57 protein-coding genes (1 of these 57 cut by a window edge) are annotated in these 54,773 nt (G+C 63.9%); 27 read left to right on the forward strand and 30 right to left on the reverse strand.

What is annotated here, in order from left to right:
• Nucleotides 1-95 precede the first annotated feature (95 nt).
• Together modB and modC are read left to right on the forward strand one after the other, a co-directional pair.
• Nucleotides 96-779 carry a molybdate ABC transporter permease subunit gene (modB, locus tag BVH01_RS07540; RefSeq protein WP_075929759.1) on the forward strand — a complete coding sequence of 228 codons (684 nt, stop codon included), beginning with the start codon at nt 96-98 and terminating at the stop codon, nt 777-779.
• Complete coding sequence (gene modC / locus BVH01_RS07545) at nt 776-1,870, forward strand: molybdenum ABC transporter ATP-binding protein (protein ID WP_075929760.1); 1,095 nt, start codon at nt 776-778, stop codon at nt 1,868-1,870. The genes modB and modC overlap by 4 nt, the downstream gene beginning before the upstream one ends.
• A 180-nt stretch (nt 1,871-2,050) precedes the next feature.
• On the opposite strand, the gene BVH01_RS07550 is transcribed toward modC, so the two are convergent.
• Together BVH01_RS07550 and BVH01_RS07555 are read right to left on the reverse strand one after the other, a co-directional pair.
• Nucleotides 2,051-2,989: a sigma-54 dependent transcriptional regulator gene (locus BVH01_RS07550; protein WP_075929761.1), complete on the reverse strand. Its 939-nt coding sequence runs from the start codon at nt 2,987-2,989 to the stop codon at nt 2,051-2,053.
• Nucleotides 2,990-3,041: 52 nt separating this feature from the next.
• Nucleotides 3,042-3,623, reverse strand: coding sequence for an alpha/beta hydrolase (locus BVH01_RS07555; protein WP_075929762.1), 582 nt, complete (start codon nt 3,621-3,623; stop codon nt 3,042-3,044).
• Between the two features lie 252 nt (nt 3,624-3,875).
• On the opposite strand from BVH01_RS07555, the gene oscA reads away from it, so the two are divergent.
• The 6 genes from oscA to BVH01_RS07585 all read left to right on the forward strand — a co-directional run bounded on the left by oscA (nt 3,876) and on the right by BVH01_RS07585 (nt 9,351).
• Nucleotides 3,876-4,058 carry a sulfur starvation response protein OscA gene (gene oscA / locus BVH01_RS07560; RefSeq protein WP_013793331.1) on the forward strand — a complete coding sequence of 61 codons (183 nt, stop codon included), beginning with the start codon at nt 3,876-3,878 and terminating at the stop codon, nt 4,056-4,058.
• A gap of 150 nt (nt 4,059-4,208) precedes the next feature.
• Nucleotides 4,209-5,210, forward strand: a complete 1,002-nt coding sequence (locus tag BVH01_RS07565) for a sulfate ABC transporter substrate-binding protein (RefSeq protein WP_075929763.1) — start codon at nt 4,209-4,211, stop codon at nt 5,208-5,210.
• A gap of 78 nt (nt 5,211-5,288) precedes the next feature.
• Nucleotides 5,289-6,101 carry a sulfate ABC transporter permease subunit CysT gene (gene cysT / locus BVH01_RS07570; protein ID WP_075929764.1) on the forward strand — a complete coding sequence of 271 codons (813 nt, stop codon included), beginning with the start codon at nt 5,289-5,291 and terminating at the stop codon, nt 6,099-6,101.
• 10 nt (nt 6,102-6,111) lie between these two features.
• A complete protein-coding gene (cysW, locus tag BVH01_RS07575) occupies nt 6,112-6,972 on the forward strand; it encodes a sulfate ABC transporter permease subunit CysW (RefSeq protein WP_075929765.1) in 861 nt (286 codons plus the stop codon).
• Nucleotides 6,973-7,033: 61 nt separating this feature from the next.
• Complete coding sequence (locus BVH01_RS07580) at nt 7,034-8,026, forward strand: sulfate/molybdate ABC transporter ATP-binding protein (protein ID WP_075929766.1); 993 nt, start codon at nt 7,034-7,036, stop codon at nt 8,024-8,026.
• A 125-nt stretch (nt 8,027-8,151) separates the two neighbouring features.
• Nucleotides 8,152-9,351, forward strand: a complete 1,200-nt coding sequence (locus BVH01_RS07585; RefSeq protein ID WP_256562763.1) for a DUF5924 family protein — start codon at nt 8,152-8,154, stop codon at nt 9,349-9,351.
• On the opposite strand, the gene BVH01_RS07590 is transcribed toward BVH01_RS07585, so the two are convergent.
• From BVH01_RS07590 to BVH01_RS07615, 6 genes are all read right to left on the reverse strand, one after another.
• Nucleotides 9,333-10,562 (reverse strand): nucleoside recognition domain-containing protein, encoded by a 1,230-nt coding sequence (locus tag BVH01_RS07590; RefSeq protein WP_075929767.1) that lies wholly within the window; start codon nt 10,560-10,562, stop codon nt 9,333-9,335. The two genes, BVH01_RS07585 and BVH01_RS07590, sit on opposite strands and share 19 nt — an antisense overlap.
• Before the next feature lie 132 nt (nt 10,563-10,694).
• Complete coding sequence (locus tag BVH01_RS07595) at nt 10,695-11,162, reverse strand: inhibitor of vertebrate lysozyme family protein (protein ID WP_075929768.1); 468 nt, start codon at nt 11,160-11,162, stop codon at nt 10,695-10,697.
• A gap of 7 nt (nt 11,163-11,169) precedes the next feature.
• Nucleotides 11,170-11,334 (reverse strand): DUF1328 domain-containing protein, encoded by a 165-nt coding sequence (locus BVH01_RS07600; protein ID WP_013789335.1) that lies wholly within the window; start codon nt 11,332-11,334, stop codon nt 11,170-11,172.
• A gap of 63 nt (nt 11,335-11,397) precedes the next feature.
• Complete coding sequence (locus BVH01_RS07605) at nt 11,398-11,694, reverse strand: hypothetical protein (RefSeq protein WP_075929769.1); 297 nt, start codon at nt 11,692-11,694, stop codon at nt 11,398-11,400.
• Between the two features lie 202 nt (nt 11,695-11,896).
• Nucleotides 11,897-12,325, reverse strand: coding sequence for a PA2169 family four-helix-bundle protein (locus tag BVH01_RS07610; protein ID WP_075929770.1), 429 nt, complete (start codon nt 12,323-12,325; stop codon nt 11,897-11,899).
• An 83-nt stretch (nt 12,326-12,408) separates the two neighbouring features.
• Nucleotides 12,409-13,260: a BON domain-containing protein gene (locus tag BVH01_RS07615; RefSeq protein WP_075929771.1), complete on the reverse strand. Its 852-nt coding sequence runs from the start codon at nt 13,258-13,260 to the stop codon at nt 12,409-12,411.
• A gap of 225 nt (nt 13,261-13,485) precedes the next feature.
• Here BVH01_RS07615 and algB point away from each other — a divergent pair, with 225 nt between their 5' ends.
• Nucleotides 13,486-14,829: a sigma-54-dependent response regulator transcription factor AlgB gene (algB, locus tag BVH01_RS07620; RefSeq protein WP_075929772.1), complete on the forward strand. Its 1,344-nt coding sequence runs from the start codon at nt 13,486-13,488 to the stop codon at nt 14,827-14,829.
• Nucleotides 14,826-16,610, forward strand: coding sequence for a KinB sensor domain-containing domain (locus BVH01_RS07625; RefSeq protein ID WP_075929773.1), 1,785 nt, complete (start codon nt 14,826-14,828; stop codon nt 16,608-16,610). The genes algB and BVH01_RS07625 overlap by 4 nt, the downstream gene beginning before the upstream one ends.
• A 28-nt stretch (nt 16,611-16,638) precedes the next feature.
• Here the strand turns inward: BVH01_RS07625 and BVH01_RS07630 are convergent, their stop codons facing one another.
• Both BVH01_RS07630 and BVH01_RS07635 read right to left on the reverse strand, forming a co-directional pair.
• Nucleotides 16,639-17,421 carry an N-acetylmuramoyl-L-alanine amidase gene (locus tag BVH01_RS07630; protein ID WP_075929774.1) on the reverse strand — a complete coding sequence of 261 codons (783 nt, stop codon included), beginning with the start codon at nt 17,419-17,421 and terminating at the stop codon, nt 16,639-16,641.
• Nucleotides 17,418-18,011, reverse strand: a complete 594-nt coding sequence (locus tag BVH01_RS07635) for a MarC family protein (protein WP_075929775.1) — start codon at nt 18,009-18,011, stop codon at nt 17,418-17,420. The genes BVH01_RS07630 and BVH01_RS07635 overlap by 4 nt, the downstream gene beginning before the upstream one ends.
• Before the next feature lie 145 nt (nt 18,012-18,156).
• Here BVH01_RS07635 and BVH01_RS07640 point away from each other — a divergent pair, with 145 nt between their 5' ends.
• Nucleotides 18,157-19,575, forward strand: coding sequence for a DASH family cryptochrome (locus tag BVH01_RS07640; RefSeq protein WP_075929776.1), 1,419 nt, complete (start codon nt 18,157-18,159; stop codon nt 19,573-19,575).
• A gap of 42 nt (nt 19,576-19,617) precedes the next feature.
• On the opposite strand, the gene BVH01_RS07645 is transcribed toward BVH01_RS07640, so the two are convergent.
• From BVH01_RS07645 to BVH01_RS07670, 6 genes are all read right to left on the reverse strand, one after another.
• Entirely contained in the window at nt 19,618-20,520 is a 903-nt protein-coding gene (locus tag BVH01_RS07645) for a response regulator (protein ID WP_075929777.1), read from the reverse strand.
• 107 nt (nt 20,521-20,627) lie between these two features.
• Complete coding sequence (gene phoU / locus BVH01_RS07650) at nt 20,628-21,356, reverse strand: phosphate signaling complex protein PhoU (protein WP_075929778.1); 729 nt, start codon at nt 21,354-21,356, stop codon at nt 20,628-20,630.
• Nucleotides 21,357-21,454: 98 nt separating this feature from the next.
• On the reverse strand, nt 21,455-22,288 hold the full coding sequence (gene pstB / locus BVH01_RS07655) for a phosphate ABC transporter ATP-binding protein PstB (RefSeq protein WP_075929779.1): 834 nt from the start codon (nt 22,286-22,288) through the stop codon (nt 21,455-21,457).
• Nucleotides 22,289-22,374: 86 nt separating this feature from the next.
• On the reverse strand, nt 22,375-24,051 hold the full coding sequence (gene pstA, locus BVH01_RS07660) for a phosphate ABC transporter permease PstA (RefSeq protein ID WP_168177268.1): 1,677 nt from the start codon (nt 24,049-24,051) through the stop codon (nt 22,375-22,377).
• Between the two features lie 13 nt (nt 24,052-24,064).
• Complete coding sequence (locus BVH01_RS07665) at nt 24,065-26,350, reverse strand: ABC transporter permease subunit (RefSeq protein ID WP_075929780.1); 2,286 nt, start codon at nt 26,348-26,350, stop codon at nt 24,065-24,067.
• Between the two features lie 308 nt (nt 26,351-26,658).
• On the reverse strand, nt 26,659-27,627 hold the full coding sequence (locus BVH01_RS07670; protein ID WP_075929781.1) for a PstS family phosphate ABC transporter substrate-binding protein: 969 nt from the start codon (nt 27,625-27,627) through the stop codon (nt 26,659-26,661).
• Nucleotides 27,628-27,921: 294 nt separating this feature from the next.
• On the opposite strand from BVH01_RS07670, the gene BVH01_RS07675 reads away from it, so the two are divergent.
• On the forward strand, nt 27,922-28,320 hold the full coding sequence (locus tag BVH01_RS07675) for an acyl-CoA thioesterase (RefSeq protein WP_013789320.1): 399 nt from the start codon (nt 27,922-27,924) through the stop codon (nt 28,318-28,320).
• Between the two features lie 30 nt (nt 28,321-28,350).
• On the opposite strand, the gene BVH01_RS07680 is transcribed toward BVH01_RS07675, so the two are convergent.
• Together BVH01_RS07680 and pyrE are read right to left on the reverse strand one after the other, a co-directional pair.
• Nucleotides 28,351-28,944, reverse strand: coding sequence for a DUF4124 domain-containing protein (locus BVH01_RS07680; RefSeq protein ID WP_075929782.1), 594 nt, complete (start codon nt 28,942-28,944; stop codon nt 28,351-28,353).
• A gap of 27 nt (nt 28,945-28,971) precedes the next feature.
• On the reverse strand, nt 28,972-29,613 hold the full coding sequence (gene pyrE / locus BVH01_RS07685) for an orotate phosphoribosyltransferase (RefSeq protein ID WP_075929783.1): 642 nt from the start codon (nt 29,611-29,613) through the stop codon (nt 28,972-28,974).
• 93 nt (nt 29,614-29,706) lie between these two features.
• Here pyrE and BVH01_RS07690 point away from each other — a divergent pair, with 93 nt between their 5' ends.
• Nucleotides 29,707-30,486, forward strand: a complete 780-nt coding sequence (locus BVH01_RS07690; protein ID WP_075929784.1) for an exodeoxyribonuclease III — start codon at nt 29,707-29,709, stop codon at nt 30,484-30,486.
• Between the two features lie 153 nt (nt 30,487-30,639).
• The gene (locus BVH01_RS07695; protein ID WP_075929785.1) at nt 30,640-31,524 is read left to right on the forward strand and encodes an EamA family transporter; all 885 of its coding nucleotides are present in this window, start codon (nt 30,640-30,642) and stop codon (nt 31,522-31,524) included.
• On the opposite strand, the gene BVH01_RS07700 is transcribed toward BVH01_RS07695, so the two are convergent.
• The 5 genes from BVH01_RS07700 to BVH01_RS07720 all read right to left on the reverse strand — a co-directional run bounded on the left by BVH01_RS07700 (nt 31,525) and on the right by BVH01_RS07720 (nt 34,441).
• Nucleotides 31,525-31,869, reverse strand: a complete 345-nt coding sequence (locus tag BVH01_RS07700) for a hypothetical protein (protein ID WP_075929786.1) — start codon at nt 31,867-31,869, stop codon at nt 31,525-31,527. It abuts the gene before it with no gap.
• Between the two features lie 4 nt (nt 31,870-31,873).
• The gene (gene trmB, locus BVH01_RS07705; RefSeq protein ID WP_218189101.1) at nt 31,874-32,545 is read right to left on the reverse strand and encodes a tRNA (guanosine(46)-N7)-methyltransferase TrmB; all 672 of its coding nucleotides are present in this window, start codon (nt 32,543-32,545) and stop codon (nt 31,874-31,876) included.
• Between the two features lie 311 nt (nt 32,546-32,856).
• A complete protein-coding gene (locus tag BVH01_RS07710) occupies nt 32,857-33,651 on the reverse strand; it encodes a thiazole synthase (RefSeq protein ID WP_075929788.1) in 795 nt (264 codons plus the stop codon).
• A gap of 42 nt (nt 33,652-33,693) precedes the next feature.
• Nucleotides 33,694-33,894: a sulfur carrier protein ThiS gene (gene thiS / locus BVH01_RS07715; protein WP_075929789.1), complete on the reverse strand. Its 201-nt coding sequence runs from the start codon at nt 33,892-33,894 to the stop codon at nt 33,694-33,696.
• A gap of 175 nt (nt 33,895-34,069) precedes the next feature.
• The gene (locus BVH01_RS07720) at nt 34,070-34,441 is read right to left on the reverse strand and encodes a DUF423 domain-containing protein (RefSeq protein WP_075929790.1); all 372 of its coding nucleotides are present in this window, start codon (nt 34,439-34,441) and stop codon (nt 34,070-34,072) included.
• A gap of 151 nt (nt 34,442-34,592) precedes the next feature.
• On the opposite strand from BVH01_RS07720, the gene mtgA reads away from it, so the two are divergent.
• Complete coding sequence (gene mtgA, locus BVH01_RS07725; RefSeq protein WP_075929791.1) at nt 34,593-35,315, forward strand: monofunctional biosynthetic peptidoglycan transglycosylase; 723 nt, start codon at nt 34,593-34,595, stop codon at nt 35,313-35,315.
• Nucleotides 35,316-35,634: 319 nt separating this feature from the next.
• Here the strand turns inward: mtgA and rpoH are convergent, their stop codons facing one another.
• The 4 genes from rpoH to ftsY all read right to left on the reverse strand — a co-directional run bounded on the left by rpoH (nt 35,635) and on the right by ftsY (nt 39,772).
• On the reverse strand, nt 35,635-36,489 hold the full coding sequence (gene rpoH / locus BVH01_RS07730; protein ID WP_013789309.1) for an RNA polymerase sigma factor RpoH: 855 nt from the start codon (nt 36,487-36,489) through the stop codon (nt 35,635-35,637).
• 132 nt (nt 36,490-36,621) lie between these two features.
• Nucleotides 36,622-37,638: a permease-like cell division protein FtsX gene (gene ftsX / locus BVH01_RS07735; RefSeq protein ID WP_075929792.1), complete on the reverse strand. Its 1,017-nt coding sequence runs from the start codon at nt 37,636-37,638 to the stop codon at nt 36,622-36,624.
• Entirely contained in the window at nt 37,635-38,306 is a 672-nt protein-coding gene (gene ftsE / locus BVH01_RS07740) for a cell division ATP-binding protein FtsE (protein ID WP_075929793.1), read from the reverse strand. The genes ftsX and ftsE overlap by 4 nt, the downstream gene beginning before the upstream one ends.
• Nucleotides 38,306-39,772, reverse strand: coding sequence for a signal recognition particle-docking protein FtsY (gene ftsY, locus BVH01_RS07745; protein WP_075929794.1), 1,467 nt, complete (start codon nt 39,770-39,772; stop codon nt 38,306-38,308). Before ftsY ends, ftsE begins: the two co-directional genes overlap by 1 nt.
• 257 nt (nt 39,773-40,029) lie before the next feature.
• Between ftsY and BVH01_RS07750 the strand changes: the two genes are divergently transcribed.
• From BVH01_RS07750 to ggt, 9 genes are all read left to right on the forward strand, one after another.
• A complete protein-coding gene (locus BVH01_RS07750; protein ID WP_075929795.1) occupies nt 40,030-41,388 on the forward strand; it encodes a pitrilysin family protein in 1,359 nt (452 codons plus the stop codon).
• Complete coding sequence (locus BVH01_RS07755; RefSeq protein ID WP_075929796.1) at nt 41,381-42,880, forward strand: pitrilysin family protein; 1,500 nt, start codon at nt 41,381-41,383, stop codon at nt 42,878-42,880. The genes BVH01_RS07750 and BVH01_RS07755 overlap by 8 nt, the downstream gene beginning before the upstream one ends.
• On the forward strand, nt 42,880-43,485 hold the full coding sequence (gene rsmD / locus BVH01_RS07760) for a 16S rRNA (guanine(966)-N(2))-methyltransferase RsmD (RefSeq protein WP_075929797.1): 606 nt from the start codon (nt 42,880-42,882) through the stop codon (nt 43,483-43,485). The genes BVH01_RS07755 and rsmD overlap by 1 nt, the downstream gene beginning before the upstream one ends.
• A gap of 167 nt (nt 43,486-43,652) precedes the next feature.
• Nucleotides 43,653-44,639, forward strand: coding sequence for a hydrolase (locus BVH01_RS07765; protein ID WP_075929798.1), 987 nt, complete (start codon nt 43,653-43,655; stop codon nt 44,637-44,639).
• A gap of 171 nt (nt 44,640-44,810) precedes the next feature.
• Nucleotides 44,811-45,194, forward strand: coding sequence for a phosphopantetheine adenylyltransferase (locus BVH01_RS07770; RefSeq protein ID WP_075929799.1), 384 nt, complete (start codon nt 44,811-44,813; stop codon nt 45,192-45,194).
• Nucleotides 45,195-45,315: 121 nt separating this feature from the next.
• Complete coding sequence (locus BVH01_RS07775; protein WP_075929800.1) at nt 45,316-46,737, forward strand: coniferyl aldehyde dehydrogenase; 1,422 nt, start codon at nt 45,316-45,318, stop codon at nt 46,735-46,737.
• A 113-nt stretch (nt 46,738-46,850) separates the two neighbouring features.
• Nucleotides 46,851-47,333: a pantetheine-phosphate adenylyltransferase gene (gene coaD, locus BVH01_RS07780; protein ID WP_013789299.1), complete on the forward strand. Its 483-nt coding sequence runs from the start codon at nt 46,851-46,853 to the stop codon at nt 47,331-47,333.
• Nucleotides 47,334-47,461: 128 nt separating this feature from the next.
• Nucleotides 47,462-47,713, forward strand: a complete 252-nt coding sequence (locus BVH01_RS07785) for a YfhL family 4Fe-4S dicluster ferredoxin (RefSeq protein WP_075929801.1) — start codon at nt 47,462-47,464, stop codon at nt 47,711-47,713.
• Between the two features lie 2 nt (nt 47,714-47,715).
• The gene (gene ggt / locus BVH01_RS07790; RefSeq protein ID WP_083659438.1) at nt 47,716-49,410 is read left to right on the forward strand and encodes a gamma-glutamyltransferase; all 1,695 of its coding nucleotides are present in this window, start codon (nt 47,716-47,718) and stop codon (nt 49,408-49,410) included.
• A 59-nt stretch (nt 49,411-49,469) separates the two neighbouring features.
• On the opposite strand, the gene BVH01_RS07795 is transcribed toward ggt, so the two are convergent.
• From BVH01_RS07795 to BVH01_RS07805, 3 genes are all read right to left on the reverse strand, one after another.
• A complete protein-coding gene (locus BVH01_RS07795; RefSeq protein ID WP_075929802.1) occupies nt 49,470-49,811 on the reverse strand; it encodes a multidrug transporter in 342 nt (113 codons plus the stop codon).
• Between the two features lie 117 nt (nt 49,812-49,928).
• Entirely contained in the window at nt 49,929-50,741 is an 813-nt protein-coding gene (mutM, locus tag BVH01_RS07800) for a bifunctional DNA-formamidopyrimidine glycosylase/DNA-(apurinic or apyrimidinic site) lyase (protein ID WP_013789295.1), read from the reverse strand.
• A 32-nt stretch (nt 50,742-50,773) separates the two neighbouring features.
• Nucleotides 50,774-51,586, reverse strand: coding sequence for an HDOD domain-containing protein (locus BVH01_RS07805; protein ID WP_168172900.1), 813 nt, complete (start codon nt 51,584-51,586; stop codon nt 50,774-50,776).
• Between the two features lie 220 nt (nt 51,587-51,806).
• Between BVH01_RS07805 and BVH01_RS07810 the strand changes: the two genes are divergently transcribed.
• The 3 genes from BVH01_RS07810 to BVH01_RS07820 all read left to right on the forward strand — a co-directional run.
• Nucleotides 51,807-52,346, forward strand: coding sequence for a type 1 glutamine amidotransferase domain-containing protein (locus BVH01_RS07810; RefSeq protein ID WP_075929804.1), 540 nt, complete (start codon nt 51,807-51,809; stop codon nt 52,344-52,346).
• Nucleotides 52,347-52,448: 102 nt separating this feature from the next.
• Entirely contained in the window at nt 52,449-53,645 is a 1,197-nt protein-coding gene (locus BVH01_RS07815; RefSeq protein WP_075929805.1) for a class I SAM-dependent rRNA methyltransferase, read from the forward strand.
• Nucleotides 53,646-54,166: 521 nt separating this feature from the next.
• Nucleotides 54,167-54,773, forward strand: partial view of a sensor histidine kinase gene (locus BVH01_RS07820; protein WP_075929806.1) — the 5' portion only. 116 nt of this gene lie beyond the right edge of the window; only the first 607 of its 723 coding nucleotides appear in the window; its start codon is at nt 54,167-54,169; the stop codon falls past the right edge of the window.

A 54,773-nucleotide genomic window follows, 5' to 3' on the forward strand; every position in this document is an offset into this window, starting at 1 on the left:
TTACAGCCCTCCATTTGCAATGCCGGAACCAGCGTCGGAAGATCGTCAGCCGGCTATGGCACCCGTCTCACCGCCAACTTTTGAAAGGCCACCGAATGCCCCTGGGCCCCAATGACTTCGCCGCCATTCTCCTCACCCTGGAGCTGGCGACCCTGACCACCGTGCTGTTGCTGCTGGTCGGCACGCCCATCGCCAGGTGGCTGGCGCGCACAGACTCGTGGCTGAAGCGGCCGATCGGCGCCATCGTCGCCTTGCCGCTGGTGCTGCCACCAACCGTAATCGGCTTCTACCTGCTGATCAGCATGGGGCCCAACGGTTTCTTCGGCCAGCTGACCCAGGCGCTCGGCCTGGGCACCCTGACCTTCACCTTCGCCGGGCTTTTGATCGGCTCGGTGTTCTATTCCCTGCCGTTCGTGGTGCAGCCGCTGCAGAACGCCTTCGAGGCCATGGGCCGTGCCCCGCTCGAGGCTGCCGCCACGCTGCGCGCCGGGCCCTGGGATACCTTCTTCAGCGTGGTACTGCCGCTGGCCAGACCGGGCTTTCTCACCGCGGCGATTCTCGGCTTCGCCCACACCGTCGGCGAGTTCGGCGTGGTGCTGATGATTGGCGGCAACATCCCCGGCAAGACCCAGGTGGCTTCGGTACAGATCTACAACCATGTGGAAACCATGGAGTACGCCCAGGCCCACTGGCTGGCCGGCGGGATGGTAGCGTTCTCGTTCCTGGTGCTGCTGGCGCTCTACTCCAGCAATCGCCGCGCGCAGAAGGCCTGGACATGAACGACCTGCAGATCCACGCCCGCTTCGCCCTCAGCCATCCTGGCTTCACCCTGGACGTCGACCTGCAACTGCCCGGCCGCGGCGTCAGCGCGCTGTTCGGGCACTCCGGCTCGGGCAAGACCACGGTACTGCGCTGTGTTGCCGGGCTGGAGCGATCTGGCAGCGGTTACTTGAAGGTCAACGGCGAAACCTGGCAGGACAGCGACAAGGGCATCTGGCTGCCGACCCACCAACGCCCGGTTGGCTACGTGTTCCAGGACGCCAACCTGTTTCCCCACCTTTCGGTGCGGCGCAACCTGGAGTTCGGTTTCAGGCGCATCGCCAAAACCGCGCGCCGCGTGCCCTTCGAGCAAGCGGTCGAGCTACTCGGCATCAGCCACTTGCTCGAACGCCTGCCCGATCGCCTCTCCGGCGGTGAGCGCCAGCGCGTCGGCATGGCTCGCGCCCTGCTCACCAGCCCGCGCCTGCTGCTGATGGACGAGCCCCTGGCAGCGCTGGATCTCAAGCGCAAGGGCGAGGTGCTGCCCTATCTGGAGCGTCTGCACGACGAGCTCGACATTCCGATTCTCTACGTCAGCCACGCGCCGGATGAGGTAGCACGCCTCGCCGATCATCTGGTAGTGCTCGACGAAGGCAGCGTCACGGCCAGCGGGCCGCTCAAGGAAACCCTGATCCGCAATGACCTGCCATTCATCTTCGAGGACGAGGCCGAAGCGGTGATCGACGGGCTGGTCGCCCACCATGATGGCCACTATGGGCTGCTCGGCATCGACCTGGCCGGCACTACGGCAAGCCTGCGGCTGGCGCACGCGCCGCTGCCAGCGGGGCGGTCGGTGCGCATCAAGATAAAGGCCCGCGACGTCAGCCTGAGCCTCGAGCAGGCACGCGACAGCAGCGTACTGAATCTGCTCCCGGTGACGGTGCAGCGCTGGTTCGATCTGCCCAACCCGGCGCACCGTCTAGTGGAACTGCAGCTGGGCGAACAGCGCATCATCGCGCGCATCACCCGCTACTCGTTCGATCAGTTGAGCATCCAGGCCGGCCAGGCCTTGTGGGCACAGGTGAAGTCGGTGTCGCTGCTGGCGTCATAGCGCGCGCCAGAGCAACCCGCCGTGGGAGCGGGCGGGGACGCCTGGTCCATGCCCGCGAAGCGATTTCGCGCATGCCGCCCCCACGGAGTCGCTATCATCGCGTACCGGGTGGGTGGAGCGGCGTCAAACCAAGAATTGGCGATAACCGCGAGTTTCAAGCACCGCGTAGCCCAACAGGCATCAACCTCCAAGCCGACGCTCGGCCTGTCGCAACACGTCGCGCAGCGCTGCCAGTTGATTCGCGTCGCCAGCCTCAAGCAACTGCTCGAACGCCTGCTCGATCCGCTTGAGCGGTGGCGTGGCCGGCAGGTTGAGGTGTCGCGCCTCGATCTGCTCGGCTCCGCACACCAGCAGGGCAAAGTGCACCACGTTTTCCAACTCCCGCGTGTTGCCCGGCCAGTCATGCCGTTCCAGCACCTTCTGGGCAGCAAGGCTGATGTTCGGCAACGGCAGGCGCAAACGCTGGGTGTAAATACCCAGGAAATACTCGGCCAGGGGCAACACATCGCCGACCCGCTCACGCAGTGGCGGCAGTTCCAGATGGCCGTCACTGAGGTAATGGGCCAGACGCTCGTCGAACTTGCCGGCCTCGACCGCCCGCCACAGGTCGATGCTGGTCGCCGCGACCAGCCGCACATCCACGGGTGTCGGCGCCGATGCGCCGGCGCGCCAGGCCTCGCCGGTTTCCAGCACGCCCAGCAACTGCGCCTGCAACGCCAGGGGCAGGTCGGCGATCTCGTCCAGATACAGGGTGCCGCCATTGGCCGAGCCCAACCAGCCGGCGCGGCTGCTCGGCGCACCTTGATGAGCACCCGCGGTGTAGCCGAACAACTCGGCCTCGCCATGGTTGGGGCTCAGGCCGCTGCAACTCAGGGCCACGAACAGGCCGGGGCGCTCACTGGAGCGATGAATATGGCGGGCCAACAGCTCCTTGCCCGTACCGGTTTCGCCCTCGATCAGGATCGGCACTGGCAAGCCGGCGAGGCGCTCGACCTCCTCACGCAGCTTCCGGGTACGCGGGTCGATGAATACCAGCGCCTTGGCACGAATGCTCAGCGGGCTCTTGTCGGCGTCGGGAAAAATCAGCAGCGACGGGTCAGCTGCCGTAGACAGGCTCATACATGACTCTCCATGACGGTCAGGCCGCAAAAGGCCAGGCAGCGGCTACCGATCAGGCACGCAGGCGCAACTGCTGTTCGATGCGGCTCTGTAGGCGGAACAGGTAAGCGAAACCCTGATCCCAACGCTGGTGACCGGATTTCACGTTGATGTGCCCGGCACCGCTGAGAATGGCGACTTCACTGCCCCAATCCCGGGCCAGTTCGATGGCACGTGCGGCGCTGGCGGCCGAGTCGTTGTCGGAGCCCACCAACTGGCTGGGAAATGGCAGCGCCTGGCGTGCGATCGGCGCGAAGTTGCGCAGGGCCTCCGGGCAGTTGGGGCGCTCCACGTCGGCCGGCGCCACCAGCAGCGCGCCGCGCACGCGGCGTATGGATTCCGTCGACGCTTGAGCAGCCCAGCGGGCGACGGTGACGCAACCCAGGCTGTGGGCGATCAGGATCGCCGGGCGCGGATCGGCAGCGATCTGCCGTTCCAGCGCAGCGATCCAGTCCTGTTGGCGTGGCGCCAGCCAGTCCAGCTGCTCGACCCGCGCACTATTGGGCAGGCTGCGTTGCCAGTGGCTCTGCCAATGGTCATCACCCGAGCCCTGCCAGCCAGGGACGATCAGGTAGCGAACCGCTTCACTGCGCATAGAGCGCCCTCCGTATCTACATGGCTTGCAGTGTACGAGGGCAAAATCCGATGTAAAAAGAATAAGAACTTATTTGCTTATTCCCTAATACGGTTCGTCGACTGGTAGAAGCAAAACACTCGCATATGCTTAAAAGATATATAAATGTTCTTAAACAGTATTTTTAAGAATATTTCTGTCTGCTTAGTATCCGCTCCACGCCCCGCCACCGACAGCCGTCGCACCACGATTCGAGGGCAAGGAGCCAAAACCATGACCGCCACGCTTCGCAATCTGGAAGGCCAGGATGACGCCACCATCTTGCGCGAGATCCAAAGCGCCCTGAACGGCCTCAAGTTCGGCTCGGTGGAAATCACCGTGCACAACGGCCAGGTGGTGCAGATCGAGCGCAAGGAAAAATTCCGCCTCCAGCAGCCCGGCAGCAAGAACGCCTGAGCGCCTGAGCGCCTTTCGCCAACCCGACCACGGGCAGCCAAACATGAACCGCTACCAGTACTGCCGATGTAACCCGCGAATGCCGGCCTAGAGAGCAGACATCGCCTCGCCAGACACACAACACCGAATTCAGTATTTAGGAGCATCACCATGTCCATCCGCCGTTTCGCACTCGCTGCACTCGCCAGCGCCCTGGTTGCCGGCCCGGTAGCGGCCCAGACCCTGCTCAACGTGTCCTACGACCCGACCCGTGAGCTGTACGTGGAATTCAACAAGGCCTTCAACAAGCACTGGCAGGAACAGGGCAACGAGCCGCTGACCATCCAGCAGTCCCACGGTGGTTCGGGCAAGCAGGCTCGCGCGGTGATCGACGGCCTGCAGGCCGACGTGGTGACCCTGGCGCTGTCCGGTGACATCGACGCGATCAACCTCAACCAGCCGCTGATCGACAAGGACTGGCAGAAGCGCCTGGCCGACAACAGCACGCCGTACACCTCGACCATCGTGTTCCTGGTGCGCAAGGGCAACCCGAAAGGCATCAAGGACTGGGATGACCTGGTCAAGGATGGCGTCGAGATCATCACCCCGAATCCGAAAACCTCCGGTGGTGCCCGCTGGAACTTCCTCGCCGCCTGGGCGTACGCCAAGAAGAAATACGGCAGCGACGAAAAGGCCCTGGAATACGTGACCGAGCTGTACCGCCATGCACCGGTGCTTGACACTGGCGCCCGCGGCGCGACCATCAGCTTCGTACAGCGTGGCCTGGGCGACGTGCTGCTGGCCTGGGAGAACGAGGCCTACCTGTCGCTCGCCGAAGAAGGCGGTGACCAACTGGAGATCGTCACGCCGTCGCTGTCCATCCTCGCCGAGCCACCCGTGGCCGTCGTCGACAAGAACGTCGACCGCAAAGGCACCCGCAAGGCGGCCGAGGCCTACCTGCAATACCTGTACAGCGAAGAAGGCCAGCGCATCGCCGCGAAGAACTTCTACCGCCCGCGTGACGCCAAGGTGGCGGCCGAATTCAAGGATCAGTTCAAGAGCCTGGAGCTGGTCACCATCGATAAGGACTTCGGCGGCTGGGCCAAAGCTCAACCCAAGTACTTCGATGATGGTGGTGTGTTCGATGACATTTTCAAGAAGATCAACCAGTAAGTTCAGCTGATCGATCTGGCCCGCCATTGCGCAACTCAATGGCGGGCTTTGTTGTGGACCTGATCAAAAGGACTCTCCATGTCTCGTCGAACTTCCTCGGTCATACCCGGCTTCGGGCTGACTCTGGGCTTCACGCTTACCTACCTGGCGCTGATCGTGCTGATCCCGTTGGGTGCGATGTTCCTGTTTTCCATGCAGCTGTCCGCCGAACAGTGGTGGAGCCTGCTCAATAACCGCCAGCTGCAGTTCTCTCTGAAGCTGTCGTTCGGCACTGCCCTGGCCGCCGCGCTGCTCAATGGCATTCTCGGCACCATCATCGCCTGGGTGCTGGTGCGCTACACCTTTCCCGGCCGACGCCTGATCGACGCCATGGTCGACATGCCGTTCGCCCTGCCCACTGCCGTGGCCGGCATCGCCCTCACCGCGCTGTACGCGCCAAATGGCCTGATCGGCTCGCTGTTCCCGTTCAAGATCGCCTACACACCGCTGGGTATCACCCTGGCCTTGGTGTTCGTCACCCTGCCGTTCGTGGTGCGCACCCTGCAGCCGGTGCTGGCCGACATCCCCAAGGAAGTCGAGGAAGCCGCTGCGTGTCTGGGCGCCAAGCCGTTGCAGATATTCCGCCATGTGCTGCTGCCCAGCCTGCTGCCGGCCTGGCTGACCGGTTTTGCCCTGGCCTTCGCCCGCGGCGTGGGCGAGTACGGCTCGGTGGTGTTCATCGCTGGCAACATTCCTCTGAAGACCGAGATTCTGCCGCTGCTGATCGTCTCCAAGCTGGACCAGTACGACTACCCGGGCGCCACCGCCATCGGCGTGATCATGCTGGTGGTCTCGTTCATCCTGCTGCTGCTGATCAACATTCTGCAGCGCCGCATCCAGCCGCAACTCTGAGGAGCCCGTCATGAGCCTTGCAACCCTTGGCAAGAACGCGGCGCGCCCAGCGAGCCGCTCCCCCGGCGCCATCGCCCTGATCGTCGTGGCCTGGGCGGTATTCGCGGTGATCCTGCTGCTGCCGCTGTACATCGTGCTGACCCAGGGCCTGAGCCGCGGCCTGGAATTCTTCTGGGAGGCGATCCGCGAGCCGGATGCCATCTCCGCGCTCAAGCTGACCCTGCTGGCCACCGCCATTTCGGTACCGCTGAACCTCGTGTTCGGCGTCGCTGCCGCCTGGGCGGTGACCAAGTTCGAGTTTCGCGGCAAGAGCATCCTGGTCACCCTGATCGACATGCCCTTCTCGGTGTCGCCAGTGGTCGCCGGCCTGATCTACGTGCTGCTGTTCGGTGCGCAGAGCAAGCTCGCACCGTACCTGCAGGACCATAACCTGCAGATCATCTACGCCGTACCGGGCATCGTGCTGGCGACCATCTTCGTGACCTTCCCTTTCGTCGCCCGCGAGCTGATCCCGCTGATGGAAGAACAGGGCACCACCGAAGAGGAAGCCGCGCGCCTGCTTGGCGCCAATGGCTGGCAGATGTTCTGGCATGTCACGCTGCCTAACGTAAAATGGGCGCTGGTTTACGGTGTGGTGCTATGCACCGCCCGGGCGATGGGCGAGTTCGGGGCGGTGTCGGTGGTGTCCGGCCACATCCGCGGCTACACCAACACGCTGCCGCTGCATATCGAGATTCTCTACAACGAATACAACATCGTCGCTGCGTTCAGCGTTGCCATCCTGCTGCTGGTGATGGCCCTGATCGTCCTGCTGCTGCGCCAATGGAGCGAAGCGCGGCTTAGCCGCCAGCTCAAGGCCAACGACGACTGAAACCCTTTTCGCCGGCGCCGCGCCCCTGCGCGAACCGGCCAGACCGACACAGGTGTATCCCATGAGTATCGAAGTCAGCGGCATCAACAAACACTTTGGCCAGTTCAAGGCGCTCAACGACATCAACCTCAACATCCAGAGCGGCGAGCTGGTCGCCCTGCTCGGCCCGTCCGGCTGCGGCAAGACCACCCTGCTGCGCATCATCGCCGGCCTGGAAACCCCTGACAGCGGCAACATCGTGTTCCACGGTGAAGACGTTTCCGAGCATGACGTGCGTGATCGCAAGGTTGGCTTCGTGTTCCAGCACTACGCCTTGTTCCGCCACATGACGGTGTTCGACAACGTCGCCTTCGGCCTGCGCATGAAGCCCAAGGGCGAGCGCCCGAACGAGAGCACCATCAAGAAGAAGGTCCACGATCTGCTCGGCCTGGTGCAGCTCGACTGGCTGGCCGACCGCTACCCGGAGCAGCTCTCCGGTGGTCAGCGCCAGCGTATCGCCCTGGCCCGAGCCCTGGCGGTCGAGCCCAAGGTGCTGCTACTCGACGAACCCTTCGGCGCTCTCGACGCCAAGGTGCGCAAGGAGCTGCGGCGCTGGCTGGCGCGCCTGCACGAAGAGGTGCACCTGACCAGCGTGTTCGTGACCCACGACCAGGAAGAAGCCATGGAAGTGGCCGACCGCATCGTGGTGATGAACAAGGGCGTGGTCGAGCAGATTGGCTCGCCGGCCGAGGTCTACGAAAAGCCGGCCAGCGACTTCGTCTACCACTTCCTCGGTGACGCCAATCGTCTGTACGTCGGTGACGACCACCACGTGCTGTTCCGCCCCCACGAAGTGAGCCTGTCCAGCGAGGCGCTGGAAGGCCATCAGGCCGGCGAAGTACGTGATATTCGCCTGCTCGGCGCCATCACTCGCATCACCCTGAAGGTCGAGGGGCAGGACGAGCTGATCGAAGCAGAAGTAGCCAAGGACCACCTCAGCCTGGACAACCTTGCCCGTGGCACCACCCTGTACTTCAAGCCCAAGGGCGGCAAGCCGGTAAGCATCGCGAGCTAAGCGATCCGTGGGCGCCCCGCACCTGATGCGGGGCGCCCACGGCTGATCGGCGGAAGCCGCAAGTTCGGGCAAATGCAGTATCCTGCGCATCGTTCTAGACGACTGCCAGAACTGCCTTGACCCTAATCGCCTCCAGCAAGAATCTCGTGCTCCGGATCATCGCGCTGATGCAGCGCCATCCGGGCGCGATCGCCATTTTCGGATTTCTTTCCGGTGTCGCCAGCTTCGTGCTGGTCGATCGCCAGGCCGGGCTGGCCAAGGTGCTGGCCCTGGTGCTGCTGGTCAGCTGGCTGTGGCTGATTCTGGAAAACGTGCTGCGCGAACGCATCGCCGCGCGTTTCGGCTTCGAGCTGCCCAGGCCGTTGCTGCGCTATGCCACGCAGATGATTCACCAGGAAAGCCTGTTCTTCGTTCTGCCGTTCTTCTTCATTACCACCACCTGGAACAGCAGCCAGGCGTTGTTCAGCGGCTTGCTCGCCGCCGCCGCACTGGTATCGATCACCGACCCGCTGTACTACAAGTGGCTGGCGCCGCGGCGCTGGATCTTTCTGGCCTACCACACACTGGCCCTGTTCGCGGTGATGCTCACGGCGCTGCCGATCATCTTCAAGCTCAATACCACCCAGAGCTACCAGTATTCGCTGGCCGCAGCGGTGGTGCTGTCGTTTCCCAGCCTGTTCACCATCATCACCGTACGCAAATGGTGGCGTGGCCTGCTGCTGGTCGGCCTGACCCTGGCCATCGGCGCCTTCGGCTGGGTGACCCGCACCTGGGTGCCGCCGGCCACGTTGTGGCTGACCGAGGTGGCGATCACCACCGAATTCGACGACCAGAACCGCTCACCTGGTGAAGGCATCGATCAGTTGACCGTCAGCCAGCTACGCAGCACCGGGCTTTACGCCTATACGGCGATCAATGCGCCGCGCGGGCTGGACGAGCGCATCTATCACGTCTGGAAACACAACGGCCAGGAGCTGGAGCGCATCGCGCTGGACATCCACGGCGGCCGCGAGAAAGGTTACCGCGCCTGGACGCACAAGCAGAACTTCCCACAGGACGTGGAAGGTGACTGGCAGATCCAGGTACTGACCGATGCCGGGCAGTTGATCGGCGTACTGCGCTTCGAGGTCACCCCGGATGCCGGCGCGGCGCAGAGCAGTGAAACGGCTCAGGACGAGCCCTTGCAGGAGCCCGAGCAGCCAGACGCCACGCCGCAAACCGAGCCAGAGCCGTCAGTCGATTCCACACCTGAACCTGCCGAGCCGGCGGATCAGCCGTCAAGCCCGCCGGATGGCGAGCCCGCCGCTCAACCGAAGAACCAGTAGCACACGGCGATCGCGGCAACTACGCCGGAGAACTCGGCCAGCAGCGCACACCCCACCGCATGCCGGGCACGCTGGATCCCCACCGCACCGAAATAAACGGCCAGCACGTAAAAGGTGGTTTCGGTGCTGCCCTGGATAATTGCCGCGGCCAGGGCCGGGAAGCTGTCGACGCCCTGGGTCTGCATGGTTTCGATCAGCATCGCCCGCGCCGCACTGCCGGAGAACGGCTTGACCATCGCCGTTGGCAGCGCATCGACGAAGCGGGTATCCCAGCCGCCCCAGGCGACGATCCAGCGGATGCCGTCCAACGCCAGTTCCAGGGCACCGGATGCACGCAGCACGCCGACCGCGCAGAGCATCGCCACCAGGTAGGGCAGCAGGCTCTTGGCCACGTCGAACCCTTCCTTGGCTCCTTCGATGAATTGCTCGTAGACCTGCACCTTGCGTAACGCACCGATCACCAGGAACGCGATGATGATGCCGAACAGCGTCAGGTTGCCGAGCAGCGAAGAAAGCGCCGCCAGCGCCGTGGCGGACATGCCGGCAAGCATGGCCATGAAACCGCCGAGCAGCAGTGCGCCGGGAATCATGTAGGCCAGTACCACCGGATCCCACAGGCGCAGGCGCTGCATGATGGCCACCGAGAACAGGCCAACCAGGGTCGACACGCTGGTGGCCAGCAGAATAGGCAGGAATACCAGGGTCGGATCGGGCGCCCCCTGCTGGGCGCGGTACATGAAAATGGTGACCGGCAGCAGGGTCAGCGACGAGGCATTGAGCACCAGAAACAGGATCTGCGCGTTGCTCGCCGTGGTGCTGCTGGGGTTGAGCTCCTGTAGCGAGCGCATGGCCTTGAGGCCGATGGGCGTGGCGGCGTTGTCCAGGCCCAGGCCATTGGCCGCGAAGTTCATGGTGATCAGGCCAAGGGCGGGGTGGCCGCGCGGCACCTCCGGCATCAACCGTGCGAACAGCGGTCCGAGCACGCGCGCCAGTGCGTCCACCAGGCCAGCCTTCTCGGCGATGCGCAATAGCCCGAGCCAGAGGGTCAGCGTGCCGAACAGCAGCACCATCACTTCGACGGACAGCTTGGCCATGGCGAACAGGCTTTCCACCATTGCGCCGAATACGGCCGGATCGTCAGCCAACAGCCAACGGCTGAGCCCTGCTACCGCTGCCACTATGAAAAAGCTCAGCCACAAGCCATTGAGCATAAGTCACCCCCTAGAACATGGGGCGATGATAACGCGGGGAAAGGGGGAAAGAGTAAGGGTTGGAGGAGGCGGAAAGCACGATTTGGTAAATGCCAGACGGAGCAACGGCGCCAATAGGCGCCGTCAGTAGCATCAGTACCAGTTGGGGTCTTTCTTCAACTGTTCCTGCAGCAGCTGCTTGACTCCATCGTCCGGCTCACCGAGCCAACGCAGATCAGCGTGCTTGCTGGGTGCCTTGTCCTGCGGCAAGCCGTCGGGCACCTGAACCCACAACGCGTAGGCATCATCCTTGTCTGGCGTGAAGGCGACATAAAGGCGCTGATTGAAACAATTGGAGGTTTCGCACAACTGCCCGACCAGATACTGGTCGCCGTCCTCTTCCAGCGTTTTCATCGGAGTGGCGACGCCGCTGAGGTTGATCACCCATTCGGGTAGTCGTTCCTCGTCCTGGATCAGATCCTGCCAAGCTTCACGATAGTCCGGGTTGCTCCCGAGCAGTTCGTTCAAGCGGAACTCGCCATCCGTGTTGGCGGCCAAGGCCGCCGCGCTGCCACCCAGCATCAGGGCAGCAGCGAGCGTCTTGAATCGATTCATCGTCATGCCTCGCCTAGCCCCGTGGGCGACGACCCATGATGAACGAAACGATGAACATGACCAGGAACACCACGAAAAGGATTTTCGCGATACCTGTGGCAGTGCCTGCGATACCACCGAAACCCAGTACAGCGGCAACAATGGCGATGATCAGAAAGGTAATGGCCCAACTCAGCATGGCGTTTCTCCTTGGTTTTTTGAGGTCTTGCGGGTGTAACACTAAAAATTTGGTCAGAAGGTCTCAGAACACCCAGCGGGTCTGCTTGGCAGGTGCTTCGACGGAGTCGGCGCGGACCCAGTCGCTATCGCTGTGCGTCTGGGGTGCGCTGATGGTCTGAAAAGTGGCCGGTACGGCCTGAATGGCTGCGGCGCGTGCCTCGGCAGGCGCTTGCATGGATACCGGCACCACCGCCTGGCCCGATACCTGCGGCGCCACGACCCGCTGCACGGGGGCTTTGGTCGCCACGCTCACCAGCAGGACCATCACAGCGGCGACGGCCAGAATCAGGATCTCGGTATGGGCGCGGTGAAGGTTCATGCTGGGCTCCTCAAGATCGTCGTCGAACGGCTTGGCGTTCAGTTCATGAGGAGATAATTGCAGCCTGCGTGCCAGCTTTTTGAAAAAATAAAATCCTTATAAATCAACAAGTTAAATTATGTAAAACAAATGCCATCATTGGCATCCTGCACGATGGCCGTCTGCGGCTCGGGCGTTCTGCACGACGCCGCAGACGCCGCGATCAGCCGTTCTTGAGCTCGCGCATGCGCTGGTGACAGGCGCGTACCTTGGGCATTTCCACGGCGAGCAGCGCGCGGACGTCGGGCTGAGCGGATTCCATAGCATCTTCGAAAGCCTCGAGAATGCGGTCTTCGGCCTCTTCGAGCTGCGCAACGTAGGTCGCCTCTTCGTCACTCGACAGCGTGGCGCGGGCGTCGGCATAGGCTTGGCGCAACTTGCCGACCAGGGTTCCGCTGCTGGTGGGCTCCTCGTGATTGGCGGCGACCTTGACGGCAAGCGCCTGGATCACCTGATGCTTGGCCTGCGCCATTTCGCGGAACAGGGCCTGCAGGCGCACATCCTCGATTTCGTCGTGGGCATGCTCATAGAAGCGCTGGCCATCACGGATGATGGCGATCAGTTCGTTCAGTTGCTCGGTCTTGTAGCTCATGGTGGCTCTCCTGAAGAGGTTGGCGGCGCCGGCGATGCTGCAAAAAGTCGGCAGGCCGGGCGGCCTGCCTTGCTGTAGCGGCGTTAGCTGGCGATACGCAGGGCGTCGGCATCGACGCCTCGCACGCCACGAATGTTGCGGGCGGTCTCCACGGCCAGGCGCTTTTCGGCATTGCTGAGCACCGTGCCGCTGAGGCTGACGAAGCCCTCGCGGGTATCGACCTTGATGTTCAAGGCGTCGAGGTTGCGGCTATAGAGGAAGCTGGCCCTCACCTTGTTGGTGATCCAGCTGTCGCTGATCGAGGCCGCTGCATCGTTGGCGGCGTTCTGCGCTTCGGCGGTGGCGCTGTCGGCAGTGTTGATGCTCAGGTGGTTGTGCACCTCGCGTACGCCGTCGGTATTGGTCACCAGATCACCGGCCAGTTCCTTGGCAGCCGGCGTTCCGGCATTGCCGCTGAGGCTTACCACGCCATTCTCGGCACGCACCTGGATATCGAGCCCTTCGGTATTGCTGTTCCACAGCAGCTTGGATTTCACCGTGGCAGCCAGCGTCGCGTCGTCGAAACGTTGGGCCAGGGTCTTGTCGGTGACGAGCCTGGCCTGCTCCTCGATGACCGGCGGGGCCAGGTCGGGATCGATCTGCAGCTTATTGTCGACTTCACGGACGCCTTCGATGCTGCCCGCCAGCTCACTGGCCAGTTCATGTTCGGCAGTGTTCTCGACCGCACCACTCAAGGTGGCGACGCCATCCTCCACGGATACCTGGATATCGAACGGATCCAGATGCCGATTGAGCGCGAATGCAGTGTCGATGGCCCCCTGCTGGCGGGCATCGCTCAATTGCCGTGACAGATCGCCTTCGGCTGCCTGCACCAGCGGAGCCAGGGTGATCAGACCGGCAATGGCCATGGCCAACGTGGATTGTCTCAACAGCATGTAACGCCTCCTTCTTTGCCAAAAAAGCCGCTCGAAAGCGGACCGGTTAAGGTCGCAAGTGATATGCCAGCCACCTGTAAAAATAAAAACCAACTAAAATCAGCTGGTTAAATCCAACGCCTGGCTAATGACCGCTTGCACGATGCAAGATCGCGCCATACTAGCCGTGCAACTTGCACGAAGATTTCCAGATAATCTCTGCCATTCACCCCATGGAGCACGTAAATGGAAGCAACAGGTCAGAGCGGGCGCATCCTATTGGTCGACGACGAAGCGGCTATCCTGCGTACCTTCCGCTATTGCCTGGAGGACGAGGGCTACCAGGTCACGACCGCCAACAGCGCTGCGCAAACCGAATCGCTGCTGCAGCGCCAGGTATTCGACATGTGCTTTCTCGATTTGCGCCTGGGGGATGAAAATGGCCTGGACGTGCTTGCCCAGATGCGTGTCCAGGCACCGTGGATGCGCGTGGTGATCGTCACCGCACACTCGGCCATCGACAGCGCGGTCGATGCCATGCAGGCCGGCGCCGCCGATTATCTGGTCAAGCCGTGCAGCCCCGATCAGCTGCGCCTGGCCGCTGCCAAGCAGCTCGAAGTGCGCCAGCTCTCCGCGCGCCTCGAGGCCCTGGAAGGTGAAGTGCGCAAGCCCAGCGACGGCATCGACTCGCACAGCCCGGCGATGATGGCGATTCTGGAAACCGCGCGGCAGGTGGCCACTACCGACGCCAACATCCTCATCCTGGGCGAATCGGGTACCGGCAAGGGCGAACTGGCGCGCGCCATTCACGGCTGGAGCCGACGCGCGAAGAAATCCTGTGTAACCATCAACTGCCCCTCGCTGACTGCCGAGCTGATGGAAAGCGAATTGTTCGGCCACAGCCGCGGCGCGTTCACCGGCGCCAGCGAAAGCACCCTGGGCCGGGTCAACCAGGCGGATGGCGGTACCCTGTTCCTCGACGAGATCGGCGACTTCCCGCTGACCCTGCAGCCCAAGCTGCTGCGTTTCATCCAGGACAAGGAATACGAGCGCGTCGGTGACCCGGTGACCCGCCATGCCGACGTGCGCATCCTCGCCGCGACCAACCGCGACCTCAACGAGATGGTCAGGGAGGGTCACTTCCGCGAAGACCTCCTGTACCGCCTCAACGTCATCACCCTGACCTTGCCGCCGCTGCGCGAACGGGCCGACGACATACTCACCCTGGCCAACCGTTTCCTGGCCCGCTTCGTCAAGGACTACGCCCGCCCGGCCCGCGGCTTCAACGAAGATGCCACCAAGGCGCTGCTCGCCTACCAGTGGCCCGGCAACATCCGCGAACTGCGCAACGTCATCGAGCGCGCCAGCATCATCTGCCCAGGCGAATGGGTGGATGTCGCTCACTTGGGCATGAGCGCGCCGGCAACCAACAGCGCGCCGCGGGTCGGCGCCGACCTGAGCCTCGAGGAACTGGAAAAGGCGCATATCGCCGCTGTGCTGGCCAACAGCGACACCCTTGACCAGGCGGCCAAGACCCTGGGCATCGACGCCTCGACCCTGTATCGCAAACGCAAGCAGCTCGGCCTATGAAGCTGCGCAGCAAGCTGTTTCTCAGCACCAGTGCGCTGCTTACCGTTGCCTTGCTGGGGCTGAGCCTGGGGATATTCAGCGTGCTGCAACTGACCCAGTCGCAAAGCCGTTCGCTGGCGCACAACCTGGAAGTCATCAGCACCAGCCTCGACCTGCGCCAGGAACTGGGCAGGCAACTGTTCATGATGCTCAGCGAGGATTTCAACGAGCGCACCGTGCAGACCCTGCAGGACTCCGACCGGCGCGTTCGCGGCTGGCTCGACGACAGCCTGAACGGCACCGTGAACGAGGGTGACCGCCAGGCGATCCTGGAAATCCAGACGGCCTATCAGAAATTCAGCACCCTGCTCGAAGACCCCATGACGGTTCGCCACGAGCTGCTGACCAACGACGATTTCGCCAAGACCATCGAGACCGTTCGCGACCGCCTCAACGCCTTGCAGATTCGCTACGTATCCGCCGTCAAGGACGCGGAGGCGCAATCCCAGGAGCGTGCCTGGCTGATCGCCGGGCTATTGGGCTTGGTCGGCCTCGCGGTGCTGGTGATCGGTTTCATCACCGCCCACACCATCGCCCGCCGCGTTGGCCAGCCGATCGACGCCTTGGCCCGGGCCGCCGACCAGATCGGCCGCGGCGATTTCCAGGTCACGCTGCCGATCACGCCGGTTGCCGAGCTGTCGGCGCTGAGCCGCCGCTTCGGCCTGATGGCCGAGAGCCTGCGCCAGCTCAAGAGTAGCAACGTCGAAGCGCTGATGTCCGAGCAACGGCGCCTGCAGGCGGTACTCGACAGCATCGACGATGGCCTGCTGATCTTCGGCCGCGACGGCCTGCTGGAACACTTCAATCCGGTCGCTCAGCGCCAACTGGGCTGGGACGATCAGCCGCTCGGCCAGCGGCCCAGCCAGGCACTGGGCCGCCCCGAGCTGGACGAGCAGTTACAGCACGTTCTGCAGGGCCACAACCTGGAGCAGCGCCTGGCGGACCTGCAGGTCGAGGCCAACGGCGAGACGCGCCTGCTCAACTACAGCCTGACACCGGTAAGCCACAGCCAGGGGCACATTCTCGGCGCGGTGATGGTGCTGCATGACGTGACCGAGCAGCGCGCCTTCGAACGGGCGCGCAACGAGTTCGTGCTGCGCGCCTCCCATGAACTGCGCACGCCGGTGACCGGCATGCACATGGCCTTCGGTTTATTGCGCGAACGCAGCAAGTTCGCCGAAGAATCCCGCGAAGCCGATCTGGTACGCATCGTCGATGAAGAGATGGAGCGGCTGGTGCACCTGATCGAGGATCTGCTGAACTTCTCGCGCTATCAGAGCGGCGTGCAGAAACTCGAGTTGGCGCCCTGCGACATCCCGGAGCTGCTCGAAAACGCAGCCAAGCGTCATGTCGGCAAGGCCCAGGCCAGCAAGATTCACATGGAGTTGGAAGTGGCCGACGGCCTGCCACGCACCCATCTGGATCGGGCCCAGATCGAGCGCGTGCTCGATCACCTGATCGACAATGCCCTGCGCCACAGCCCGCAAGGCGGTACGGTGCGGCTATCCGCCCAGCGCCAGGACGAACGCCTGCTGATCAGCGTCGAGGACGAAGGCGAAGGCATCGCCTACGGCCAGCAAGCCCGTCTGTTCGAGCCGTTCGTGCAGATCGGCCACAAGAAAGGCGGTGCCGGCCTTGGCCTGGCGCTGTGCAAGGAGATCGCCCAGTTGCACGGCGGGCGCATCGGTGCTGAATCCCAGCCAGGCCAGGGCGCGCGCTTCCACCTCGCCCTGCCGCTGTAACCGCTGCCCGATCCTGCCGGGCAGCGGCTCAGCCCTTGGCCAGGCGGTTGACTTCCAGCAGCAGGGCCGCGGTTTCCGCGTCCGGCTGCCCATCGTAGAGCGCCTGCCGGTACTTCATCTGGAAGGCACGAATCACGTTGCGCGTGGCTTCGTCGAGCACGCCCGTGTTCGGCACCGTATAGCCCTGCTCCGCCAGTTGCTCCTGGAACCAGGCAACGCTCGGCAGACTGGCGCTGAACACCGCCTGCTGGCGAGCGACCACCTCGGCATTCGGCCAAGGCATCAGCCCCGCGTCGGCCAGTTGCTTCCAGGGAAACAGCGGACCTGGATCGACCTTGCGCTGCGGGGCGATGTCGCTATGCCCGATGATGCTGCCTGGCGGCAGATGGTGGCGCTGCATGATGTCCTTGAGCAGCACGATCAGCGTATCGATTTGCGCCTGGGCGTAAGGCTGCCAGTAGCGGCCCTTGGGTGTGTCGAAATAACCCTGGTTGATCAGTTCGATACCGATGGTCGTACCATTGAGCCAGGTGCGCCCTTGCCATTCGCTGACCCCGGCGTGCCAGGCGCGGCGGTTTTCGTCCACCAGTTGGTAAACGGTCGGCGGCACTGCGTTGATCAGATAATGGGCGCTGACTTCTTCCTTGGTCAGCAACTCCAGCGAGCGCGGCAGATCGGCCGAGGTGTAATGCAGCACGATGTACTGCACACGGCTGCTTTGCCCGCTGGCCGTGTAGCTGTGGTCGATGCGTGGGCCACTGCTGCAGCCGGCGAGCAGGATGGCGAACAAGGCAAGGCTGAGAACTTTCATGGCTGGATATGCAATACGCTCTGAATGTTGTCCAGCAGCATGTCGACGCTGAGCATGATCAACAACATGCCCATCAATCGCTCCACTGCGGTCAGCCCGCGAGGGCCGAGGAACCGCTGCAGCAAAGACGCCTGCAGCAGGATGAATGCGGTCGCGGCCCAGGCCATGATCAATGCCAGGTAGAGTTCCCAGAGCGCGCCTTCGTGGGTGTTGCGCAAGGTCATCAGTACCGCCAGCGCCGATGGCCCGGCCACCGCCGGTGTGGCCAGCGGCACCAGCATCGGCTCGCCGTCCGGCACGTCACCCAATACGCCCTGGGGGCTGGGAAAGATCAAGCGCATGGCGATAACGAACAGGATGATACCGCCGGCGATGGCCGTTGCCTCCCGCGACAGGCCCAGCGCGCTGAGCACTTTGTCACCAAAGGTAAGGAACAGCAGCAGCAGCGCCAGGGCGAACAGCAGTTCGCGCGCGGCCACCCACAGGCGTCGCTCGGGCGCGACGTTCTTCAAGGCGGCGATGAAGATGGCGATATTGCCGAACGGGTCGGTGACCAGAAACAGCAACACGGCGATGCTGAAGATATCCATTGTGCAAGGGCTCCTGAAAACAGCCGCGCAGTTTAGAGCTTACGGGCCGTCACGTCAGTGCCACGACCTTTAATCGCCGCCGGACGGCGCTGAACTTGTCATATCTCTACACGATCCAAATGCGGTCACTATGAGGGAATATGTCATGCGTGCGCTGCTCTGGTTCAAACAGGATCTTCGTCTCGATGATCACCCTGCCCTGCAGGCCGCACTCGCGTCCAATTGCCTGCTGCCACTTTACGTGCTCGACCCGGCGCTGCTGCAGTTCGACGAATTCGGCAGTCGGCGCATCGGCGTGCATCGCGCGCGCTTCCTGCTGGAAAGCCTGACCGCCCTGGACAGTGCACTGCGCCAGCGCGGCTCCAAGCTGCTGGTAGTGACCGGCAAGCCGGAAGAAGTGATCGCTCAATTGGTCGGCCAGTTCGACATGCGCCAGGTGCTGACCCTCGACGAAATCGCCCCTCAGGAACGCGCCGTGCTCGCCCGCGTGCGTGAAAGCCTGGGCACGGTGCCGTTGCGCACCGCCCAGGGCAATGGCCTGTTCAGCGAAGCGGAATTGCCGTGCACGCTCGATCAACTGCCCCAGGTCTACAGCCAGTTCCGTGCGCTGATCGACGCCCGCCAATACGTGTTCCAGCCACAGTCGGCTCCCGACCAGCTGCCGCCGTTACCGGAAGGCCTGGATGCGCAGGCATACGCGCTGCCGACCCAGTCGCAGATGGGCCTGGGCGATGCCCTGAGCCTGACGCCGAGCGCTTTCCCCTTCTCGGGTGGCGAAACCGCCGCTTTGGCGCGCCTGCGCGATTACCTGTGGGACAGCCAGAACGTGCGGACCTACAAGGAAACCCGCAACGGCATGATCGGCAGCGAGTACTCGTCCAAGTTCTCGCCATGGCTGGCCAACGGTTCGCTGTCGCCACGCCGCACCGCCGCCGAACTACGCCGCCATGAGTCGCTTTACGGCACCAACGAATCCACCTACTGGCTATGGCTGGAGCTGCTGTGGCGCGAATTCTTCCGCTGCACGCTGCAACGCTATGGCCAGGCGCTGTTCGAAGCTGGGGGCCTGAAGGCCACCGAGCGGGCACCGCAGCAGATCGACGAGCGCTTCGAGCAGTGGACTCAGGGCCGCACAGGCATGCCGCTGGTGGATGCCAACATGCGCGAGCTGATCGCCACCGGCTACATGTCCAACCGCGGTCGTCAGGTGGTCGCCAGTTATCTGGTCAGCGACCTGCAGCAGGACTGGCGCCACGGCGCGGCCTGGTTCGAGGAGCATCTGATCGACTATGACCCATCGAGCAACTGGGGCAACTGGGCCTACCTGGCCGGAGTCGGCAGCGATCCTCGGCTCAAGCGCACCTTCAACGCGCTCAAGCAGGCCCGTGAATACGATCCCAAGGGGGAATACGTAAGCTTGTGGATACCGGAGCTGCGTGCCTTGCCAGAGCATCTGCGGCATACGCCATTCCTGTTGCAGGCACAGCAGCTCGACGCCATCAATTACCCACGGCTGGAGCGGATTCCGGATTCCTGGCAGCGCCACCTCACCGCGGTAGCATAGGGGAGGACGAGCACGCAGCATGCGTGCTCGGTTGCGAACCGATCAGGCGCCCGGGGAGAAATGCTTCTGGGCGGTGCCGCGGGCGATCAGACGGGACAGATAGTCCAGCTTCTGCGGGTCGCGATCGACGAAGCGAAACACCACCTGCAGCCATTCGCTGTCCGGCTTCGGCTCGAACGCCGCGATGCTGTGCAGGTACCCATTGAGGCGAGCCACTTCCGAGGCTTCACCCTGCTCGAGGTCGAGCACCGCGCTTTCCAGCACCTGGGGCAGCAGCTCGCCGCGTTTGACCACCAGCAACGCTTCCTTGAGGCTCAAGGCCTTGACCACGCAGGCCATCATGCCGCCCGGCAAGCGCAGCTGGCCCTGGCTACGGCCCACCGGTGCCGCCGCGGCGGCCTTGGCAGGCGCAACGGCCGGGGCGGGTGCAGCGGTCGGCTGCGCAGGCGCGGTTGGGCGCACCACTTCGCTCTTGCCTCCGGTCAGGGCGGCCAGCGAATCATTGGCGAAGGCACCAGTGCTGAGCATTTTCGGCGGAGCGGCCGACATCAGCGCAGCCAACTTGCCGGCGCGCTGCAGGGCCTTCTTGACCTTGGTGATCAGTTGCTCGTTGGAGAACGGCTTGCCGATGAAGTCCGAGACGCCGGCCTGGATGGCCTGCACGACGTTTTCCTTGTCGCCACGGCTGGTGACCATGATGAACGGCACGCCCTTCAGCGCTTCCTGCTCACGGCACCATTGCAGCAGCTCGAGGCCGGACATTTCCGGCATCTCCCAATCACAGAGAATCAGGTCGATCGGATTTCGGCCGAGAATCTGCTGGGCCTTGCGCCCGTTGACCGCTTCCTCGATCTGGATACCAGGAAGGTGGTCACGCAGCCCCTTCTTCACCAGATCGCGGATAAAGGTGGCGTCGTCCACCACCAGCACACTGACTTTGCTCATCGACCACTCCCTCGAATGGCCATTAGCATAGACGTGTGCACTGGCTCATTGCCAACACTAAAGCATAACCCTGCGGGACTGAGCACAGCGTGCCGCAGGGCCGGGCGTCACTGCTTGGCGCCGCCCTGCACTTCTTCCTGCATGCGGGTCAGGCCAATGTGTTTGACGTCGGTGCCGCGCACCAGGTAGATCACAAGCTCGGCGATGTTGCGCGCGTGGTCGCCGATGCGCTCCAGCGAGCGCAACGCCCAGATCACGTTGAGCACGCGGGAGATCGAGCGCGGGTCTTCCATCATGAAGGTGACCAGTTCACGCAGGGCGGTCTTGTACTCGCGGTCGACGGTCTTGTCGTACTGGGCGACCGACAGCGCCAGGTCGGCGTCGAAACGGGCAAAGGCATCCAGCGCTTCCTGCACCATCTTGCGCACCTGATCGCCGATATGACGAACCTCGACGTAACCGCGCGGCGACTCACCCTCTTCGGTCAGCAGGATCGCGCGCTTGGCGATCTTGGTGGCTTCGTCGCCGATACGTTCGAGATCGATCACGGACTTGGAGATACTGATGATCAGGCGCAGGTCCGAAGCGGCCGGCTGACGTCGGGCGAGAATGCGCACGCACTCCTCGTCGATGTTGCGTTCCATCTGATTGATCTGATCATCGATCTCGCGCACCTGCTGGGCCAGACCGGAGTCGGCCTCGATCAGCGACGTGACCGCGTCATTGACCTGTTTCTCGACCAGGCCGCCCATGGCCAGCAGGTGGCTGCGCACCTCCTCCAGCTCGGCGTTGAACTGCTGGGAAATGTGGTGGGTCAGGCTGTCTTTGTTGATCATCTGTGTCGCTCCGCGGGCTCAAAGCTCCAGGCTCCGAGCTCCAAATTAATCGTCGTCAGGTTCGCGTACCGCTCGCCACGTACGGTTTGCTGGCGCAATCAACCATAACGGCCGGTGATGTAGTCTTCTGTCTGTTTCTTGGCCGGGTTGGTGAACAGCGCGTCGGTGTCACCGAACTCGATCAACTTGCCCATGTACATGAACGCCGTGTAGTCGGAAACCCGCGCAGCCTGCTGCATGTTGTGGGTCACGATGACGATGGTGTACTTGGATTTCAATTCATAAATCAGCTCTTCGACCTTCAACGTCGAGATCGGGTCGAGTGCCGAGCACGGCTCGTCGAGCAGCAATACTTCCGGCTGCACCGCCACGGTACGGGCGATCACCAGGCGCTGCTGCTGGCCGCCGGACAGGCCCAGGGCCGATTCATGCAGGCGATCCTTCACTTCGTCCCACAGGGCGGCGCTCTTCAGGCCCCACTCGACGGCTTCGTCGAGCACGCGCTTCTGGTTGATGCCCTGGATGCGCAGGCCGTAGACCACGTTCTCGTAGATGCTCTTGGGGAATGGGTTGGGCTTCTGGAACACCATGCCGACGCGACGACGCAGCTCGGCCACATCCTCGCCCTTGCGGTAGATGTCGCGCCCGTCGATGTTGATCTCGCCTTCCACGCGGCAGCCGTCGACCAGGTCGTTCATGCGGTTGAAGGTGCGCAGCAGGGTCGACTTGCCGCAACCGGATGGGCCGATGAAAGCCGTCACGCGCTGCTTGGGGATGTTCATCCTGACGTCGTACAGCGCCTGCTTGTCACCGTAGAACAGGTTCAGGCCGGGCACTTCGATGGCGACGGTTTCATTGGCCAGGTTCAGGCTCTGCCTGTCACGGCCCAGGGCCGAAATGTCGATGCCGTGGGTAGCGGTTTCGTTTTGCATCAATAATCTCCTTCGGGGCTACAGGCTTCAAGCGGCAGCGCTGGCCGGCTCACACTCGGCGCCTCGCGCTGCGGCCTGTAGCCACCTTAATGATCCAGGGCCTTGTACTTCTCGCGCAGGCGGTTGCGCAGGTAGACGGCCGTAAGGTTGAGAATCGCGATGACCATGACCAGCAGCAGCGCAGTGGCGTACACCAGCGGGCGAGCGGCCTCGACGTTGGGGCTCTGGAAGCCGACGTCATAGATGTGGAAGCCCAGGTGCATGATCTTCTGGTCGAGGTGCAGGTAAGGATAGTTGCCATCCACAGGCAGGCTCGGCGCCAGCTTGACCACACCGACCAGCATCAGCGGCGCCACCTCACCGGCGGCGCGGGCCACGGCGAGAATCAGGCCGGTCATCATCGCCGGGCTGGCCATTGGCAGCACCACCCGCCACAGGGTTTCTACCTTGGTCGCACCGAGCGCCAGGGAACCCTCGCGCAGCGAACGGGGAATCCGCGCCAAGCCTTCCTCGGTGGCGACGATCACCACCGGCACGGCGAGCAGCGCCAGCGTCAGCGAGGCCCACAGCAGGCCCGGCGTGCCGAAGGTCGGTGCCGGCGCGGCTTCCGGGAAGAACAAACGGTCGATCGAGCCACCCAGCACATAGACGAAGAAGCCCAGGCCGAACACGCCGTAGACGATCGCCGGCACGCCGGCCAGGTTGTTCACCGCGATGCGGATCACCCGGGTCAGCGGCCCCTGCTTGGCGTACTCACGCAGGTAGATGGCCGCGATCACGCCGAACGGAGTGACGATCACCGCCATGATCAGGGTCATCATGATGGTGCCAAAGATTGCCGGGAAGATGCCGCCTTCGGTGTTCGCCTCACGCGGGTCGTCGCTGACGAACTCCCACAGCTTGCTACCGTAGAACCCGAGTTTGTCCAGGGTCGACATGGCGTTCGGGCGATAGGCGCGCACCACCTTGCCGAGGCTGATCTCCTGCTCGCGGCCATCGGCCGAGCGCACGGTCATGCTGTCACGGTTGAACTGCTGATAGCGGGCGTTGAGCTCGGCTTCCAGCTCCTTGTACTCGGCGTCCCAGCGAGCGCGCTCGGCGGCCAGGTCGGACTGCGCGGCGTCGGTTAGCTGGCCATCGAGTTCCAGCTTGCGGGTTTGCAGGCGCACACGCTCCAGGCCTGCGTTGATGCGGCCGATGTCACGCTTCTCCAGCCGGACGATCTCGCCGTGCAGCTCGTCGACCCGTTCCAGGCGTTTCTGCAGTTCCGGCCAAGCGGCATCACCCTCGGCGACCAGGCGGCCTTCCTCCTTGACGTTGATCAGATAGCCGTAGAAGTTGCCCCACTCACGGCGCTCGAAGGCGGTCAGGTCGGCCGGCTTGCGCTGCTCGCCGAGCCACTCGCCGACCACCCAGGAGAAGTCAGCGCCGTACAGATCACGGTTGCCGACCTTGAGCAGCTCGCGCGTCATGAACTCTGCGCCCTCGACGTTCACCGGCAGCCCGGCGGACGCCAGGCGGGCGCGGGGAATCTCCTCCTTCTGCACCACTTCGCCGGCCATCACCTTGGCCTGCTCGCCGGGGATCTGGTAGCTGGCTTCGATGATGTCGGCCGGCCAGAAGTGACCCAGACCGCGCACGGCGATGACTGCCAGCAGCCCCACGGTCATGATGATGGCGATGGACACCGCACCGGCGTTCATCCAGATCCACGGCGAGCCGCTCTTGAACCAGGATTTCAGATTGTGCTGTTTCACGGACATGGTCTTGCAGTCCTCAGAGCGAAGCGTACTTGACGCGCAGGCGCTGACGCACCAGCTCGGCCAACGTGTTCATGACGAAGGTGAACGACAGCAGCACCAGGGCGGAAAGGAACAGCACCCGGTAATGGGTCCCGCCGACTTCCGACTCGGGCATTTCCACCGCCACGTTGGCTGCCAGCGTGCGCAGGCCTTCGAAGATGTTCATGTCCATGATCGGCGTGTTACCGGTGGCCATCAGCACGATCATGGTCTCGCCGACGGCGCGGCCCATGCCGATCATCACCGCCGAGAAGATGCCCGGGCTGGCCGTCAGGATCACCACGCGGGTCAGGGTCTGCCACGGCGTGGCACCGAGCGCCAGGGAGCCGAAGGTCAGGCTCTTCGGCACGCTGAATACCGCGTCTTCGGCGATCGAGTAAATGTTCGGGATCACCGCGAAGCCCATGGCCAGGCCGACCACAAGAGCGTTGCGCTGGTCGAAGGGGATGCCCAGGTCATTGGTCAGCCAGCCACGCATGTTGCCGTCGAACAGCCAGTTCTCCAGATGCCCGCTCATGCTCAGCGAAACGATACCGACCAGCAGGATCACCGGAATCAGCAGCGCGGCTTCCCAGCCGTCCGGTACACGCAGGCGGATGGACTCGGGCAGTCGGCTCCAGATGAAGCCCGCGAGCAGAATGCCGATTGGCGTAAAGATCAGCAGACTGAAGATGCCGGGCAGATGCCCTTCCACATAGGGCGCCAGGAACAGGCCGGCGAAGAAGCCGAGGATCACCGTCGGCAGCGCCTCCATCAGTTCGATCACCGGCTTGACCTTGCCGCGCATGCCCGGAGCCATGAAATAGGCGGTGTAGATCGCCGCGGCGATGGCGAGCGGCGCCGCCAGCAGCATGGCGTAGAAGGCGGCCTTGAGCGTACCGAAAGCCAGTGGCGCCAGGCTCAGCTTGGGCTCGGCATCGGTGCTGGCCGAGGTCGACTGCCACACGTAAGCCGGCTTGTCGTAGTTCTCGTACCAGACCTTGCCCCACAGTGAGCTCCAGGAAATTTCCGGGTGCGGATTGTCGATCAGGATTCGCTCGAGCTTGCCATCGGCCTCGACCAGCGCGCGGTTGGCGCGCGGCGACAGGGCGGCGATGCTGAAGCCCTGGGCGACCGGCTCGACCAGCAGCGTGCGATGCGCAGTACTGTGGAAAATGCCCAGGTTGCCCTTGGCATCCACGGCGATGAAGCCCTTGCGGCGTTCCTCGGAGATGATCTGGCTGATCGGGCTGTCGGCCATCTTGAATTCGCGCACTTGCTTGAGCGAGGATTTGCCGTCCTGATCGCGCACCATGAACCACTGGGCGATACCGCCGGCGCTGTCACCGGTGAGCAGGGAGATGCCGCCCAACAGCGAAGTGGCGTGGGTGATTTCCCGCACGCCGTCGTTGAGCAGCTTGTAGCGACCGTTGAGGGCCTTGGTGCGCAGATCGAAGACGTCGGCGGTGGCGCGCCCGTTGATCACGAACAGCCAGTGCTGGCGCGGCTCGATGATCAGCTCCTTGATCGGCTCGGCGATCTGCGGCAGCGCCAGGCGATCCTCGCTGACCTCCACTTCGCCGGTCATCATGTTCTCTTCGCGGCTCAGACTCAGCACCTGCAGCTCGCTATCCACGGAGCCGGCGATCAGCAGCGTGCCGCTGTTCACGCTGATGCCCATGTGCTCGAGCGGACGGCCTTGGGGATCGATGGTCAGCGGCGTTTCACCGAACGGGTAAACGATGGACGGCGTGATGGTTTTAACGTCGTTCGGGTAGGTGATGCGATAGGTGTGTTCGAACACCAGCGCCTGGCCGTTGGACAGACCGAGGGCGACACGGTGGCTGCCCGGCTGGTCTTCACCGACCGACACCACTTCGCTGCCGGCTGGCAGGGGCAGATCGACCGTGGTCAGAGCCTCCATGCTCTTGGCGTCGAAGAACTGGATCTTGCCATTGCTGGCCAAACGCATGCCGACCTGGTTCTGTTCTTCCAGCGCCATCAGCAGCGGTTTACCGGCATCGGCCAGCCAGGCTGGCTGCACGGCATCGCGCTTCTCGATATCGGCGCCCTGGAACATCGGCAGCACGACATAGGCAAGATAGAAGAAGATCAGGGTGATGGCACCAAGCACGGCCAGACCACCGATGGATACGCACCAGCGCGCCAGGCGATCCTTGAAAGCACGTATACGGCGCTTACGCTGCAGGGCCGGGGTATTGAAGTCCAGCCCGAGGGAATTTGGGGAGGCGGTCATGGGGTCACTTGCCAAGTCTTTCATAAGGGAGAGCGTCTCTGCGCGGCCATGAGCGCGCCTTTTTTTTCGCCTATTTCGCGAGCCTCGCCAATCTAGCTCGCCTGTATGACAGAAAAGTTACAGAGCGGTGACGCGACAAAGCCCGCCTCTCGAGAGAGGCGGGCTTCGGGATTGCCTAGAACCTGTTTACGATCTCGCGAGCTAGAGCGATAAAAGGCAAAAACAAGCGAGGAAGCGGAGTTTACAAGTGGTAAATGAGCATTCCGAGCTTGTTTTTAACGCAGTAGCGCCGACGCGCAGCAGATCGTAAACAGGTTCTTACTGCGGTCGGCTTACAGACCCAATTCCTTGCGGGTCTTCTCGATGACCTTCAGCGGCAGCGGGATGTAGCCGTCCTTGACCACGACGTCCTGGCCCTGCTTGGACAGGATCAGTTTCAGAAACTCGGCATCCAGCGGGCTCAGCGGCTTGTTGGGCGCCTTGTTGACGTAGATGTAGAAGAAGCGAGCCAGCGGGTATTTGCCCGACAGTGCGTTGGTTTCATTGGCTTCTTCGACTTCACCCTTCTTGTTGACCAGGGGCACGGCGCGCACGCTGGCGGTGCGGTAGCCAATGCCCGAGTAACCGATGGCGTTGACGGTGCTGGAGATCGACTGCACCACGGAAGCCGAACCCGGCTGCTCGTTCACGTTGGCTTTGAAATCGCCTTTGCACAGGGCCTCTTCCTTGAAGTAGCCGTAAGTGCCGGACACCGAGTTACGGCCGAACAGCTGCACCGGCTTGCTGGCCCACTCGCCGGTCAGGCCGATGTCGCCCCAGGTTTTCAGGTCCTTGGCTTCGCCGCACAGACGGGTGCTGGAGAAGATCGCATCGACCTGCTGCATGGTCAGTTGCTTGATCGGGTTGTCCTTGTGCACGAACACGGCCAGGGCGTCGATGGCGACCGGAACGGCGGTCGGCTTGTAGCCGTACTTCTGCTCGAAGGCCTGGATTTCGCTGTCCTTCATGGCGCGCGACATCGGGCCGAGGTTGGCGGTGCCTTCGGTCAGCGCGGGTGGCGCAGTGGAGGAGCCGGCAGCCTGAATCTGGATGTTCACGTTCGGGTAGGACTGCTTGTAGCTCTCGGCCCACAGGGTCATCAGGTTGGCCAGGGAGTCGGAACCGACGCTGGACAGGTTGCCCGACACGCCAGAGGTCTTCTCATAGGTCGGCAGAGCCGGATCGACAGCGGCAACCGCGTTGGCAGTGGCGACGCCAGCGGCGACAAACGTCATGGCCGCCATCAAACGCTTCAGTTTCATGCCTTGCTCCTAGCAGAGTGGTAATCATCGAGAGGCCGGCGTGCCGTGATCGTAGCGCCCGGTTGCGACCTGCTCACGATTGGGGTCGTGTTGGTTGGAACGGGGCTCAGTATCATCAGCCTATGTGAACACTCTATGTAATCAATATGACAGTTGGATGACGACGCAAACAGGCATGTCGAGTTCGGCAAATGCACGTGCGCAAGCGCCTGCAACGCGCTAAGGTCGCGGTGTTGACACCCAGTCGGTATACTGCCCAACCGGGCCCACCACTGCGCCGCGAGCCGTGAACAGATGAAAGATTTCGAACAGGAAGACCCGATACCGCAAGGCGACCTGGCACTGCAAATCACTGCGCTGCCACGCGAAACCAATGGCTTCGGCGACATTTATGGCGGCTGGCTGGTTTCGCAGATGGATCTGGCCGGCACTGCCATGGCCAGCAAGGTGGCGGCAGGGCGCGTGGCGACCGTGGCGATCGATCGCATGGCCTTCCTGGTGCCGGTACCGGTTGGCGCGCAGCTGTCCTTCTATACCCAGGCGCTGGAAATCGGTCGTAGCTCGATCCAGATGCTGGTGGAAGTCTGGAGTGACGATCCGCTGTCCAGCGAGTGGCGCAAGGTCACCGAAGCGGTGTTCGTGTTCGTGGCCATCGACGCCAGCGGTCGCACACGCGCCGTACCACGCCGCTGAGTTCGTGCCGCGCCTGGTGCGCGGCAAACTCTAATTACCCTGCCCGAGCAACTGGCCGACCCGCGCACGATCAGCGGCGAAGCTGCTCTGCGCCTGGGCGCGGGTTGCCTGATAGCGCTCGATGTCCTTCTTGATGCGCACCTGCTCGTCACGCTGGCTGGTGATCTGGTCGAGCAGCGGCCTGGGCACTTCACGCCCCGCACGCTCCTGATCCGCGGCCTGTTTCTGCAGGTTGGCCTGCTGCTGACGTACCGACTGCAGGTTGCCCTTGGCCACGCCGATCAGGCCGTCGAGCTCGGCCAGCTTGCGCGCCTGAGCACGGTCGACGTCCTCCAGGCTGCTGTACAAACGCAGCAGCTGCGCATCGGATTTCGCCCGTTCGCGATCGGCGAGGATCTTCTGCATCTCTTCGGCGGTAGGCGCCGGCGGCACCACACGTACCACACGCCCTTGCTCGTTGAGCACCTCGTAGCCCTTGGCGATGAATTCGCTGGGCACGCCCTGCCGGTCGATCACCGTGATGCCCTGGGCATTGGTGTAGCGGTACATCTCCGCCGCGCTCGCCCATAACGGCAGCAGCAGACCAAGCCAGAGGGTACGGCGCATCAGGGGCGAGGTGGACATAGGCACGTTCTCTCGGCGAGCCGCCGGTCAGATGCCGAATTCGGCCCGGTAGGCTTCCACGGCGGGCAGGTGTTGTTTCAGTTCAGCATCATCGGCCAGATATTCCAGCACCTGCTGCAGGGAAACGATGCTGACCACCGGGATGTTGAAGTCGCGTTCGACTTCCTGGATCGCCGACAGCTCACCGCGGCCACGCTCCTGGCGGTCCAGGGCGATCAGCACGCCGGCGGCCTGGGCACCCTGGGCCTGGATGATCTGCATCACTTCGCGGATGGCCGTACCGGCGGTGATCACGTCATCGATGATCAGTACGCGGCCGTTGAGCGGCGCACCGACCAGGGTGCCGCCCTCGCCATGATCCTTGGCTTCCTTGCGGTTGAAGCACCATGGCGTATCCACGTCGTGGTGCTCGGCCAGAGCCACGCCGGTGCTGGCCGCCAGGGGAATGCCCTTGTAGGCCGGGCCGAACAGCACGTCGAAGGAAATGCCGCTGTCCACCACGGCTGCCGCGTAGAAACGCCCCAGCTTGGCCAGTGCCAGACCGCTGTCGAACAACCCGGCATTGAAGAAATACGGGCTGACGCGACCGGACTTGAGGGTGAACTGACCGAAGCGCAGAACGCCTCGCTCGATGGCAAATCGAATGAAATCGCGCTGATACGTTTGCATGAATGACCTTGAGGCAGCACAGGATGTGGCTTTGAATTACTAAACGGCGTCTAGCTCAGGTATCATACACGCACGTGTTTTTGGGGGCCATTTATGCGGATCATCAGTGTGAACGTGAATGGTATTCATGCTGCAGTCGAGCGTGGTTTGCTCAGTTGGCTGCAAGCACAGAATGCCGACGTGATCTGCCTGCAGGATACCCGCGCCTCCGCCTTTGAACTGGACGACCAAGCCCTCCAACTGGATGGCTATTTCCTCTATGCCTGCGATGCAGAAGTACCAAGCCAGGGTGGCGTGGCGCTGTACTCGCGGTTGCAACCCAAGGCGGTAATCAGCGGGCTCGGTTTTGAAACGGCCGATCGCTACGGGCGCTACCTGCAGGCTGATTTCGACAAGGTGAGTATTGCCACGCTGCTGCTGCCATCGGGCATGGGCGGTGACGAGAACCTGAATCAGAAATTCAAGTTCATGGACGATTTCTCCAAGTACCTGGACAAGCAACGCCGCAAGCGCCGCGACTACATCTATTGCGGCTCGCTGTACGTCGCCCACCAGAAGCTGGATGTGAAGAACTGGCGCGACTGCCAGCAATCACCCGGCTTCATGGCGCCCGAGCGCGCCTGGATGGATGAAGTCACCGGCACCATGGGCTACGTCGATGCTGTACGCGAGGTCAATCGCGAGGCCGACCAGTTCAGCTGGTGGCCGGATAACGAGCAGGCGGAGATGCTCAACCTGGGCTACCGCTTCGACTACCAGTTGCTCACGCCCGGCATGCGCCGCAGCGTACGCAGCGCGCGCCTGCCGCGCCAGCCGCGCTTCTCGCAGCACGCGCCACTGATCGTCGACTACGACTGGACGCTGACCGTCTGATCCCATCGTCGCCAGCCAAGACGCCCCGACCCGTTCGGGGCGTTTTCGTTTCTACGCCGCTGTATGGGGAAAAACGCCGGTAACTGTGGCGTGTCAGCTGCGGCCATCCGCGCTAGCCTGCCCGTCCGCATACCACCACCCGAGGCCGCGCCCATGACACCCAAGGACATTCTGCTGGCCGCTGTGGTGATCGTCGCCTGGGGCGTGAACTTCGTGATCATCAAGGTCGGCCTCGATGGCGTGCCGCCCATGCTGCTCGGCGCCCTGCGCTTCATGCTCGCCGCCTTTCCCGCGATCCTCTTCATCCGCCGCCCGGACATGCCTCTGCGCTGGCTGCTGGCCTACGGCCTGACCATTTCCCTGGGGCAGTTCGCCTTTCTGTTCTCGGCCATGTACGCCGGCATGCCGGCAGGCCTGGCGTCGCTGGTGCTGCAGGCGCAGGCGTTCTTCACCCTGGGCTTCGCCGCGCTGTTCATTGGTGAGTCGGTGCGGCGCAGCAGCCTGATTGGCCTGGTGGTGGCCGCGGCGGGCCTGCTGCTGATCGGCAGCGAAAGCGGACGCGCCTTTACCCTGGCCGGTTTCGTGCTGACGCTGTGTGCAGCGGCGATGTGGGGGCTGGGCAACGTGGTTACCAAGCGCATCGGCAAGGTCAACCTGGTCAGCCTGGTGGTCTGGGGCAGCCTGATTCCGCCGCTGCCGTTCCTGGCCCTGTCGTTGATACTGGAAGGTCCGGCACAGATCGAGACGGCGCTGCGCAGCATTTCCCTGAACTCGGTGCTGGCCATCGCCTACCTGGCCTTCGTCGCCACGCTACTCGGCTACGGCCTTTGGAGCCGCCTGCTGTCGCGCTACCCAGCCAGCCAGGTGGCGCCGTTCTCGCTGCTGGTGCCGGTGATCGGCCTCAGCTCGGCATGGTTGTTCCTCGGCGAAGCATTGAGCGCCGTGCAGTGGCTCGGCGCCGCCATCGTGATGCTCGGTTTGTTGATCAACGTGTTCGGCCCGCGCTTGCTCCAGCAACTGCGCGGCGCCACGGCCTGATCAGCGCTGGCGCGACATGCGCCAGCAGAACCACCCTGCCCCGGCCAGGGCGAAGGCTATTATGGCGTGCGACAGCAGCGTCAGCACGTAACCCAGCGGGTGGGTAGCGAACGGATAAAAGGTCGCCGGGCCGATTCTGGACGGTGAGATGGCTACCCCGCTGTACAGCGCCTGCGCCACCGTGAACAGCAGGGTAGCGGCGCAGATCACCATGACCGTCGCGGTCAGTGGCAACAGTAGGCGCGCCGCCCAGGCCGCACGGGCGCTGGGTGGCGGCGTCTGCCATTGCGGTCGATTGCGCGCGTGGCCGGCGCGCCGAGCCTGGCGCCTGGACAGGCGAGTCATCGGCTCAGTCGACGCGCTCGAACTTGAGGTCCCAGACGCCGTGGCCGAGGCGCTCACCGCGGCGCTCGAACTTGGTCACCGGGCGCTCGGCAGGCCGCTCGACGCAGCGACCGTCGGCGGCAAGGTTACGATAGCCCGGCGCCACGTTCATCACTTCCAGCATGTATTCGGCGTAGGGCTCCCAATCGGTGGCCATGTGCAGCACACCGCCGACCTTGAGCTTCTGGCGCACCAACTCGGCGAATGCCGGCTGCACGATACGGCGCTTGTTATGACGCGCCTTGTGCCAGGGATCGGGGAAGAACAGCAGCACGCGGTCGAGGCTGGCATCAGGCACGCACTGGCGCAGTACTTCCAGCGCATCGCAGCTGTAGACGCGCAGATTGGTCAGGTTCTGCGTCATCACGCCATTGAGCAGTGCGCCGACGCCCGGGCGGTGTACTTCGACGCCAATGAAGTCCTGCTCAGGCGCCGCGGCAGCCATTTCCAGCGTGGAGTGGCCCATGCCGAAGCCGATTTCGAAGGTCCGCGGCGCCTGGCGCCCGAATACCGCATCGAAATCCTGCATGCCATCGCTCAGTTCCAGGCCGAACTTCGGCAGGCCCAGGTCGAAGCCGCGCTGCTGCCCTTCGGTCATGCGCCCGGCACGCATCACGAAACTCTTGATGGCGCGCATGTGTCGCGGGTTTTCTTCGGCTGGGGTTTGTTCGATATCGCTCATGGGGGCACTCGGCAACGCAGGTATTAAATGGATAAAGGAAAGGCAGCGAAATAACGATCTTGCGAGCTGGAGCCATGCAAGGCCTAGGCGGCCCCGCAAAAACAGGCGAGGAAGCGGCCGGGGTCGCGGGCGACTGTACTTTTGTACATGAGCATTACTCGCTTCGCTCGCTCCTTCGGAGCCGTCCTAAAGGACGTTAGCCGCAAGCGGCTTTTCCGAGCCTGTTTTCAACGCAGCAGGGCCGACGCGCAGCTGATCGTGGAGAGTCAGCGGATCAGGCCGTCTAGCGGCGACGAGGCACTGGCATAAAGTTTCTTCGGCATGCGCCCCGCCAAGTAGGCCAGGCGACCGGCCTCGATGGCGTACTTCATGGCCTGGGCCATCAACACCGGCTGCTGGGCATGGGCGATGGCACTGTTCATCAGCACCGCCTCGCAACCCAGTTCCATGGCGATGGTGGCATCAGACGCGGTGCCCACTCCGGCATCCACCAGCACTGGAACGGTCGCTTCTTCGAGGATGATGCGCAGGTTGTAGGGGTTGCAGATGCCCAGCCCGGTGCCGATCAGACCGGCCAGCGGCATGACGGCGATGCAGCCCATCTCGGCCAACTGGCGGGCGATGATCGGATCATCGCTGGTGTAGACCATCACGTCGAAGCCCTCCTTGACCAGCACTTCGGCGGCCTTGAGGGTTTCGATCACGTTGGGAAACAAGGTCTTCTGGTCGGCCAGCACTTCCAGCTTGACCAGCTTGTGGCCATCGAGCAGCTCACGGGCCAGGCGACAGGTACGCACGGCCTCGACGGCGTCGTAGCAGCCAGCGGTGTTCGGCAGGATGGTGTAGCGATCCGGCGAAATCACGTCGAGCAGATTCGGCTCGCCCGGGTTCTGGCCGATATTGGTACGGCGCACCGCCACGGTCACGATCTCCGCGCCCGATGCCTCGATGGCGTCGCGGGTCTCGTCGAGATCCTTGTATTTACCGGTGCCGACCAGCAGGCGCGACTGATAGGTGCGGCCAGCGAGGGTAAAAGGCTTGTCGTTGACTGCGTGGCTCATGGAAATTCCTCTGCAGAAAGTTGGAAGGGCGCGGCGCCGGGCTCAACCGCCGCCGATGGCATGGACCACTTCGAGACGGTCGCCGTCGGCCAGCGCCGTGCTGCCGTACTGGCTGCGCGGAACGATATCGAGGTTACGCTCAACGGCCACGCGGCGCCCGGTCAGCTCCAGACGCTCGATCAGATCGGCGACGCTGGCGCCTTCGGGCAGCTCGAGGGTTTCACCGTTCAACTGGATATGCATGGCGACCCGTCACGACAGGAGAAAGGGCCGGCATTCTAGCCCGATCCCCGACGATGACCAAGGCGCAGACCCGCCGTTGGTCTCGCGCAATCTCAGAGCCTGTTCACGACCTCGCGAGCTGGCGCTCGTTTTTCTAACGCAGGAGCGACGACGCGCAGCAGATCATGGGCAGGTTCTAGGCCATGCGCCAGGCCGCCACACCCAGACACGCCCAGCCGGCCAGAAAGGCCAGGCCACCGAACGGGGTGATGATGCCCAGCTTGCCGATACCGCTGAGGGTCAGTGCGTAAAGGCTACCCGAAAACAGCAGGATACCGGCAGCGAAGAAACCGCCGGCCAGGTTGACCAGACGCCCTGGCGCAACCAGCGCCAAAATGGCCACGCCCAGCAAGGCCAATGCGTGGATCAGCTGGTAATGGGTGCCGGTCTGAAACACGGCCAGGTACTCGGCGCTCAGCCTGCTCTTCAAACCATGGGCCGCGAACGCGCCCAACGCAACCCCGGAAAAGCCGGCGAAAGCCGACAGCAACAACCACAGGCGAACCATAGCGTTCTCACCGATAGCCAACAGAGAGGCGCAGTTTACGCCGCCATTGGCCCAGGCGCGCCTCCCCGATTGCCGCAGCGAGCCGCGGCATTGCCCGCAACGGCGCCTGGCACCTTATACTAAGCGGCCAATCAAGCCCGGCTCCCTGCCCATGCTCCGATCCCTTCGCCGCCTCCTGCTGAAGCTGCTGCTCTGGTTCATCGCCGGCTCCTTCCTGCTGGTGCTCGCCCTGCGCTGGGTACCGCCACCGGGCACGGCGCTGATGGTCGAGCGCAAGATCGAATCCTGGGTCGACGGCAAGCCCATCGACCTGCAGCGCACCTGGCGTTCCTGGGATGCGTTGCCGGATGACTTGAAGATCGCCGTGATCGCCAGCGAAGATCAGAAATTTGCCCAGCACTGGGGCTTCGACGTCGAAGCGATCAAGGCGGCACTGTCGCACAACCAGCAGGGCGGTTCGGTGCGTGGCGCCAGCACCCTAAGCCAGCAGGTGGCCAAGAATCTGTTTCTGTGGTCCGGTCGCAGCTACCTGCGCAAGGGTATCGAGGTGTGGTTTACCGGGCTGATCGAACTGCTATGGCCCAAGGAGCGCATTCTCGAGGTTTACCTCAACAGCGCGGAATGGGCCGACGGCGTGTTCGGCGCAGAAGCGGCCGCCCGGCATCACTTCAATATCGGCGCGTCCTACCTGTCGGCCCGCCAGGCCAGCCTGCTGGCTGCAGTGCTGCCCAATCCGCGGCAATACGATGCGGGGCGGCCCAGCGGCTACGTCAACCAGCGCGCCAACTGGATCCGCCGGCAGATGCGCCAACTGGGTGGCAGCCATTACCTGAGCCAGTTGCAAGCGCCACGTCCGGCCTGGTGGGCGAAGTAGGCCAATGGAACGATGTAGCGGTGGAAGGTAAAACCGAACCGTAGGCTGCTGCGCGATCGATGTTCATTGTGGGAGCCCCGCCTCGGGGCGAAGGGTGCGAACAACGCCGGCTTTGCAGTGTGGCCGCAATCGTTTCACCCTGGGGTCGGTGCTTCTGTAATGGCGGCCATACCGCAAAAATGCAGTTGGTAATATTCGCCTCGGATCGAGGCGTTGACCGATAGGTTGGCCCACACCATTTCGTGCTCATCGCGCAAATTGCTACCCAAATAAAAACGCCCCGAACAGGGTCGGGGCGTTTTGGGTGTTGCTGGCCGAATCAGGCGGCGATGGAGCCTTTGAGCTTGTTCATCGCATTCTTCTCCAGCTGACGGATACGCTCCGCCGAGACGTTGTACTTGGCTGCCAGCTCGTGCAGGGTGGCCTTTTCTTCGGCCAGCCAGCGCTGCTGCAGGATATCGCGGCTGCGCTCGTCGAGCGCTTCGAGCGCCTCGTGCAGGTTGGCACTGGAGGTGTCGCTCCAGTCCTCGTCTTCCATCTGCCGGGCCGGATCGTAGCGATGATCTTCCAGATACTGGGCCGGCGACTGGAACGCGCTGTCGTCGTCGGCATCGGCAGCCGGGTCGAAGGCCATATCCTGACCGGTCAGGCGACTTTCCATCTCGCGCACTTCACGAGCCTCGACACCCAGGCTCTCGGCGACGGCATTGACTTCGTCATTGCTCAACCAGGCCAGGCGCTTCTTCTGGCTACGCAGGTTGAAGAACAGCTTGCGCTGGGCCTTGGTGGTGGCGACCTTGACGATCCGCCAGTTCTTGAGAATGAACTCGTGGATTTCCGCACGAATCCAGTGCACGGCGAAAGACACCAGGCGCACACCCATTTCCGGGTTGAAACGCTTGACCGCCTTCATCAGACCGACGTTGCCTTCCTGAATAAGGTCGGCCTGGGCCAGACCGTAGCCGGAGTAACTGCGCGCGATATGCACGACGAAACGCAGGTGGGCCAATACCATCTGGCGGGCCGCGTCGAGGTCCTGCTTGTAGAAGAGGTTACCGGCCAGTTCACGCTCCTGCTCGGGCGTCAGCAGCGGAATGCTGTTAACGGCATGCACGTAAGCTTCCAGGTTGGCGCCTGGAACCAGAGCATGAACAGGTTGCAAAGAAGTGGACATTAGAATCCTCCGATTCACGAAACGTACGCAGTGTAGCACTGCGCAATATGACCGGAAGCCACCATCCTGGTTCCCCGGTCAATAGTCAATATCAACCAAATCAATATGTTAGCGAAGCGTCAAACTGGCGACTTAGCGGGGAGCAAGCTCCCTCAGATGTCGCGCCACCGCCAGCCACGCACCGATATACCCCAACAGCACCGCTCCCAGCAATAGGGAGAAGCCGTCGCCAACGGGTACGCCGGCCAGGGCGAAATCGCTGCCATACAATCCCGACAGACGCACCACGGCATCGTTCAACCAGTTCAACCCAAAGGCCAGCACCAACCAGGACAGCACACCGGCGCCCAGGCCATACAGCGCGCCCATGTAAAGGAAAGGGCGACGCACGTAGCTGTCGGTACCGCCGACCAGCTTAATCACTTCGATCTCGGTACGGCGATTCTCGATATGCAGTCGAATGGTGTTACCGATCACCAGCAGCAGCGCCATGATCAGCAAAACCGTGAGGCCAAAAACGAAACGGTCGCCCAACTTGAGGATTGCGCTCAAACGCTCGACCCAGACCAGGTCCAGCTGTGCCTGCTCAACGTTGGGCAGCTCTGCCAAACGTAAACGCAACGCCTCAAGGGTGGCTTTGTCGACTTCCTTGGGTGTTACCAGCACAGCGCCAGGCAATGGATTGCTCGGCAATTCCTTGAGGGCTTCGCCCAACCCGGACTGCTGCTGAAACTCTTCCAGGGCCTTTTCGCGACTGATCCATTCGGCTTCGGCCACGTCGTCCATGCCCGCGATTTCTTCGCGCAGGGCCTGGCCCTGACTATCGCTGGCGTCGATCTTGAGGAACACCGAGATCTGCGCAGCACGCTCCCAGGTGCCGCCAAGACGCTCGACGTTGCCTAGCAGCAGCGACAGGCCCATGGGCAAGCTCAGCGCCACGGCCATTACCAGGCAAGTAAAGAAGCTGCCGATCGGGTGCTTTCCAAGGCGGCGCAGGCTGTCGACCAGGCTGGCGCGGTGGCTTTCCAGCCAGGCGCGGGTCAGGGTGCGAAAATCCGGTTCGTTGTCCGGCCCCTGTGGCTCGGCGTTCTTGGGTGCCGCGCCGACGCGCTGAGACGGCTGCGGTGGCGGGATGCGGGAAGCACTCATTCGCCGGCCTCCCCGTCACCAATCAGGCGGCCGCGTTGCAGGGTGAGCATGCGGTGGCGCATGCGCGCGATCAGTGCCAGGTCGTGACTGGCGATCAGCACGCTGGTGCCGAGGCGGTTGATGTCTTCGAATACGCCCATGATTTCCGCCGCCAGACGCGGGTCGAGGTTACCGGTAGGTTCGTCGGCCAGCAGCAGGGCCGGACGATGGACGATGGCGCGGGCGATGCCGACGCGCTGTTGCTGCCCGGTGGACAGGTCACCGGGAAACTGCTCGGCCTTGTCGCTCAGCGAGACCCGCTCCAGCGCCGAACCGACGCGGCGGCCGATATCGCTCTTGGACAGGCCGAGAATCTGCAGCGGCAGGGCTACGTTGTCGAACACGCTGCGGTCGAACAGCAGTTGGTGGTTCTGGAACACCACGCCGATCTGCCGGCGCAGGAAGGGAATCTGCGCGTTGCTGATCTGCCCCAGGTCTTGCCCTGCCAGCAGCAGCTTGCCCGAGGTCGGGCGCTCCATGGCCAGCAGCAGGCGCAGCAGGGTGCTCTTGCCGGCGCCGGAGTGGCCGGTGACGAACAGGAACTCGCCGCGCCGCACGCGGAAACTCAACTCATGCAACCCGACATGACCGTTGGGGTAACGCTTGCCGACCTGCTCGAATCGGATCATCACTGCTCCCGTTGCTGGAAAAGCGCCTGAACGAAGGGTTCGGCCTCGAAGGTGCGCAGATCGTCGATCCCCTCACCCACGCCGATGTAACGAATCGGCAGGCCAAACTGCTTGGCCAGGGCGAAGATCACGCCGCCCTTGGCCGTGCCATCCAGCTTGGTCAGGGCCAGGCCGGTCAAGTTCACCGTCTGGTTGAATTGTTTGGCCTGGTTGATGGCGTTCTGGCCGGTGCCGGCATCGAGCACCAACAGCACTTCGTGAGGCGCCCTGTCGTCGAGCTTGCCGATCACGCGGCGAACCTTCTTGAGCTCCTCCATGAGGTTGTCCTTGGTGTGCAGACGGCCGGCGGTGTCGGCGATCAGCACGTCCATGCCACGGGACTTGGCGGCCTGCACGGCGTCGAAGATCACCGAAGCCGAGTCGGCGCCGGTGTGCTGGGCGATGACCGGGATCTTGTTGCGCTCACCCCACACCTGCAGCTGTTCGACAGCGGCGGCGCGGAAGGTATCGCCGGCAGCGAGCATGACCTTCTTGCCCTCGCCCTGCAGCTTCTTGGCCAACTTGCCGATGGTGGTGGTCTTGCCGGCGCCGTTCACGCCGACCACCAGGATCACGTAGGGGCGCTTGGCGCTGTCGATCTGCAGCGGCTGCTCGACCGGGCGCAGCATGGCGGCCAGCTCTTCCTGCAGCGCCTTGAACAGCGCGTCGCTGTCGGTCAGCTGCTTGCGCGCGACCTTCTGGGTCAGGCTGCCGATGATCGCCGTGGTGGCCTCGACGCCTACGTCAGCGGTGAGCAGGCGGGTCTCGATCTCGTCGAGCAGGTCGTCGTCGATGGTCTTCTTGCCAAGGAACAGGCTGGCCATGCCTTCGCCGATGCTGGCGCTGGTCTTGGACAGGCCCTGGCGCAGACGGGCAAACCAACCGCCCTTGTTGTCCGAGGGTTTGTTCTGCTCGACCACCGGCTCAGCGACCGCTTCGGCTGGCACAGTCAACACCGAGGCCGGCGTGGCGGGCACGGCATGCTGCACGTCGCTGCCCGATGCCAGAGCAGCGGGATGCTCTGCAGGGGCCGCCGGCTGCTCGGCAATCGGCTCGAGCAGTGCTTCGGGGCCATGGCGGGTGGCATCGTCCACTACGGGCTCGGCGGCGACCGCCGGCTCGCTGACAACGGGTGCCTCGACCGGGTCACGATTGACCGGGTCACGATTGACCGGGTCACGTTCGACCGGGTCACGTTCGACCGGGACGTTTTCGAGCGGAGCGCTCTCGATTACCTGGGCAGCCTCAGCAGGCTGCTCCGGCTGGGTCTGCGCCGCTGCCTCGGGCACCTCGGCCTGCTGCGCGGGCTCGGCAGCGGCAGGCTCGGCCGGCTTCTTGCGCAACCAGCCGAACAGGCCGCGTTTCTCGGCTTTCTCGGCGCCCTGCTCGGGGGCCGGAGTCTTGTTGTCGTCTTTTGAACCAAACATGGAGGACGGCTATCTCACTGGGGCGAACGCCATGGCGCCTGGGCACGGGGGCTGAGGGCTTGCAAATGGGCAGCTGGTGAATTGCAAACTGCCATTGCTAGACGTGGTCGCCGTTAAAACGGATGCGTATCCTAGCACCTCCGCAGCCGCCACGGCTAAGCCGTGCGACCGCTCTGACAGCCCGTCAAGGCCACGCTGCACCGCGCTCACACCCGACCGCAATCCCACGCCCGGCGTGGTTCAACGAGGAGAGAGGTTTGTCCAGTTCACTTGCCCGCCATCTCGCCGGCCTGCTACTGGCCGTCTGTGCCCTGCCCTTCGGGGCGCAGGCCGCGGCACCGCAACCCACCCATGAGTTCACTCTGGACAACGGCCTGAAAGTCATCGTCCGCGAAGACCACCGCGCCCCCGTGGTGGTCTCGCAGATCTGGTACAAGGTCGGCTCCAGCTACGAGACAGCCGGCCAGACCGGCCTGTCACATGCTCTGGAACACATGATGTTCAAGGGCAGCCGCAAGCTCGGCCCCGGCGAAGCCTCACGCGTGCTGCGCGACCTGGGCGCCGAAGAGAACGCCTTCACCAGCGACGACTACACCGCTTATTACCAGGTACTGGCCGCCGACCGCCTGGGCGTCGCCTTCGAGCTGGAGGCCGACCGCCTGGCCAGCCTGCGCCTGCCACCGGAAGAATTCGAACGCGAGATCGAGGTGATCAAGGAGGAGCGCCGCCTGCGCACCGACGACAAACCCTCGGGGCTGGCCTTCGAGCGCTTCAAGGCCATGGCCTACCCGGCCAGCGGCTACAGCATCCCGACCATCGGCTGGATGGCCGACCTCGACCGCATGAGCGTGCAGGAACTGCGCCATTGGTACGAAACCTGGTACGTGCCCAACAACGCCACCCTGGTGGTGGTCGGCGACGTCACCGCGGACGCCGTGAAAACCCTGGCGCAGCGCTACTTCGGCGCGATCCCCAAGCGTGCCGTGCCGGCCGCGAAGATTCCCCTGGAGCTGCCGGCGCCGGGCGAGCGGCAGATCACCCTGCATCTGAAGACCCAACTGCCCAGCCTGATGATGGGTTTCAACGTACCGGGCCTGGCCACCGCCAAGAACCCGCGTGACGTGCACGCCCTGCGCCTGATCGCCGCCCTGCTGGACGGCGGCTACAGCGCGCGCCTGGCCACTCGCCTGGAGCGCGGCGAGGAGTTGGTCGCCGGCGCCGGCGCCTGGTACGACGGCTATACCCGCGGCGACAGCCTGTTCACGATTTCCGCCACGCCCAATGTGCAGACCGGCAAGACCCTGGAGCAAACCGAGGCCGGCATCTGGCGCGAGCTGCACGACCTGCAGAACACCGCGCCCTCGGCCGAGGAGCTGGCCCGCGTACGCGCCCAACTGATCGCCGGGCTGGTCTACGACCGCGACTCGATCAGCAGCCAGGCCACCGCCATCGGCCAGCTGGAAACCGTCGGCCTGTCCTGGAAGCTGATCGACCAGGAACTCGCCGAGTTGGAGGCCGTGACCCCGGCCGACATCCAGAACGCCGCCAAGACCTACTTCACCCGCGACCGCCTCAGCGTCGCCCACGTTCTGCCCGAGGAGAAGCGCGATGAGTAAGCGCAACGGCCCGCGCTACGCCCTGTTGGGGCTGTTTCTGATCGCCCTGCTGGCGGCCCTGGCCTTCACCGTCAAACGCGCACCGGACGCTGCCGAGCCTACTGCCCAGTCCGCACAGGTCGCCCAAGCCGACGACAGCAAACTGCAGTCACTGGCCGAACTGGACGGCAAGGAACCCGAGCGCCGCAAACTGGACATCCAGAGCTGGCAGACTGCCGAAGGCGCCAAGGTGCTGTTCGTCGAAGCCCGCGAGCTGCCGATGTTCGACCTGCGCCTGACCTACGCCGGCGGCAGCAGCCAGGACGGCGACGTGCCCGGCCTGGCGCTGCTGACCAATGCCATGCTCAACGAAGGCGTGCCCGGCAAGGACGTCGGCGCCATCGCTGCCGGCTTCGAGAGCCTGGGCGCCGAGTTCGGCAATGGCGCCTACCGCGACATGGCGGTCACCAGCCTGCGCAGCCTCAGCGCCGCCGAGCAGCGTGAGCCGGCCCTGAAGCTGTTCGAGCAGGTGATCGGCCAACCGACCTTCCCCGCCGATTCCCTGGCGCGCATCAAGAACCAGATCCTCGCCGGCTTCGAATACCAGAAGCAGAACCCCGGCAAGCTGGCCAGCCTCGAGTTGTTCGAGCGCCTGTACGGCAAGCATCCCTACGGACACCCCAGCGAAGGCAACGCGCAATCGGTTCCGGGCATCAGCCGCGAACAGCTGCAGGCCTTCCATGCCAAGGCCTACGCCGCCGGCAACGCGGTGATCGCCCTGGTCGGCGACCTGTCCCGCGAGGAAGCCGAGGCCATGGCCGCCGAGGTATCCGCTGCACTGCCCAAGGGCCCAGCCCTGGCCAAGACCGTCGCACCCGAAGCGCCAAAGCCCGGCCTGACCCACATCGACTTTCCGTCCAACCAGACCCACCTGTTGATCGCCCAGCTCGGCATCACCCGTGAAGACCCGGACTACGCCGCCCTTTACCTGGGCAACCAGGTGTTCGGCGGCGGCGGTTTCGGCACCCGGCTGATGACCGAAGTGCGCGAGAAGCGCGGCCTGACCTACGGCGTGTACTCCGGCTTCACCGCCATGCAGGCCCGCGGCCCGTTCATGATCAACCTGCAGACCCGCGCCGAGCTCAGCGACGGCACCCTGCAGCTGGTCAAGGATCTGCTGCGCGAGTTCATCGCGGGCGGCCCGACCCAGGAAGAACTGGACGCCGCCAAGCGCGAGATGGCCGGCAGCTTCCCGCTGTCCACGGCCAGCAACGCGGCCATCGTCGGTCAGCTCGGCGCCATCGGTTTCTACGACCTGCCGCTCACCTACCTGGAAGATTTCATGGCCCAGGTGCAGGCGCTCAGCGTCGAGCAGGTGAAAGCTGCCATGGCCAAGCATCTCGACCCCGAAGCACTGGTGATCGTCACTGCAGGGCCTAAGGTGGAGCAGAAGGAACTGCCGCCGCCCACCGATAAGCCGGCAGAAACGCCCGCCGCCGTACCGGAGCACTGATGGCCAGACGACCGACCTCCGGCAAAGCCCCCGTCGCCCACGGTGGCGACGGGCAACTGCGCATCATTGCCGGGCAATGGCGCAGCCGCCAGTTCGCCTTCCCCATGGCCCATGGCCTGCGGCCCACGCCCAACCGCGTGCGCGAAACCCTGTTCAACTGGCTGGCGCCTTATGTAGAAGCCGCCCGGGTACTTGACCCCTTTGCCGGCAGCGGCGCGCTGTTTCTCGAAGCGCTGTCGCGCGGTGCCGGAAGCGCCCTGGCGCTGGACCTCAATCCGGCGGCAGTAACCAGCCTGCGCAGCCACCTGACCACCCTGCGCTGCGACAATGGCCAGGTGCTGCAGAGCGACGCTCTCGCCTACCTGCAGAGCCAGCCGGCCACGCCGTTCGACCTGGTGTTCCTCGACCCGCCCTTTAGCCAGGATCTGCTGCTGCCCGCCTGCACGCTGCTGGAAGAGCGCGGCTGGCTGGCCGACGATGCCTGGGTCTACACCGAGAGCGAGCAGGTACCTTCCAGTCTCGGCATGCCCGGCAACTGGCGCCTGCACCGCGAGCAGAAAGCCGGCCAGGTGCATTACGCACTCTGGGAGCGCCGCCCTGCATAGCTGCCCCGAAGCGGGGCTCTCAGGCACCGCTGACCTGGGCAGGCTCGTGGGGGCGTCGCCCTTGACGCGAAAGATGGTGGGCTTGTCGCACTGTTGACGCGCACTCGCAAGGGCGCGCATCCCCGCAGGCAGTTCGACTGCCTGTTGCAGAGGAGCGGGTATCAGCCATGAGCAGAACTTTCCAACCCGCCTGGTGGCTGCCAGGGCCGCACCTGCAGACCCTCTGGGGGTCGCTGTGCCGTCGCCCGGCGGTGCTCGAACGCCAACGTGAGCGCCTGTGGCTGCAAGACGGTGACTTCCTGGACCTCGACTGGCACGGCCCCCACGAAGCCCACGCCCCTCTGGTTCTGGTGCTGCACGGCCTCACCGGCTCCTCCAACTCCCACTACGTGCTCGGCATGCAAGGCCGGCTGGCGGCTCAGGGCTGGGCCAGCGTGGCGCTGAACTGGCGTGGCTGCTCGGGCGAACCCAACCTGCTGCCACGCGGTTACCACTCCGGCGCCAGCGAAGACCTCGCTGAAACCATCCGCCACCTGCACGCCAAGCATCCACTGGCGCCACTGTTTGCGGTGGGCTACTCGCTGGGCGGCAACGTGTTGCTCAAATACTTGGGGGAGACTGGCGCGGACAGCGGCCTGCAAGGCGCCGCCGCGGTTTCGGTACCGTTTCGCCTGGACCAGTGTGCCGACCGGATCGGCGTCGGCTTCTCGCGGGTCTACCAGGCGCATTTCATGCGCGCCATGGTCGCCTACGTGAAGGACAAGCAGCGCCTGTTCGCCCACCAGGGCCAGGCCGATCGCCTGTCGATCCTGGAAAAGCTCGGTCCACTGGACGGCATGCGCACCTTCTGGGATTTCGACAGCCGCATCACCGCGCCGCTGCACGGGTTCGAGAATGCCGACGACTACTACCGACGCGCCTCGAGCCGCTATTACCTGGGCCGTATCCAGACGCCGACGCTGATGATCCAGTCCAGCGACGATCCGTTCGTCTATCCCCACAGCCTACCCGAAGCCAGTGAGCTGGCCGATTGCATCCGCTTCGAGCTGCACGCCAAGGGCGGCCATGTGGGCTTCGTCGACGGCTCGCCACGCCGACCCGGCTATTACCTGGAGCGCCGCATACCGCAGTGGCTGATGGGGCTCGGAGGGTGAGGCAAGCGAACCGGCGATAGCATGCTCCGTAGCCTGGTTGACGCATTGCGATGCTTATCCTAGAACTCCAGCAGCGCCATTTTAGTATTGGCCAATGGAGCCCGCGGACAACCCGATGAACACCGAATACCGCCGGGTCCAATCGCCTGGAACCCTAGTGGAGGGCTGGAGATGAGCAAGCTGATCGGTTTTCTGCTACTGGTCGTCGGTATCATCCACCTGCTACCACTGGCCGGCGTACTCGGCGGCGAGCGGCTCAACGCGCTCTATGGCCTGAGTTTCGCCGAGCCCAACCTGCATATCCTCATGCGTCATCGTGCCGTGCTCTTCGGCCTGCTCGGTGCGCTGTTGATAGCCGCAGCCTTGCTGCCCGGCCTACGCAGCATCGCCTTGGTCGGCGGCCTGGTCAGCGTGCTGTCCTTTCTACTGCTGGCCTGGAGCGAGGCCGCTTACAACGAGGCCTTGCGCCGCGTGGTGATTGCTGACTGGATCGCCCTGGCGTGCCTGCTGGTCGCACTCATCCTGCACCTGCGCGCCGACGCCGGCACGCCCTGAACAGAACCTAGAGCCCTCCCTACCTCCAACAGGCTCCTGCCTGGAGTGCCGAATACCGCAATGGCTGCAGCCCATCGAACGTGGTACACAGCAGCTCCAGTGAGTTGATAAGGACGGCGGCGTGGTCAACCTGTCAGGCCCGTTTGAGCAGATCATTGCCGAGCTACAGCAGCGTTTTCAGGCTCAGCGCGAAGCCTTCGTGGCCAACCCCATGCCGCCTGCCGACCAGCGCATCGCCTTGCTCGACAGCCTCAAGGCACGCCTGCTCAGCGATCAAGACGCGCTGATTCGCTGCATCAGCGAGGACTTCGGCAACCGCAGCGCCGATGAAACCCTGCTCGCCGAAATGCTGCCCACGGTGCAGGGCATTCGCTACACCCGCAAACGCCTGCGCCGCTGGATGAAACCTTCGCGACGACACGTGGGCCTGGCGTTCATGCCCGCCTCGGCGCGGGTGATCTACCAGCCGCTGGGCGTGGTCGGCATCATCGTGCCGTGGAACTACCCGCTGTTCCTCGCCATCGCCCCGCTGGTCGGCGCACTGGCCGCCGGCAACCGGGTGATGCTCAAGCTCAGCGAAGCCACGCCGCGGACTTCACAGCGCCTCAAGGAGCTGCTGGCCAGCATCTTCCCCGAGGATCTGGTTGGCGTGGTGCTCGGCGAGGCCGAGATCGGCATGGCCTTCGCCAAACTGCCGTTCGATCACCTGTTGTTCACCGGCGCCACCAGCATCGGCCGCCACGTGATGCGCGCAGCAGCTGAAAACCTGACGCCGGTGACGCTCGAACTGGGCGGCAAGTCCCCAGTCATCGTCTCAGCAGACGTGCCGCTGGAACACGCCGCCGAGCGCATCGCCTTTGGCAAGACACTCAACGCTGGGCAAACCTGCGTGGCCCCGGACTACGTACTGGTACCTCGCCAGCGGGTCGAGGCGTTCGTCGAAGCCTACCGCCGTGCGGTGCAGCGCTTTTATCCACAGGTCGAGGGCAATCCGGACTACACCAGCATCATCAACGCGCGCCAGCAGCAGCGCTTGCAGAGTTATCTGGACGACGCTCGCGAAAAGGGCGCCGAGGTGATCGCCCTGACTGCCGAGGCCGCGGGCAGGCGCATGCCCCAGGCCCTGCTGCTCAACGCCGACGACAGCATGCTCGTGATGCAGGACGAAATCTTCGGGCCGCTGCTGCCCGTGGTGCCTTATGACCGCCTCGACGACGCCCTGGCCTACATCGCGGCGCGCCCGCGTCCGCTGGCCCTGTATTACTTCGGTTACGACCGTCGCGAGCAGGAGCACGTGCTGCAGCACAGCCACTCTGGCGGGGTTTGCCTCAACGACACTCTGCTGCACGTGGCGCAGGACGACATGCCCTTCGGCGGCATCGGCGCCTCGGGCATGGGCCACTACCACGGGCACGAAGGTTTTCTCACCTTCAGCAAGGCCAAGGGTGTGCTCGTCAAGCAGCGCCTCAACCTCGCCCGGCTGATCTATCCGCCCTATGGCAAAGCGTTGCAGAAGCTAGTCTACAAATTGTTCATCCGCTGAGCGGTAGCGCGATTAACGCCCACATCCGGCGCCATCGAAAGGCCGCCGACTTGGCCCGCCCCGGCGTGCTGCGCTACCATCCGACTCCCTAACGCGCCTGCCAGGACGTCACGATGAATCGAGTGTTATACCCAGGCACCTTCGACCCCATTACCAAGGGGCATGGCGATCTGGTCGAGCGCGCCGCGCGTCTGTTCGACAGCGTGGTGATCGCGGTCGCTGCCAGCCCGAAGAAGAACCCGCTGTTCTCCCTCGAGCAACGCGTGGCGCTGGCCCGGGAAGTCACCAAGCACCTGCCCAACGTCGAAGTGATCGGCTTTTCCACGCTGCTCGCCTCATTCGCCAAGGAACAGGGCGCCAACGTGCTGCTGCGCGGCCTGCGCGCGGTGTCGGATTTCGAGTACGAATTCCAGCTGGCCAACATGAACCGCCAGCTGGCGCCGGACCTGGAAAGCCTGTTCCTCACGCCATCGGAAAAGTATTCTTTCATCTCTTCCACCCTGGTGCGCGAGATCGCCAACCTGGGCGGCGATATCAGCAAGTTCGTTCACCCGGCCGTCGCCGACGCCCTGACCGAGCGCTTCAAGAACCGCTGATCCGGCAACGCCGACATGCCTGCGCGCCATATGGCGCGCGGGCGTGCGCTAGCGGTGACAATCCGGCACAATCGCGGCTATCCGTTTGAATATGTCGGGGCCGCTGGCCCGGCGGGAGCTTGCCTTTCATGTCCCTGATCATTACCGACGATTGCATCAACTGCGACGTCTGCGAACCTGAGTGCCCGAACGCGGCGATTTCACAGGGCGAGGAGATCTACGTGATCGACCCCAACCTGTGCACCGAATGCGTCGGCCACTACGACGAGCCGCAGTGCCAGCAGGTCTGCCCGGTAGACTGCATCCCCCTCGACGAGAACAACGTCGAGAGCAAGGAGCAGTTGATGGACAAGTACAAAGCCCTTACCGGTAAGGCCTGAGGGTGCGCCGCTCCCTTCGCGGCCTCCATTCCCTGCGCGCCCTGTCCGGCGCGCTGCTCCTGCTGCTCGGCCTCGGCCTGCAAGCCGCCGAGCGCCCCGGCAGCAGTGCCATCGCCACCGCCCACCCAGCCGCGACTGTCGCCGGCAAGGAAACTCTGGCGCTGGGCGGCAATGCTTTCGACGCGGCAGTAGCCATCAGCGCCGCCTTGGCGGTGGTCGAGCCCTATGGCTCGGGCCTGGGCGGCGGCGGATTCTTTCTGCTGCGCAGCGCCGACGCCCGTTACGAATTCATCGATGCCCGCGAGCGTGCCCCCGGGGCCGCCCATGCCTATATGTATCGCCGCGACGGCCAGGTGCAGGCGTCGCTGTCCCGTGACGGCGCGCTGGCCGCCGCCATTCCGGGCTTGCCCGCCGCACTGGTCGAACTGGCCGAGCACCACGGTAAATTGCCACTGCGCGACAGCCTGGCGCCGGCCATCCGCCTGGCCCGCGAAGGCTTCCCGGTCGATCGCGTGTACCGCGATCGCGCCACCATGCGCCTGACGGCCATGCGTGACGACGCGGAAACCGCGCGGCTGTTCCTGAGCGGCGGCGAGGTGCCCGCTGAAGGCGCGCTACTGCGCCAGCCGGAGTTGGCCGATACCCTGCTGGAGCTGGCCCATCATGGTCGTGACGGCTTCTATGCCGGCCCCGTGGCCGAGCGCCTGGTGGCCGGTGTGCGTGCCGCAGGCGGTATCTGGACGCTTCAGGATCTGGCCGACTATCGCACCGTAACGCGCCAACCGATTCGCGTACCGCTGGCCGAAGGCCGCGAGCTGATCAGCGCTCCGCCACCCTCGGCCGGCGGCGTGGCCCTGGCCCAGAGCCTGCTGATGCTGCAGCACCTGCCTTGGCGAGCGGCCGACCCGGTGCAGCGCACCCACCTGGTGGTGGAAACCCTGCGCCGGGCTTATCGCGACCGTGGCCAACTGGGTGACCCGGACTTCGTCGACAACCCTGCCGCCGCCCTGCTCAATCCGGCCTACCTGAAAAGCCTGAGCGACGGCATCGACCCGCAACGCGCCACCCCGAGCAGCCAGCTACCACCGGCCAGGCCCTGGAAGGAAGGCGATCACACCACCCACTTCACCGTGCTGGATGCCGACGGCAACGCGGTGAGCGCTACCTTGTCGATCAACCTGCCGTTCGGCGCCGCTTTCACGGTGCCCGGCACTGGCGTGTTGCTCAACGATGAAATGGACGACTTCGCCGCCGATCTCAGTGGCGCCAACGCCTATGGCCTCGCCGGCAGCCAGGCCAACGCCATCGAAGCCGGCAAGCGCCCGCTGTCGAGCATGAGCCCGACTTTCATCGAAAGCCCGAGCGAATTCACCAGCTTCGGCACACCGGGCGGCAGCCGTATACCGAGCATGGTACTGCTGTCGATCCTGCAATACCTGGACGGCCAGCCAATCGCCAGCTGGCCAGCCGTGCCGCGCTACCATCACCAGTACCTGCCGGACGTCATCGAGCACGAGCCGCAGACCTTCAGCGCTGCCCAGGCCGCCGAATTGCAGAAGCGTGGCTACCAGCTCAAGGATGTGCAGCGCGAGTACGGCAACGGGCAGGTGCTGCGCTGGAACAAGGCCAGCGGCCAGGTCGAAGCGGCTAGCGATCCGCGGGGTATCGGCAACAGCGCAGTGCAGGTCACTCGCTAAAACTGGCAGACAACAAAAAGCCCCTCGTCGAGGGGCTTTTCAATGGGCGAGATCCGCGATCACTGGCGCTGGTTGTAACCGTCACCCGTGCAGCCCAGGCAGCGCACGAATGCCGCCTTGCCCGGCTCGACCACCAAGGCACGACCGGTAGCGCCGATGCCGCCGCCCATGGCCGAGAATGGCAGGGCGACGACGAATGCCGCGGCGCCGATGGCGGTAGCGCCGATCAGCAGCGGGCGGGCGATCAGCAGGTCACCGATCATGGCGAAACCATCCGGGGCCTGAACGGTGTAAAGCGGGTCACCGCTGGCGTTCTGCTGCACTTCTTGCGCATGGGCGGTCAGCGCCAGCGAGGCAGCAGTCAGCGCCAGAACAGCAGCGCAAGAGCGAAACAGTTTCATGGGGCGATCCTTCAGAGGTATACGGGGCGATGCCGGTAACTATAACAGCGCGCCGGCAATTGTCGCGTGATGGCCGTCAATCGCTGAACAAGTGGTCACGTGATCGGACGAAGCGACTCAGCGCTGGCATTTCGGGCAGTAAACGCTGGCCCGCTGGCCCAGTTTCACCTCGCGCAGGGTACTGCCGCACACCTTGCAGAACTCGCCACCGCGACCATAGGCGAACAGCTCCTGCTGGAAGTAGCCGGGCTGACCATCGCCGCCGATGAAATCGCGCAGCGTGGTGCCGCCACGCTCGATGGCGTGGGCCAGCACGCGCTTGATCTCCTGAGCCAGGCGCACGTAGCGCGCCCGCGACACCGTACCGGCGGCACGCCGCGGGTCGATGCCTGCGGCGAATAGCGCCTCGGTGGCGTAGATGTTGCCGACGCCGACCACCACCGCGTTGTCCATAATGAACGGTTTGACTGCCACCGCCTTGCCACGTGACAGCTGAAAAAGACGCTCGCCATCGAACAGCTCGGTCAGCGGCTCCGGGCCGAGGCGCACCAGCAACTCATGCTCCAGCGGCAGTTCGCTCCACAGCAGCGCGCCGAAGCGGCGCGGGTCGGTGTAACGCAGCGCCAGGCCGGACTCCAGCTCGATATCGACATGCTCGTGCTTGGCTGCCGGCAGCCCCGCTTCGACCAGACGCAGGTTGCCCGACATGCCCAAGTGGCTGATCAGCGTACCGACCTCGGCCTTGATCAACAGGTACTTGGCGCGCCGCTCCACGGCTTCGATGCGCTGGCCGGAAAGCCGCACGTCGAGGTCTTCGGGAATTGGCCAGCGCAAGCGGCGTTCACGAACGATGACCCGGCTGACACGCTGGCCGATCAGGTGGGGCGCAATACCCCGGCGCGTGGTTTCGACTTCTGGCAATTCAGGCATGGCGGACTCGAAGCGGATTCAGGAATGGCGCCTCAGGCGGCGCCCAGGTCGCGGATGCTCTCGCGCAGGCTCTCGAAGTCGTATTCGGAGAGCCCCACGTACTCGAGAATCAGCGGCTCGATGGCTTGCCATTCGTGGTCTTCGCTCTGGTTGCCCAGCACCTGATAGCTGCGACAGATGTGCTCGGCCATCTTGAGGATCGCCAGCAGGTTCTTGAGCTGGGCGTCGTTGTCGTTCTCTTCGGCGAAGATGGCCAGCACGTTGTGGTGGTTGGCGATGGCCTGGCACAGGTGCAGCGGCAGGTTCCACGACTTGGCGGTGTAGTAGCCGACCACTGCATGATTGGTGTTGAGCAAGCGGTTCTCGGTGTCGACGATACGCCGCTCGGCACTGGCGCTGGCGTAAGATTCCTCGAGCACGGTCATGTAGTCGGGGAAGCGCTTGAGCATCAGCGGAATGCCGCAATTGTGGAACAGGCCCAAGGTGTAGGCCTCGTCGACGGACTCGTAACCGATGCGCTTGGCCAGGGTCAGGCTGGTCATGGCCACGTCCTGGGCGGTATCCCAGAAGCGGTTGAGGGTGACGATGGTCTCGTCGCTCATCTCGCCGCGAATCGACAGAGCGTTGACCATGTTGATCACCGAGCGGCTGCCCAGCAGATTGACCGCACGTTGAATGGAACCGATGCGGTTGGCCAGGCCGAAATACGGCGAGTTGACGATTTTCAGCAAGGCGCCGGACAGCCCCGGGTCCTGGCTGATCAGGCGCGCGATGGCCTTCAGGTCCGGGTTGGGCATGTACTGCTCGAACTGCAGATCGACCATGATCTGCGGTTGCGGCGGCACGCTGATGCCTTGCAGAAACGTCTGTATCTGCTCGGCCGAAAGTTCTTTGTCCATGGAGGCGCAAGGTAAAAGAGTGATGGAGCACGCAGTCTACCCTGAGCGTGAGGACTTTTGAGCCAGCGGTTACAGAACAAATCTGCAGGTCGTCGCCTGGCCTGAACTTAGCGGCCCGCAGCGCCCCGAATATTGCTCACTCAGCCTATTCAGAAAGGTGTTTACGATGAGCAAGTCCCTTGCAGGCAAGCGTGTCGCTCTGCTGGTTACCGACGGTTTCGAGCAGGTCGAGCTGACCGGCCCCAAAAAGGCGCTCGAAGAACTCGGCGCCACCGCTGAGATTCTTTCCAGCAAATCCGGCAAGGTCACTGGCTGGAATCACACCACGCCAGCCGACACCTTCACCGTCGACAAAACCTTCGATACGGCGAAGATCGATGATTACGACGCCATCGTGTTGCCGGGCGGCGTGGTCAACGCCGACACCATCCGTCTCGACGAGATGGCCGTGGAGTTGGTGAAGGACGCCGCCAAGGCCAACAAACCGATCGCCGTGATCTGCCATGGGGCCTGGATCCTCGCCAGCGCCGACCTGCTCAAGGGCAAGACCCTGACCAGCTACCCCTCGCTGACCGACGACCTGAAGAACGCCGGTGCCACCTGGGTGGACAAGGAAGTGGTGGTCGACGGCCAACTGATCAGCAGCCGTACGCCGGACGACCTGCCGGCTTTCAACGAGAAACTGATTGCCGCGCTCGCTGCCTGAGTCAGCGCCGCGGACCAAGGATGTGCGTCCACGGCATGCAACGCGGCAAGCAGCTGGCGGGCTCCTCGTTTAGAATGCGCGTTTTTTGCGACGGAGCCCACCATGTCCCTGCCCAGCCTGCGCCTGAAAGCCAACGCCGACCGACGCCTGCGCGCCGGCCACCTGTGGGTCTACAGCAACGAGATCGACGTTGCCGTCACGCCGCTCAATGCCTTCGAAGCCGGTGACCAGGCCATTCTCGAAGCTGCCGGCGGCAAGCCCCTGGGCATCGTTGCCCTGAGCCCCAACAACCTGATCTGCGCCCGCCTGTTGTCGCGTGACGTCAAGCACGTGCTGGACAAATCCCTGCTGGTGCACCGCCTCAACGTAGCCCTGAGCCTGCGCGAGCGCCTGTTCGACCAGCCCTGCTACCGCCTTGTATACGGTGACTCCGACCTGCTGCCGGGCCTGGTGGTTGACCGTTTCTTCGACATCCTCGTGGTGCAATTGGCCTCGGCGACCATGGAGCGCCACAAGGACGATGTGCTGGCCGCGCTGATCCAGGTGCTCAAGCCCAGCGGCATCCTGCTCAAGAACGATTCCGCCGCCCGTGATGCCGAAGGCCTGGAGCGCTATGTGGACACCGCCTTCGGCGTGGTGCCGGAGTGGGTCGCCCTGGAAGAGAACGGCGTGAAGTTCGAAGCGCCGGTGATCGAGGGCCAGAAGACCGGTTGGTTCTATGACCACCGCATGAACCGCGCGCGCCTGGCGCCCTACGTCAAGGGCAAGCGCGTGCTCGACCTGTTCAGCTATATCGGCGGCTGGGGCGTGCAGGCCGCGGCGTTCGGCGCCAGTGAAGTGTTCTGTGTGGACGCCTCGGCGTTCGCCCTCGACGGCGTGGAGCGCAACGCTACGCTCAACGGTTTCGCCGAGAAGGTCACCTGCGTGGAAGGCGACGTGTTCGCCGCCCTGCGTGAACTGAAGGCGGCCGAAGAGCGTTTCGACGTGGTGATCGCCGACCCACCCGCCTTCATCAAGCGCAAGAAGGACATCAAGAACGGTGAGGCCGCCTATCGCCGCCTCAACGAAACCGCCATGCGCCTGCTCAACAAGGACGGCATCCTGGTCAGCGCCAGCTGCTCCATGCACTTGGACGAAGACAATCTGCAGAACATCCTGCTGACCAGCGCCCGCCATCTGGATCGCAACATCCAGCTGCTCGAACGCGGTGCCCAGGGCCCGGACCATCCGGTGCACCCGGCCATCGGCGAAACCCGCTACATCAAGAGCCTGACCTGCCGCCTGCTGCCCAACAGCTGACGGCACGGCCTGTCCGTTCGGCGGCTGGCATCTCGACAAGCACCACGGATATCGGGCCCTGGCGAACCCAGGCCCGCTATCGTGGTCTCTGCTGGCATGCCTGAATGCTCGACGTGCCGTCGCACGCGTTATCGCCGTCACAGATAGCCCGCAAGATGGGCCGGATCTTCAGCCGACCAGAGCCCTGTCGATGATCACTTGCTCTTCTCCAGCCAGCCGTCGACTCATCGTCACGGCGCTCGCCCCGCCCACCATTACGGCAAGCCCCTGCACTGGCCCGACTAATGCAAGCCGGCACCGCTGATACCGCGGGCTAGGCTTAGCAGGCGGACGAACGTGTCGGTCGGCGCGGCAGCACTGCAGCGAGTGCCCCAGCAGCGATCGCCTCGTACCGATGCCGCTGCGCCAGGTCGGTGATCGTTGTCGCCAGGACAGTACAGGGGCATTACCCTCAATCACATCCTGCATGACCTGGCCGTCGAGATTCGACAGCCGGTCAATAACAAGAGAGAAGAGCCCAGGTGACTGACACGAAGACGCTCTCCCAGCATGGCAACCGGACGCAAACGCAACAGAACGAGGAAACCGAAGACGCCCGCCACCGCGAACACCGGGCCAAGCTCTATGCCGCCATCCGGGACAAGGAGCGCAAGCGTATTGCCCGCGAGTTGCATGATGAATTGGGCCAACAGCTGACGGCTCTGCAACAGGGCCTGGGAGTTCTGGGCATCCGCCTCAAGCGTGACCGCCCGGATCTGGAAGAAGAAATCCAGCGCCTGATCGGCATCACCCACAGCGCCATCGAAGCGATTCGCGACGTGCAGTTCGGCGGCCCCATAGGCCGCCTGCACCACAGTCTGGAAAACAGCCTGAAGCACCTCGTCGACGACTTCAAACGCCTGTCCGGCATCGACTGCCGTTGCAGCCTGCCGCCCACCCTCGACCTCAATGCCGACCAGGCCTCGCACCTGTGCCGCATCGTGCAGGAATCGCTCACCAATATCCTGCGTCACGCCCACGCCAGCCGCGCGGCGGTCAGCCTCGAACAACGCGACAATGACTACGTGCTGGAGATCTCCGACGACGGTCGCGGCTTCACCCTGAGCGACACCCTCCCCGATTCAACCG

The organism is Pseudomonas sp. PA1(2017), from assembly GCF_001945375.1.
GTDB lineage: Bacteria > Pseudomonadota > Gammaproteobacteria > Pseudomonadales > Pseudomonadaceae > Aquipseudomonas.

Bases quoted from the DNA above. Each gene is read 5' to 3' on its own strand.
- BVH01_RS07600 (WP_013789335.1), bottom strand. From the start codon at position 11,334: ATGCTGAGTTGGGCCATTACCTTTCTGATCATCGCCATTGTTGCCGCT.
- rpoH (WP_013789309.1), bottom strand. From the start codon at position 36,489: ATGTCCACTTCTTTGCAACCTGTTCATGCTCTGGTTCCAGGCGCCAAC.
- pstB (WP_075929779.1), bottom strand. From the start codon at position 22,288: ATGCAAAACGAAACCGCTACCCACGGCATCGACATTTCGGCCCTGGGC.
- BVH01_RS07810 (WP_075929804.1), top strand. From the start codon at position 51,807: ATGAGCAAGTCCCTTGCAGGCAAGCGTGTCGCTCTGCTGGTTACCGAC.
- trmB (WP_218189101.1), bottom strand. From the start codon at position 32,545: ATGCGCGCCATCAAGAGTTTCGTGATGCGTGCCGGGCGCATGACCGAA.
- BVH01_RS07680 (WP_075929782.1), bottom strand. From the start codon at position 28,944: ATGTCCACCTCGCCCCTGATGCGCCGTACCCTCTGGCTTGGTCTGCTG.
- phoU (WP_075929778.1), bottom strand. From the start codon at position 21,356: ATGATCAACAAAGACAGCCTGACCCACCACATTTCCCAGCAGTTCAAC.
- BVH01_RS07720 (WP_075929790.1), bottom strand. From the start codon at position 34,441: ATGGTTCGCCTGTGGTTGTTGCTGTCGGCTTTCGCCGGCTTTTCCGGG.
- BVH01_RS07635 (WP_075929775.1), bottom strand. From the start codon at position 18,011: ATGGATATCTTCAGCATCGCCGTGTTGCTGTTTCTGGTCACCGACCCG.
- cysT (WP_075929764.1), top strand. From the start codon at position 5,289: ATGTCTCGTCGAACTTCCTCGGTCATACCCGGCTTCGGGCTGACTCTG.
- BVH01_RS07785 (WP_075929801.1), top strand. From the start codon at position 47,462: ATGTCCCTGATCATTACCGACGATTGCATCAACTGCGACGTCTGCGAA.
- BVH01_RS07765 (WP_075929798.1), top strand. From the start codon at position 43,653: ATGAGCAGAACTTTCCAACCCGCCTGGTGGCTGCCAGGGCCGCACCTG.
- BVH01_RS07795 (WP_075929802.1), bottom strand. From the start codon at position 49,811: ATGAAACTGTTTCGCTCTTGCGCTGCTGTTCTGGCGCTGACTGCTGCC.
- BVH01_RS07690 (WP_075929784.1), top strand. From the start codon at position 29,707: ATGCGGATCATCAGTGTGAACGTGAATGGTATTCATGCTGCAGTCGAG.
- BVH01_RS07595 (WP_075929768.1), bottom strand. From the start codon at position 11,162: ATGACGATGAATCGATTCAAGACGCTCGCTGCTGCCCTGATGCTGGGT.
- ftsY (WP_075929794.1), bottom strand. From the start codon at position 39,772: ATGTTTGGTTCAAAAGACGACAACAAGACTCCGGCCCCCGAGCAGGGC.
- BVH01_RS07555 (WP_075929762.1), bottom strand. From the start codon at position 3,623: ATGCGCAGTGAAGCGGTTCGCTACCTGATCGTCCCTGGCTGGCAGGGC.
- BVH01_RS07755 (WP_075929796.1), top strand. From the start codon at position 41,381: ATGAGTAAGCGCAACGGCCCGCGCTACGCCCTGTTGGGGCTGTTTCTG.
- pstA (WP_168177268.1), bottom strand. From the start codon at position 24,051: ATGTCCGTGAAACAGCACAATCTGAAATCCTGGTTCAAGAGCGGCTCG.
- BVH01_RS07645 (WP_075929777.1), bottom strand. From the start codon at position 20,520: ATGAGCAAAGTCAGTGTGCTGGTGGTGGACGACGCCACCTTTATCCGC.
- BVH01_RS07565 (WP_075929763.1), top strand. From the start codon at position 4,209: ATGTCCATCCGCCGTTTCGCACTCGCTGCACTCGCCAGCGCCCTGGTT.
- cysW (WP_075929765.1), top strand. From the start codon at position 6,112: ATGAGCCTTGCAACCCTTGGCAAGAACGCGGCGCGCCCAGCGAGCCGC.
- BVH01_RS07670 (WP_075929781.1), bottom strand. From the start codon at position 27,627: ATGAAACTGAAGCGTTTGATGGCGGCCATGACGTTTGTCGCCGCTGGC.
- BVH01_RS07590 (WP_075929767.1), bottom strand. From the start codon at position 10,562: ATGCTCAATGGCTTGTGGCTGAGCTTTTTCATAGTGGCAGCGGTAGCA.
- mutM (WP_013789295.1), bottom strand. From the start codon at position 50,741: ATGCCTGAATTGCCAGAAGTCGAAACCACGCGCCGGGGTATTGCGCCC.
- BVH01_RS07550 (WP_075929761.1), bottom strand. From the start codon at position 2,989: ATGAGCCTGTCTACGGCAGCTGACCCGTCGCTGCTGATTTTTCCCGAC.
- algB (WP_075929772.1), top strand. From the start codon at position 13,486: ATGGAAGCAACAGGTCAGAGCGGGCGCATCCTATTGGTCGACGACGAA.
- BVH01_RS07640 (WP_075929776.1), top strand. From the start codon at position 18,157: ATGCGTGCGCTGCTCTGGTTCAAACAGGATCTTCGTCTCGATGATCAC.
- BVH01_RS07710 (WP_075929788.1), bottom strand. From the start codon at position 33,651: ATGAGCCACGCAGTCAACGACAAGCCTTTTACCCTCGCTGGCCGCACC.
- BVH01_RS07675 (WP_013789320.1), top strand. From the start codon at position 27,922: ATGAAAGATTTCGAACAGGAAGACCCGATACCGCAAGGCGACCTGGCA.
- pyrE (WP_075929783.1), bottom strand. From the start codon at position 29,613: ATGCAAACGTATCAGCGCGATTTCATTCGATTTGCCATCGAGCGAGGC.
- BVH01_RS07615 (WP_075929771.1), bottom strand. From the start codon at position 13,260: ATGCTGTTGAGACAATCCACGTTGGCCATGGCCATTGCCGGTCTGATC.
- BVH01_RS07770 (WP_075929799.1), top strand. From the start codon at position 44,811: ATGAGCAAGCTGATCGGTTTTCTGCTACTGGTCGTCGGTATCATCCAC.
- modB (WP_075929759.1), top strand. From the start codon at position 96: ATGCCCCTGGGCCCCAATGACTTCGCCGCCATTCTCCTCACCCTGGAG.
- BVH01_RS07665 (WP_075929780.1), bottom strand. From the start codon at position 26,350: ATGAAAGACTTGGCAAGTGACCCCATGACCGCCTCCCCAAATTCCCTC.
- ftsX (WP_075929792.1), bottom strand. From the start codon at position 37,638: ATGAGTGCTTCCCGCATCCCGCCACCGCAGCCGTCTCAGCGCGTCGGC.
- BVH01_RS07610 (WP_075929770.1), bottom strand. From the start codon at position 12,325: ATGAGCTACAAGACCGAGCAACTGAACGAACTGATCGCCATCATCCGT.
- BVH01_RS07605 (WP_075929769.1), bottom strand. From the start codon at position 11,694: ATGAACCTTCACCGCGCCCATACCGAGATCCTGATTCTGGCCGTCGCC.
- ftsE (WP_075929793.1), bottom strand. From the start codon at position 38,306: ATGATCCGATTCGAGCAGGTCGGCAAGCGTTACCCCAACGGTCATGTC.
- thiS (WP_075929789.1), bottom strand. From the start codon at position 33,894: ATGCATATCCAGTTGAACGGTGAAACCCTCGAGCTGCCCGAAGGCGCC.
- BVH01_RS07625 (WP_075929773.1), top strand. From the start codon at position 14,826: ATGAAGCTGCGCAGCAAGCTGTTTCTCAGCACCAGTGCGCTGCTTACC.
- coaD (WP_013789299.1), top strand. From the start codon at position 46,851: ATGAATCGAGTGTTATACCCAGGCACCTTCGACCCCATTACCAAGGGG.
- rsmD (WP_075929797.1), top strand. From the start codon at position 42,880: ATGGCCAGACGACCGACCTCCGGCAAAGCCCCCGTCGCCCACGGTGGC.
- BVH01_RS07630 (WP_075929774.1), bottom strand. From the start codon at position 17,421: ATGAAAGTTCTCAGCCTTGCCTTGTTCGCCATCCTGCTCGCCGGCTGC.
- BVH01_RS07580 (WP_075929766.1), top strand. From the start codon at position 7,034: ATGAGTATCGAAGTCAGCGGCATCAACAAACACTTTGGCCAGTTCAAG.
- BVH01_RS07815 (WP_075929805.1), top strand. From the start codon at position 52,449: ATGTCCCTGCCCAGCCTGCGCCTGAAAGCCAACGCCGACCGACGCCTG.
- BVH01_RS07700 (WP_075929786.1), bottom strand. From the start codon at position 31,869: ATGACTCGCCTGTCCAGGCGCCAGGCTCGGCGCGCCGGCCACGCGCGC.
- oscA (WP_013793331.1), top strand. From the start codon at position 3,876: ATGACCGCCACGCTTCGCAATCTGGAAGGCCAGGATGACGCCACCATC.
- modC (WP_075929760.1), top strand. From the start codon at position 776: ATGAACGACCTGCAGATCCACGCCCGCTTCGCCCTCAGCCATCCTGGC.
- BVH01_RS07695 (WP_075929785.1), top strand. From the start codon at position 30,640: ATGACACCCAAGGACATTCTGCTGGCCGCTGTGGTGATCGTCGCCTGG.
- mtgA (WP_075929791.1), top strand. From the start codon at position 34,593: ATGCTCCGATCCCTTCGCCGCCTCCTGCTGAAGCTGCTGCTCTGGTTC.